The following is a 57671-nucleotide window of genomic DNA, read 5'->3' as shown; positions in this document are numbered from 1 at the left end:
GGCACGGCCGCCGTCACGGTGGCCTGAAACCCATCCGTGTCCGGGATCACATGATCGGATGGTACCACCAGCATCAGTGCCTCGGGGTCGGTCTCGGCCAGATGCAGGGCGCCGGCCAGAATGGCGGGGGCCGTGTTGCGCGCCTCGGGCTCGATCAGAACCGCGCCGGGCATGCGTTCAAGGGCGGCCATCTGCTCCAGCACGACAAAGCGGAAATCCGACCCCGTCACCACAATCGGATCGCCAAAGCCCGGGCCTGTCAGGCGCTGGGTCGAGGCCTGAAACAGGCTTTCGGCCCCGGTCAGTTCGACGAACTGCTTGGGATAGGATTTACGGGACAGAGGCCAGAGCCGGGTGCCGGATCCTCCACATAACAGCAGAGGGTGGACAACAGATGACATGGCAAACAACCTTGTTGTGAAATAGTTGCCGGGGTCATATCTCTTTTCGAAACGGAAACGAACCGATTTTCCGGGGTCTTAGCCCGCCGCGGCATTGCAGCGCGGCGCAAGACTTGCAAAAACACTTGCCGGAACCGAGCAAACACGAACGCGCCGCGTGAAAGGCAATGATATATGACAGGCCCGCCGATACATGTGGTCATCATCAGCTGGCAGGGTCAGGCTCAAAACGCCCAAAAAATAGCCCATGCGCTCGAAGGACAGGATTGCGCGATCAGCGTGGTCTATTCCAATGCGGCAGGCGCGCCCGAATCCGGGCCGGGCTATTGGCTGCAGGTGCCGCAAAGCTGGTATTATGGGCGTAAATTCGCCCATGCCCTGACTTGCCTGCAACCCGAAGAGGTCATGCTCCAGATCCAGGCCGATGCGGCCTATGACAACTGGCCCGGGCTGCTGAACGATTGCCGGGCCAGCTTTGCCCGGCACGGGCTGATGGGGATCTGGGCGGCCGAACTGGACTGGACCCCCTGGCCCACGCCCCGGGTCAAAAACGCGCCCCCCCTGGACAGTGGCCTGCAACCCGTTGCGCAAAGCGACGGGATCGTCTGGGCGCTACATCCGCAGATCTGGCAACGCATGAGCCAGTTCAACTATGACGTGGCCAATCTGGGCTGGGGGATCGACTGGATCGCCGGGCTTTTTGCGCGGCGGCAAGGCAGGCACTGCGTGCGCGATCCCCGCCACGTGGTGCATCACCCGCCGGGCCGGGGCTATTCGGGGGCCGTGGCCACCCAACACATGAAGAACCTGCTGGCCCAGTTGCCGGCCATGGACCGGGCCGATATTCTTGCATTGCATCACACGTTGCATGCAGAGTCAGGGCATGAAAAAACGCCCGCAACCGAGACGCTTTCGCCCCCCCCTATTATTTCAGGAATGATTCCCACAATGCTGCGTTCTGCTTCTGCCTCAACCCCCAAAGCCACACCTTTCGTGCGGGCCAGCGTGTATGATGGCCATGTATATGTAGCCACCCACGATCCGGTCGCAGACATGGTGCTGGGATGCGGCGACTGGCAGGTGGGCTTTGAAAAGATGGATGCGGCCCCCCCCATTCACATCAGCCCCGTGACGGTGCCCCTGCGCACCGCCGCCGTGGCAAATGTCCAGTTGCAGGAAAACGGGCTTGAGGAATGGCAAGTGACGGGCTGGCCCACCCTTCGGGTGATCTCGACCCCGGATCAGGGGGCCACCCCGATCCCTGTGGGTCAACCGGTCCAGCTGGAGGCATGCCCCGACCGGATGGTGGTGCAGGTGGCCCTGGCCCGGCACCGGGCCGAGGGGCTGATCCAGGCGCGGCTGACCGATGCGCAGACAGGCACCGAACGGGTGGTTCCCGTCCCTTTCCAGAGCGGCTTTGAAGGGGGCGCCTATCCGGTTGGGTACCAGATGGCACATCTCAACCTTGGCGTCCTCAAGACGGCCACCTCTCTTCAGCTTGAGCTGGTACACCAAAGCACCGACAGTGGCGCAACCGAGCCGCCGATCTTCTTCGTGGCCCGGCCCGTGATCACCGTGGCCCAGACCGGCACGCCCTTGTCGTCCCACGTCATCCCGCTGGGCACGGCCACCGAGAACACCTGGTACAAGGCCGTTCTCGATCCGGCCATCCGCCACAGCACGGCCCCGCTGACCCTGGAAGGGGGCGGCATGGACTATGTGCTTCTGGATGGGCACTCGGCCGAGTTGAACTGCACCCAGGACTGGGGCGACGCATTCGAATTCAAAAGCAGCGCCGCCCTTGCCGCCGTGGTCTATATCAACGGGGTGCCTGCCTTCGAGACGACGATGAATGCGGGCACCACATATCTGCACCTGCCTGCCCCGCAACTGACGGGCCGGCATGCGTGGATGGAAATCCGGGACCCATCGGGGTCGCGGGTGCACTGGGCCAACTGGATCCTGCCCCGCTGGCAGGCCACCCCTGCCGAAGTGCTGCAGGCCGAGGGCAAGGGCCCCTACCCCGCCGAGCTCTTTCACCAATCCCCCTACCGTTTTCAGGCCCTGCGCCAACAAATCGCGGACGGGGTATCGTCCAAGGTTCTGGCGCAACTGCCTGCCGCCATCACCGCCCTTGAGGCAGGCCATGACCGGCTCAAGATGACGCCGCTGGCCTTTCCCAAGGTCAAGGCACCGGACGTGTCGATCGTCATTCCCGCCCATAACAAGGTCAAGGTGACCTATGCCTGTCTCGCCTCACTGCTCCTGGCACCCAACCAGGCCAGCTTTGAGGTGATCCTGGTCGATGACGCCTCGACCGATGCCACCGCCGAGATCGAAGAGCTGGTGACCGGCATCACCGTGGTGCGCAACGCCGAAAGCCAGCGGTTCATCCGGGCCTGCAACGCGGGCGTGGCCGCCTCCAAGGGCAGCTATGTGGTGCTCTTGAACAACGACACCGAAGTGACGCCCGGCTGGCTCGATGCGCTGGTGGATGCCTTTGGGCGCTTCGACAATGTGGGGCTTGTGGGCTCCAAACTGCTCTATCCCGACGGCAAGTTGCAGGATGCGGGCGGCGTGATCTGGGGCACGGGCGATCCGTGGAACTATGGCAACGGGCAAAATGCCTGGGATCCGCGCTATGCCTATGCCCGCCAGGCCGACTACCTGTCGGGGGCGGCCATGATGACGACCCGCAAGATCTGGGACGATCTGGAGGGGCTGTCGTCCTACCTTGAGCCGATGTATTTCGAGGATACCGATTTTGCCTTCAAGGTGCGCGAGGCGGGCTACACCACGTGGTTCGTACCCAGCTCCATTGTCTATCACTATGAGGGGATGACCTCGGGCACCGACACCTCAAAGGGGTTCAAGCGGTTCCAGGAGGTCAACAGACCCAAGTTCAAACGCCGCTGGGCCCGCGATTTCGCCAAGTTCACCAAGAAGGCGAGCATGGATCAGGTGGATCTGGAGAAGGACCGCGGCATCGTGGGTCGGGTCCTGTTCATCGACTACACCACACCCACACCGGACATGGACGCAGGCAGCTATGCGGCGCTTCAGGAAATCAAGCTGGTGCAGTCGCTGGGCTACAAGGTCACCTTCCTGCCGGAAAACCTGGCCTATTTCGCAGGCTATACCCAAGAGCTGAACAAGATGGGGGTCGAGGTGATCCACGCGCCCTTCTACACCAGCCTCGATCAGTTCCTGCAGGCGCGGGGGCGCGAATTCGACGCCTTCTATATCACCCGCTATCACGTGGCCAATGCCAACGTGCCCCGGATCCGGGCGGTCAACCCGGATGCGCGCATCATCATGAACAATGCCGACCTGCATTACCTGCGGATGCTGCGCAAGGCCGTGGCCGAGAATGACGAGGCCCAAAAGGAAGACGCCCGCGCGGTGCAGACCGAAGAGTTCCGCGCCATGCAAAGCGTCGATCTGGTCCTGTCCTACAATGACAAGGAACACGCCATCATCGAGGCCCAGTCCGAAGGCGAGATCAAGGTCATGCAATGTCCCTGGGTGCTGGAATGCCCCGACAGCGTACCGCCTCTCGAAGGACGCGCGGGCATCTCCTTCCTGGGTGGCTTTCGGCACCACCCCAATGTGGAAGGGGTCCAGTGGTTTGCCCAGAATGTGATGAGCCGCCTGGAAACCGAACATCCCGAGATCGTGCTGTCGATCTATGGCTCGCGCATGGGCGACGAGGTCAAAAAACTGGCCTCGCCCGTTATCGAGCCCATTGGCTTTGTCGCGGATATTTCGGACGCCTATGACCGGCACCGGGTCTTTGTGGCGCCGCTGCTGTCGGGGGCGGGGATCAAGGGCAAGGTGCTGTCAGCGCTGGCGCATGGCATTCCATGCGTGCTCAGCCCCATGGCCGCCGAAGGGATCGGGCTGCGCCACGGTCAGGACTGCATGATCGCCGATACCCCGTCGGAATGGTCCGAGGCAATTGCCGCCCTTTATGGGAACGACGCGCTGTGGGAAGAAATGTCCCAGGCGGGCCGCAAGCTGGCCACGGTCCAGTTCTCCTTTGACCATGGCCGCAACCAGATGCGCAAAGCCTTCGAGGCCGTTGAGCTTTTTGCACACTTCAAATAATAGGCATAACGCCTCGCGCTATACTGGCATCGGATAAAACTGGACCTCTGGCATGACCACACGCACTGTCGTTCTGCACTACCACCTGTTCAAGAACGCAGGCACATCGGTGGATCATATGCTCAAGGCCCATTTCGGACCGGCCTGGGTGACGGCCGAATTTGCCATGGCGGGCAATGACAACACCAAGGGGGTGCAGGACTGGATCGCGGACAACCCCGAGGCACAGGCCTTTTCCAGCCACACGATGGTCGGGCCCCTGCCCCAGGTCGAGGGCGTCGACATCATCCCGGTGATCATGCTGCGCAACCCGCTGGCGCGGATCGCCTCGGCCTACCGCTTTGAACGCAAGCAGGAGGCCGACACCTGGGGCGCGGAACTGGCCAAGAAACATGATTTCGAAGGCTATGTGCAGACCCGGCTGGCGCGGGCGGGCGACCGGCAATGCCGCAACTTCCAGGTCTCGCGGCTGGCGACGCTGTGCCCAGGCCCAGACAGCGAATTCGAGCGGGCCAAGGCGGGGCTCAAGCTTTTGCACAAACGCGGCGTGATCGGGCGGATCGAACATTTCAACGCCTTTACCGAGGCGTTCATCGCGCGGCTGACCCCAGCCTTTCCCGACTTTGCCCCGGCCCCGGCCAAGGCCAACACGACCAGTTCCAAGGGCGGGAAAAAGACCCCCTTCCAGCTGGCCACCCAACTGACCGAAGCCAATGCCGAAGACATCGCCTTGCTGGTGCGGGCCAATGCGCTGCTGGGATTGCCACCGGGGTTGACGTAATGCGCCTGACTTGGAACAAAAGCGGCTCTGAAAGCCCGCTCGCTCATGCTTAGAACTGCATCTCAGACGGTGTGAGAAGACCATTACTGTTCTAATTAACTAGTGTCCTGACGATGATAATGAGTTTTTGGGCAACAGCAGTGATAATGACCTTGTGAAGTTAACCGGCGGTGCGCATCAAATTTGCAAAAAACTGCAATATTAGGTTATGATCACTGCGTGTAACAGGACAATACGTAACATGCGACCTTCGCCGCTGATGAGTGGATAGATCACTATACACGCATAGCCCCACCGGCTTGTACAACGGGCACGGGTCCCATAAGCGCGATGGATTGCTCTCCAGTGATCTGGCCGAGTTCAGACATCTCAACGATCAGTGTGGTACTGGCGACGGTACTACCACTGGAAACGAATAGCAGAATGTCAGCCGTCGCAGCGAGATCTATGTCCGAGGTAGTTGTCTTTATATCTCTACTTTCAACAGGGCGGTCTGAGGTGCCCGTAGATTTGTAGAAGCTTTGCTTGGTAATTTTGGAACCAAGGAGAGACGGATGTGAGCAAGGGAATTCGATTTACGGAAGCGTTCAAACAGGACGCAGTGGCCCAGGCCACTTACAGGGTAATCAAAAACTGAGATGTTGAAGAGTCTGTGTTCAGGGCTCGCACCCTGCGTCAAGAGACCGATGGAGCATTGATTATGCACAATCAGGCGTTACGCGTATTTCCAAATATCGGATATGAACGCAGCCCCGAAACGGTCCGCACAGGCCCGATAGGTGACATCGTAATGGGCCCGGACGGCCGCGACTTTTTCAGGGGCAATGTCGCCCCCTGCGGGCGAGGCATTGGCCAGGTTCCCGAAATCCGCCGGGTGATGGCGCAGGCCCAGAAAGCCCAGCAGATCAGTCAGCGTCTCGTTGGAAAAGAACGTCTCGTAAAAGCCCACCGACACCTGTTCCGGCGCAAAGGCAGCGTCCAGCCTGTCCAGGATCAGGTCATAGCGGGTGCGCTGTTCGACCCAATCGGCCACGCCCTGGCTGTCAAAGCGCTCTGCCGCAGGCAGGTTCACCGGCTTGCCCGAAGCGCGGCGGTTGCGATCCGCCATGCGCAGCGCCGAATAGACCCGGTCCAGCGGATCGCGCATCAGGAACACCACCTTGAGGTCATAGCCCGCCCCTTCGATCATGGCGCGCACCTGGCGCAGCTGATCTGTGGACAGCATGCAATATTCAGGCGTGATGTCGCCCGTCAGATGCGCCTCCGGATTGGCCTCCAGCAGCCGCTCAAAGGTCCGCATGTAATAGGACAGGTCGAACTCGCCACCCACATTGTCCATCAGGGCCAACAGCCGCGCCTGGGCATCTGCGTCCAGGGGGGTGTCGGGCGGGGTGTTCTTGGCCCCCTGCAGGGCCGCGATCAATGCGTTGGCCTTGTCGCCAAAGCGACCCGAAGGCCCGCCCTGGGCCAGGGCCACTTGCAGAACCGCATGTTCCTTGATCATTCCCATCGCACAATCGGGATGGCCGCGCAGATATTGGTAAAGCCAGGTGGTTCCGGCCTTTTGCGCCCCAACCCCCAAGAGGAATGTCTTTTTCATTCGTGCACCACCCGTGCGTCATTGATCACCACCGCCGGGGATAGCCCAGACACGCGCCCAGTGCCAGCCACACAATACGTGGTTGGCGCCACGGCTGATGTCATCAGATTGCGGGTCTCGGGGTCGGCCCGGCGGTCAGGAATACCGCCGGGCCGGGCCCTTCAGAAGTTGATGTCGAGCGCGCCTTCCAGGCCCGTCACGGTGCTGACACCATTGAGGGTGATCGACATGGTGCCAAAGTCAAAGATGACGGTGCCCGAACTGTCATCGGCATAGGTGTCGATGACATCCTGCGTCGTCGACACTCCGCTCATCAGATAGGATCCATCGATCAGCAGCAAATCACCGTCCGCGATGTTGAAGTCGTTCACCGTCTTGGACCCGTTGGCATCAAAGACAAAGGTATCGGCCCCCAGACCACCGGTCAGGACGTCATTGCCAAAGTTGCCGTTCAGCATGTCGTCATCAGCCCCACCCGACAGGGTATCGTTGCCAAAGCCGCCATTGAGGGTGTCTTCGCCCTGCTGACCAAAGAGCAGGTCACCCTGGCCGCCGCCCGCAATGTCGTCATTGCCGTTGCCGCCATACAAGGTGTCATCGCCGGCCTGACCCCACAGGGTGTCATTGCCGCCGTCGCCATTGACCAGGTCGCGCCCGGCGCCGCCACCCAAGAGGTCATCGTTGTTGCCGCCATTCACGACGTCGCGGTTGCCACCGCCATAAAGCGTGTCATTGCCGTTGCCGCCATTGACCAGGTCATTGTTGGACCCGGCACCGGCAAAGTCGTCACCCTCGCCGCCTTCGATCGTGTCATTGCCGGAGGAGCCGAACATGGTGTCGTTGCCATTGCCCCCATTCAGGATGTCAAAGCCGCCGCCGCCGCCCATCAGGTCGCCGTCCACACCACCTTCGATCGTGTCGTTGCCCGACCCGCCGAACATCTCGTTGGCCCCGCTGGTCGCCGACAGATGGTCATCGTTGCCGCCGCCATACATGGTGTCGTTGCCCGACCCACCTTCGGCCACGTCATTGCCCGAGCCAGACAGGAAGATGTCGTGGCCTTCGCCACCAATCAGGGTGTCGTCGCCGCCACCGCCCACAAGGCTGTCATCGCCGCCGCGCCCATCCAGCATCTCGTTGGCATCCGACCCGATCAGGGTGTCATTGCCCTCGCGCGATCCGCGGACCCATTCGATAGAGGTCAGATCATGGGTAAAGCCGTTGCCGTTCCATGTGCCGGTGGCCACGCCGGTGGACAGATCCACCATCACCGCATCAACCCCCGACCGGTCATAGCGGAGCCGGTCAAAGCCGTCGCCGCCATCCAGCGTGTCATTGCCCTCGCGCAGGATAAAGCTGTCGTTGAAATCGCTGCCGGTGATGTCGTCGGCAAAGTCGGTGCCCCGTATCTCGAGACGTCCGCCGGTGTTGGTATAGGTGATGGTATCAGAGCTGCCAAAGCCATCATTGGTGATCGTGCCGGCCGCAATGTCCATGACCACGCCGGTGAACGGATCGTTGAACGCACCAAAGCGGAAGTCGAGGCGCAGGGTGCTGAAGTCACCCAGGGAGACGTTGAACGTGTCCGCCCCTTCGCCGCCTGTAACGGTCATGAACTGGAAATTGTTGTCATTCGGCCCGCCCAGGGTGATGTTGAACGTGTCGTTCAGGTTGCTGCCCCCGACGCCAAAGCCATCTGCCGCCAGGATCACGCCCAGGCCCAGGATGGTGTCGGTAAAGCTGGCTGTGCCGATGGTGCCGGTGCCCGCCACGCCGTTGATATTGGCGGTGATCGCCTGGGGCGTGGAATAGTCCTGATCATAATCCAGGAATGCGAACGCGTTCGAACTGGCCCCGGTGAAATCAAAGGTGTCGTTGCCCAGCGTGGCCTCGATATTGATGCTGTTGAAATCGTTCTGCGTGCCGACCTGATAGGTGTCGTTGAAATCGGTGCCACCGACATCCTCGTCAAAGGGGCTGTCGATATAGGTATAACCGGCGTTCAGCAGCTCAAGGATGCCTTCCAGGTCCCCTTCGGAATTCAGCGGTCCGGTCGCGCCCGAGGCATCGACCGTCAGGGGGCCCGCGCTGTTGATCAGGGCCGCGATCGCCGCCTCGTTGCCATTGTCCAGCGCATCCAGAGCAAGGTTAAAGGCCACAAGGCCCCAGTTGATGCCGGAAATGGTGCCAATCGTCGTGCTGCCATCGCTGACCGAAACGCCGGTGACCACGCCGCCGGTCGGGTCGGTGCCTGCAAAGGTAAAGCCGGAGCCGCTCAGCGTGGTGATGGCGCCGGTGGCGGAGTTGCTGATCACAACCGATGTGGACGTGGCGGACACCAGTTCGATGTTCAGGTTCTCGAACTGATCAAAAAGGGCAAATCCCAGAAAGTCCGGGTCCGTTCCTGTAATCGCATAAATCATTCTTTTTCCCTCCAATACTTTGAGTGTTTGGAGGCGAGAATAATCAAAAAAACGTCAATAGCAATGCAGGGTTTAAATGGAAAAGGCAGGGATTTTGCCCCTGCCTTTTCCGTGTTTCTCGCATAGGTTGGGATGGACCGCTGCGCGGCGGTCAGCCCCCTCAGATGATCTCGATATGATCGGACAGACCCACGGTGGTGGACACGCCCGTCAGGGTGATCGTGTTGCCGCTGCCAAAGTCAAAGACGACCGAACCGCCCACCACGCTGGCAAAGGCGGTCACTGTGTTGGAGGGCGACAGGGTCGCGCCGAACCAGAGCCCATCGTCGATTTGCAGCATGTCACCCTCGGCCCCATTGAAATCGCTGACCGTCTTGGCCCCGCCCTCGTCAAAGACAAAGGTATCCGCCCCCAGACCACCGACAAGGATATCCGTGCCAAAGTTGCCGTTCAGCACGTCATCGTTCGCGCCCCCGAACAGGGTGTCATTGCCAAAACCGCCATTGAGGGTGTCATTGCCCTGCTGCCCTTGCAGCAGGTCGCCCTGACCACCGCCCGCAATGTCGTCATCGCCGTTGCCACCTGACAGGGTGTCATTGCCGGCCTGACCCCACAGGGTGTCATTGCCGCCGTCCCCGTTCACCACGTCTGCGCCGGCACCGCCGCCCACGACGTCATTTTCCGTGCCGCCCTGCACGGTGTCCTGGCCGCCGCCGCCATAAAGCGTGTCATTGCCGCTTTCGCCAAAGATCTGGTCCTTGTTGGTGCCGCCCCCGACCAGGTCATTGTCGGTGCCACCATAGATGAGGTCATTGCCCGACGAGCCCCAGAGCGTGTCGTTGTTGGCCCCGCCATAGAGGGTGTCGTTGTTGGCCCCACCGCCCAGCAGGTCAAAGCCAGACGAGCCGCTCAGGAAGTCGTTGCCGTTGCCGCCAAAGGCTTCGTCATTGCCGTTGCCGGCCGAGATGGAATCGTTGCCGCCCCCGCCATAGAGGGTGTCATTGCCGATCCCGCCATTGGTGGTGTCATTGCCCGTGCCCGACAGGACCAGGTCATTGCCGTCGCCCGCGTTCAGGATGTTGTTCAGCTCGTTGCCGGTCAGGGTGTCATTGCCCGCCCCGGTGGTGAGGTTCTCGATCATGGTGCCCACGGCAATGCCCAGCACATCAATGCCCGTCCCGATATCCGAGAACGTGCCATCGTTGAGGTTGATATTGGCCGGATCAGACGCGGTCAGAAAGCTCAGGTCGATGGTGTCGGTGCCGCCCTGATCATAAAGCGTATAGGCCATGTCATTGCCCGACACATTGGCCGAGGTCGAATTGGTGGCCAGGGCCGTGAACAGCTCGTCCAGATAGTTGCCGATGTTGGAATTCAGGCCAAAGGTGGTGTTGCCTGCGGTCACACCGCTGGACCCCGGCGCGCCATAGAAATCCTGGATCGCAATGATATCGGCGATCATGGGCCCGGCCAGATAGCCAAAAGAGGCGTTGGTCGATGTGTTCTCGACTTGGTCGAAATAGGACATGACCGACATCTGCCAGCTGTCATTGGTGAAATAGGCATCATTGGCATAGGTGATCGACTGGCCGGGGGTAAAGTTGTAGTCGCCCAAGTGGTTCAGCCCCAGCGCATGCCCAAACTCGTGCACGTAAGTCTGGAAGGAATAGCTGTCGAGCGTGGTGCCGCTGTTGACCAGCCATTGCTTGGACACGTTCAGCTCGACCCCATTGGTGTTGTCGCCGCCCGCAATGCTGGTGGAGCCGGTATTGGGGTAATAGGCAAAGGCGCCGCTGTCTTCGTCGTCGACAGTGATCATTTCACCCGAGGTGACAATCTGAAAGTCGATGTTGGCGACCATTTCCCAGGCGTCCATGGCCCAGAGCGCCAGCTGCTGGCCCGCAGCCGTCAGGCCCGAAATATTGACCGTGATCACGTTTGAGGACGAGGTGTCGAATGTATATTCGACGCCATTGTTGGTGCCGCTCTTGAGGAACTCGGCCAACTCTTCATAGGTGCCGGTGGTGCCGGGGGGCGGCAGGGCCACGGTTTCCTCGATCGACAGGGTATAGGTGCCGGTATCTGTGCTGTAGTAGCCATCCACCATGATATAGAAGGTGCCCGTGGTCGTGGCCGTATAGGTGATCTGGGCGTCCAGACCCGCCCCTTCGAAGTCGTCATATTCGATGAAGCCGCCCGAGCTGTTGAACAGGTGCAGATCGGTTTCGTTGATCGTGCCACCGCCGCTCGGAGAACCAAAGCCGTCGATCTTGTAGGTCTTGCCGGCCTCGAAGGTGACGGAAAAGAAATCCTGCTCGCCCGAGGTCGAAATCGTGCCGGTGACCGAGCTGTCCACCATGACGGACACGCTGCTGTTGATCTCGGAACTGGTGAGGTTGTTGGTATCGGATTGATCAAGCGGGTCGCCCACCACACCGTCAAAGATGCTTCCGCCATCGGTGTGGCGGGTGGGGTCAAAGGTCTGGGTCATCATGCAAATGGTACACATGGGATAATCCTTTCGGTGGAAATGGCAGCTACAAAGCGTGTTTCAGGGCGCGGGGCAGCCCGGGGCTGGCCGCGACGATATGACGGGCAAATTCGGCCTCGGTCCGGCCCTGGCGGGCAACAGGGTCACCGTTGCCCGATGGCCAGGCCAGATGGGCCGCCCCCGTGGCATCGGTTTCCAGACGCAGGTCAAAGGCCTGCGGCGGTTTGGGGTCAGGGTTGATCCGGTAAAGATGGCCGCGCGGCCCCGTTTGCATCAGCACCTGCACCAGGGCGCGGCACAGACGCAGATCGGCGTCGCAGGTCAGGGCGACAACCGCATATTGGCGCTGATTGGCAGAGGCGGCCGGGGTCATGGCCACAAGCCCGACATATCCAATAGCGGCACACAGGCACAGCGCCCGCAGGGCAACCGCCCACCGTCCGTGGCACATCCCGCTTTCTGCATCGTCCTTGCCGACGATTTCGAACCGCATCGTCTCACTCTCGTACCCAATTCACCCTATGGTGCCACTTTAAGTGTCTATGCGCCCTTATGCTAGGCACCCCTGCGGCGGGTTTTGGGCGAAAAGATGGATTTTCAGGCAAACTTGCAAGGATGCCACAAGCCTGAAGGGCCAGCAGGGCAGGCAGATGGCGACGATTTTGCACAATGCTGCACAGGCCAGGCGCCGCCTCTGCGCAATAGCTCACAAAGGCAGGAATCCGCCCGAACCTTCAACCTATGCTGGCATCCCCTGCCGCGGCCCACCGCCAGGAGACCCCCCGGGGTGATTCTGCGGCCCCACCCCACCCAGTTGCGTGGGCACGGCACGCATGTCACACAGCAGGGCAGACGCGTTTCGCGTGACCCAGGCAAAACGGTGCGGCAAAAGATATGAAACTGCTCTTGGTAGGGGCCGGCCTGTCCGGTGCGGTGATCGGGCGGCACCTGGCCGAGGCCGGGCACCAGATCACCATCCTTGAGGCGCGCGATCATGTGGCGGGCAATTGCCACACCGCGCGCGATGCCGACACCGGCGTCATGGTCCATGTTTATGGCCCCCATATCTTTCACACCGATGATGCCCAGGTCTGGGACTATGTGAACGGCTTTGCCCGCTTTGTCCCGTTCAAGAACCGGGTCAAGACAACCGCCCGGGGGCAGGTGTTTTCGCTGCCCATCAACCTGCACACGATCAACCAGTTCTATGGCCAGACCCTGCGCCCCGATGCCGCCCGCGCCTTTATCGAGGCACAGGCCGACACCAGCATCACCGACCCCCAGACCTTCGAGGAACAGGCGCTGCGCTTTGTGGGCCCCGACCTCTACGAGGCGTTCTTCAAAGGCTATACGATCAAGCAATGGGGGCTGCACCCCAGCGCCCTGCCGGCCGCGATCCTCAAACGGCTGCCGGTGCGGTTCAATTACGATGACAACTATTTCGCCCACCGGTTCCAGGGCATGCCCGAGCACGGCTATACCGCCATGGTCACGGCGATCCTGGATCACCCCGGCATCACCGTGCACCTCAACACCCGCTTTACCCGCGACCAGGCGGACGCCTATGACCACGTGTTCTATGCCGGGCCGCTGGACGGCTGGTTCGATTACGAGCTGGGTCGCCTTGGCTATCGCACCCTGGATTTCGAACCGTTCCGCTATGAGGGCGATTACCAGGGCTGTGCGGTGATGAATTACGGCGAAGAGGACGTGCCCTATACCCGCATCACCGAGCACAAGCATTTCTCCCCCTGGGAAGAGCACGCAGGCTCGATCCTCTACCGCGAATATTCGCGGGCCTGCGGGGCGGATGACATCCCCTATTACCCGATCCGGCAAGTGCGCGAAAAAGCCCTGCTCAGAGACTATGTCGCCCTGGCCGAGCAGACGCAGGGCGTGACCTTCGTGGGACGGCTGGGCACCTACCGCTATCTCGACATGGACGTGACGATCCGCGAGGCACTGGACACGGCGGATGCGTTTTTGCGCGATGGGTCCGCGCCTGCATTTGTGCACGCACCGCTCTAAGGTTCGGGGCTAGGGTTTGCTGCGGGTTTTGACCCAGCCCAGAAATGCCTTGTCTGCGGATGTCAGGCGCGGGCGGCCCGTCTCGACCCAGAAGGCGCGCCAGTCCGCCTCCAGCGCATAGACATCGAGGCCCGGCGCCAGGGCGCGGGCGGCCTCCAGCGCGTCGGCACTGGGGCGGGGCGCGTCCTGTTCGATGACCCGCTGGCGGCGCACGATCAGCATGTCGCCCGGGCCTTCCTCAAGGTCATAATCGGGCAGATGGTTGGCCGCGATCATCGCGCGGATGGCGGCGCGGAACACGCGAACAGGGGCGGCACTGCCCGCCTTCTTGTGCAGGGTCGGGATGCCGATGCGCCATTCGGGCTGCCGGCCGCAATGTTTGCGCGCCAGCTCATAGACCCGCCGCTCCAGCGGTTTGCGCAGGCGGAAATAATCGCGGCTCAGCGTCAGCACCGCCCGTGCCTCGACCGCGCGAAACAGCCATTCGGACAAGAGCACCGTCACCGACACCATCCGCCCGCCCTTGGAGCGGCGCTGGATCTCCCAGCTCTCGATCAGGCCAAAGCCGCTTGTGGTCTCAAGGCCCCCGGTCTCGAGGTTGGTGGTGATGCGGGTGCCCGCCAGCCGTTCAAACGCATCGCGCAGGCGCACATAGCTGTCGCCGCCCGTGTCGCGATTGGTGGCCACCAGCAGGTCATGGGCCTTCAGGCTCACCCGCCGCGACACCGTGCGCCCGGCATTGAGGGCAGCGACCAACTGGCTGATGCAATAGATCAGGATGTCCTTGTCATGGATCGTGGCGCGCCCCCGGACACTTGGGGTAACCGTCACCTGGGTGCCGTTATGCGCATAGCTCAGCACCCGACGATCCGGCCGGGTGGAAAGCGAAAAGATCGGATGCTCCATCGACCCCAGGTCGTCCTTGGGGGCGGCCCCAAAGAGATCACAGACGAAAAAATCGCCCATGGGATGGCGGTCCGGCAAAAGCCCGGAAGGTCCTGTCATTGTTCTGCTCGTTTTATGTCCCCGATTCCTTTCGGGGTTTCAGTGACACCCAGCCTAGAGTTATCCACAGGTTCGGTCCAGCGCGCAGGTGGCGGGCAACGGCGGATCAGAGTCGCAAGAGCGGGGGTTCAGAGTCGGTCTATCGGCGGATCAGAGTCGCCTAAAATAAAGAAGAGGGCAGAAAATCGCTTTATATCATAGACTTATGCAAATACCGAAAACCCCTTAACATATAAATAACATAGATTAACTCAGAAGAATTTTTGCGCCATCCATAAGACAACGCACCGAAATCCTCGAAATTACCCCAACAAGCCGTTGATTTTCTTAGAAAAAGAAAGGGGCGTTATCTCTTTGCTTCCATGTGCGCCCTTTTTTGATACTATGGGGAAAAGGGCGTACATGAAGAGCCCATAAAGCAGAGCAGAGACATGGCCACAAAGACAGTTTCACCCGATCTTCCCCCCTATTTCAACATTGATCCCGTCACGGCCCAGGCCCAGTTGGGCCCGCCCACCACCACCAACCGCTTTGCCGAGATTGCCCAGGCCTGCACCGGGGGGCGCGATGATCTGGCCTCGCGCGGGATTGATGCAGGCGCTGCGCGACAGCTCCGCCGCTTTTCCACCTGGGAAATCACCCGCTATCTCATCCCTGTGGCCACAGGCCATTTCCGCCGCGTGCTCAAGCAGAACCCCGACCTGCCCCAGGGCACCTCAGAGACGGAAGGCGGCGCCAAATGGTTCACCTTTGACGAGGTGCTGCGCCTCAAGGCGCATTTCGGTCAGGAAGGCTCCAAGACCAAGGAATACATGCCCTACCGTCCCAAGGGACAGCCCGCCAAGATGGTGGCCGTGGCCAACTTCAAGGGCGGCGTGGGCAAGACCAGCACGGCGGCCCATCTGGCCATGTCCGCGGCGCTGGATGGCTACAAGGTGCTGGTGATTGATCTGGACAGCCAAGGGTCGATGACCTCGATCTTTGGCGGCACCGTCAGCGATGAATGGCAAACCGTCTTTCCCCTGATGGCCCGCCATTATGCCCGCCACCTGCGCCACGAGAACCAGCGGCGCATGGACCGGGGCGAGGGCCCCACTCCGCTGGATGACACGCTGACCGAGGCGCTGGATGTGACCGCGCAATCGCTGATCCAATCGACCCACTGGCCCAATATCGACCTGATCGGCGCGCAGCTGAACCTTTATTGGGCCGAATTCCAGATCCCCGTCTGGCGGATGAGCGCGCGGGGCTGGAAGCTGTGGGATGCGCTGACCGACACGCTGGAAGCCGACGGCATCCTGGACGCCTATGACATCGTCTTTCTCGACACGCCCCCGGCCCTTGGCTACCTCACGATCAACGGGCTGTCGGCGGCCGATATCCTGCTGGTGCCGTTGGGTGCGTCTTTCCTCGAATTTGACAGCACGGGGCGGTTTTTCGATATGCTGCACGCAACTTTTGGCTCGATCGAAGAGGCCGAAAACACCGCCGCCCGGGCGCTTGGTCGTGAGGGTCTGCAATTTGAATGGGACGCGGTGCGCGCGGTCATCACCCGCTATGACGGCACGCAGCAGGCAGAGCTGGCCGCGTTGATGCAGGCCTATCTGGGCCCCACCCTGTCGCCGCACCGCCAGGATTTCACGGCCCTGATCGGGCAGGCAGGCGAGCAGGTGCAAGGCATCTACGAGGCCGATTACCGCGACTTCAACCGCGAGACATATGTGCGGGGCCGCGAAACATTTGATGCCACCTATGCGGCGTTTAAACAGCTTCTGGTGGGGGCCTGGGCGCGCGATGCCGAAGCGGCGCACGCTGCAGAAAAGACTGGTTAACCAGACCACCCGAAAAGGAAGGCAAAGGAGACCCAAATGGCCAAACGCAAACGCCTGAGCCCCGCCAACCCGGACGTGTTCGGTGCCGCCCCTGAAACCAAATCCATGCTGGCCCGCGCGCCTATTGCCGATGTGGCGTCCGATGCGGCCACCACCGCCGCGCTGCATGATGTCAGTCGTGAACTCAGCGAGGCGCGCGCGACGGGCCGCATGGTCCTGTCCCTGCCCGTCTCGGCCATCACGCTGGATCATATCGTGCGCGACCGGGTCGCGGTGGATGATGCAGAGATGGAGGCGCTGATGGCGTCCATTGCGGCGCGCGGCCAGCAAAGCCCGATCGAAGTCCTGGAGACAGGTTCGGGCCAATACGGCCTGATTTCCGGCTGGCGGCGCTGTCAGGCGATTGTGCAACTCGCCGCGCGCGGCGACCATGACGGCACGGTTCTGGCGCTTTTGCGTCGGCCCTCGGACGCGTCGGAAACCTATCAGGCCATGGTCGAGGAAAACGAGATCCGCGTCGGGCTGAGCTATTACGAGCGGGCGCGGATTGCGGCGCGTGCCGTCGAACAGGGCGTGTTCGAGACGCAAAAGGCGGCGCTTCTGACCCTTTTTGCCACCGCGTCGCGGCCCAAGCGGTCAAAAATCCGATCCTTCCTGCCGCTGGTGGCGGCACTGGACGGGCATCTGCGCTTTCCCCACGCCATTGGCGAACGGTTGGGGCTGAAGATTTCCGCCGCGTTAGAGACGCATAAGGGCATGGGGGAGCAGATGCGGACGGCGCTGGCCAAGGATGCGCCCGATAGCCCGGAGGCGGAGCAGGCCCTGCTGGCGCAGCTGCTGACCCAGACTGCCCCGCCCTCTGAAATCCCGTCCAAGCCCCGCGTGGTACATCAGAACCTGGCGAAAAACCTGCAAATCAGCTGGGACGAGGATGGCGATTGGCTGCGCCTGTCGGGGCCGGATATGACCCCTGCCCTGCGCGACCAGATCATCGCGCAGATCCGCAAGCTGGGCCGCAGATAAACACCCGTTTGTTTCGCGCGCGAAACGTCCCTAGTCGAGCAGGCCTTTGAGGTAGGTGCCGTAATGGGTCTTGGCAAAGAGCTTGGCCCGCGTGGCCAGTTCCGCCGCATTGATCCAACCTTGTTCAAAGGCGATCTCTTCGGGGCAGCCGACCTGCTGGCCCTGCCGGTCCGACAGGGTGCGCACGAAATTACCCGCATCCAGCAAGGAGGCGTGCGTGCCGGTATCAAGCCAGGCATAGCCGCGACCCATCTGCTGCACGTTGAGCTGACCATCGTCCAGATACATCTCGAGAAGCGAGGTGATCTCCAACTCGCCCCGCGGCGAGGGTTGGACCTGGGCCGCGCGCTCGGGTGCTGTGCCGTCGAGGAAATAAAGCCCCGTGACCGCATAGTTCGACGGGGGCACAGGCGGCTTTTCCACGATGGTCTTCACGGTGCCGTCGGGGGCGAAATCCACCACGCCATAGCGCTCGGGATCCGCCACGCGGTAGCCGAACACGGTGCCGCCGACCTCGACCGCATCGGCGGCCGCCAGGCGATCAGGCAGGCCATGCCCGAAAAAGATGTTGTCGCCCAGCACCATGGCCGACGGCGCCCCATCCAGAAAATCAGCCGCCAGCAGATAGGCCTGCGCCAGCCCATCAGGCGAGGGCTGTTCGATATAGGTCAGGCTCAGGCCCCATTGGCTGCCATCGCCCAGAGTGCGCTGAAACTGATCCTGATCCTGGGGCGTGGTGATCACGCAAATCTCGCGAATGCCCGCCAGCATCAGCACCGACAGAGGGTAAAAGATCATCGGCTTGTCATAGATCGGCAAAAGCTGTTTCGACACGCCCATGGTGATCGGATAAAGCCGCGTGCCCGAGCCGCCGGCCAGAATGATGCCTTTACGTTGTGTCATAGCAATACCTTGAGAATACGGGCCAGATCCTCGGACCAGGGGGGGGGCATAATGCCGAAATCAGTCTCTAAAGAGGAACAATCGAGCCTGGAATTGAGCGGCCGTGTGGCCGGTGTGGGAAAGTCTGTTGTGGGGGTGCCGGTCACGGTGACATCGCGACCGGCCTGGGCAAATGTTTCGCGCGCGAAACCTGCCCAGGACGTGTCGGGGGCGCCGCCATAGTGATAGGTGCCCCCGCCCTGCCCCGCTTGCAGGGCATCGGCCATGGTCAAAAGCGCCATGGCAATCCCGCGTGCGGGCGTCGGCCCGCCGATCTGATCATCGACCACGTTCAGCGCATCGCGCGTCTCGCTCAGGCGCAGCATGGTTTTGACAAAGTTGTTGCCATATTCCGAAAACACCCAGGAGGTGCGCAGGATCGCATGAACCCCGCCCGCGGCGCGCACCGCCGCCTCGCCCGCCAGCTTGGTGCGGCCATAGGCGTTTTGCGGATCCACCGGATCGCCGGGGGCATGGCGCGCGGTGCCTGTGCCTGCAAAGACGTAATCGGTCGACACATGCAGAAACGGCACGCCCAGATCAGCGCAGGCGCGCGCCATCGCACCGGGGGCGTCGCCATTGACGGTCAGGGCCAGCGCCTCTTCGTCCTCGGCGCGGTCCACGGCCGTATAGGCGGCGGCGTTGATGACCACGGCGGGGCGGTGCGCGCGGATCCGGGCGGCGCAGGCCTCGGGGTCAGACAGGTCCGCCTGGGTGCGCGACAGCTGGGTCATGGCGCGGTCGCCTGCCACATCCGTCAGCGCGCGGGCCACCTGGCCGGTGGTGCCAAAAACAAGGATCATGTGTCGTCCTGCATATCGTTCGGGTCCACGGGATAGCCAAAGCGCTCGAAATCAGCGGCATAGAGGTCTGCAATGGTGTCGAGCACGGGCGGCGTCAGCTTGATCGGTTCCACCGGCGTTTTGACCCGGGCCTGAAGCACGTTGAAAGTGCCGATCTTGCGCGGGCTGCCTTTGGTGCCGGTCAGATCGTCAAGCCAGCTCACCACCGGCGCGAGCCCGTTTTCGACGCGAAAGGTCACCGCGTGTTTGGGCACGAAATCCGTCATCGGACGCAGATGGCCATGCAGCGCATAAGGGTCCAGCGACTGAGTGCGGGGCAGGGTGTCGATCCACTGCTCAAAGGGCAGGTTGGAGGGCAGGGCCTTTTCCACCTCGCGCTGAAACAGAAAGGCCGAGCGCAGCCGCGTCGCCGGGTGGCGCAGCGTGGCAAAGAGCGCATCAAAGAGCGTGTCGGGCAGCAATTCGCGGCGCACGGCCTCGGGCATGTGCTGGGGCGGCGACAGCGACCAGGCCTCGGCGGCGCTGCGCTTGGCAAAGCTGGTGTCGCGCATCCCAAGTGTGCCGAACCGGGTGTCGAGATAATGTTCGACCGAGGTGCCCGCGCATTTGGGCACATGGGCGAAATAGACCCATTTGTCATGTGCGCGACAGACCGGCATGTCAGCCTGTGCCCAGGCGCGTGCCGACGCCGTCCCGGTCTTGCAGGGCCCGCCACCAGGCTTCGTTGTTCAGATACCACTCCACCGTCCGCTCCAGCCCTTCTTCGACGGTGACGGACGGATGCCAGCCCAGTTCGTCCCGCATCCGCGTGGGATCAATGGCATAGCGCGCGTCATGACCGGGCCGGTCGGTCACAAAGGTGATCTGATCCGCATAAGTCCCCGCCGCCTTGGGCCGTTTTGCATCCAGAATGGTACAGAGCGTCTGCACCAGTTCCAGGTTGGTCCGCTCGTTCTCGCCCCCGATGTTATAGCTTTCGCCCAAGGCGCCCTTGTCCAGCACGCATAGCAACGCATCGGCGTGATCCTCGACATACAGCCAATCGCGCACGTTCGACCCGTCGCCATAAATCGCCAGGTCCTTGCCCGCCAGCGCGTTGAGGATGATCACCGGGATCAGCTTTTCAGGGAAATGATAGGGCCCGTAATTGTTCGAACAATTGGTCAGCACCACGGGCAACCCGTATGTGTGCTGCCAGGCGCGCACCAGGTGGTCGCTGGCCGCCTTGGAGGCCGAATAGGGGCTGCGCGGGTCGTAGGGGGTGGTTTCGGTGAACATCCCCGTCGTGCCGAGCGAGCCAAAGACCTCATCGGTCGAGATATGGTGAAAGCGGAACGCCTCGGGCCGACCCTGCCCCTCCCAATAGGCGCGCGCGGCCTCCAGCAAGGTGTAGGTGCCCATGACGTTGGTGTCGATGAACGCGCCCGGTCCGTCGATGGACCGGTCCACATGGGATTCCGCGGCCAAGTGCATGATGGCGTCGGGGGTGTGGGTGGCCAGCGCCGCATCCATGGCGGCGCGGTCGCGGATATCGGCCTGCACAAAGGCATAGTTAGGGTTGTCTGCGACAGAGGCCACATTGTCGAGACAGGCCGCATAGGTCAGCGCATCGAGGTTCACGACCTCATGGCCGCGCCCAATCGCCAGCCGCACCACCGCCGAGCCGATAAAGCCGGCCCCGCCGGTCACCAGGATCTTCATGATGCGGCCTCCGGGCCAAAGGGGGATGTGAACGCAGCGAACGGTTGCGCATCCGCGTCTTTGCCGGACAGGATCGGATCGCCCTCCAGCGGCCAGTCGATGCCGCAGCTGTCCCAGCGCACGGCCCCGTCGCTCGCAGAGGCATAGAAATCGGTGCACTTGTAGGTGATTTCTACATCATCCGTCAGCGTCACGAACCCGTGCAGGAATCCAGCGGGAATCATCAGCTGTTTGCCGTTCTCAAAGCTGAGCTCAAGCCCGAACCACTGCCCATAGGTGGGCGAGCCCGTACGCGCATCCACTACCACATCCCACAGCCGCCCACGGCTGCAGCGTACCAGCTTGGCCTGGGCATTGGGGGGCGATTGATAGTGCAATCCACGCAAGGTGCCCCGCTTGTCCGACAACGAATGGTTGTCCTGCACAAACTCATAGTCCAGCCCGGCCTCTTTCATCCGCTTGGCATTCCAGCTTTCGGAGAAGAACCCCCGATCATCGCCGAAACGAGCAGGAGTCAAAATCTTGAGCCCGCCGAGAGGTGTATCTTCGATCTGCATGTGTTCGTCTTCTAAGGTCTGCTGACATATTTGTGTAATGCCATCCTGGGTCCAGAATAACCACGCTAAAACGGGATGCAAATTTGACAAAGGCCGAATTTGCGTGCAGGGCGTCGCAAATGTCCGCCCCAGATACTCTTTCTATGGCTTCTGATGGCCTTGTGGCGGTGGTGGTGACCTATAACCGGCTTGATCCGCTGAAGGTGACCCTGGCCCGTCTGCTTGCGGCGGATGCGGCGGATTTGCCCCGGATCGTGGTGATCGACAATGCCAGCACCGATGGTACGGGTGCTTGGCTAGCGAGCCTCGACAACCCGCGCCTGGATGTGGTGCACAGCCCTGAAAATGTGGGCGGGGCCGGCGGGTTCGAGGCGGGGATGCGCCACGCGGCGGCGCGCTATGATCCCGACTGGATGGTGCTGATGGACGATGATGCACGCCCCTATCCCGATGCTTTGGCCGCCTTTCATGCCCAGGATCGCAGTGGGGCCGAGGCCTGGGCGGCAGCTGTCTATCATCCCGATGGGCGGATCTGTGACATGAACCGGCCGTCGCGCAATCCGTTCTGGCGACCCGAGGTGCTGCGCCGGACGTTGTTGGGCGGGGGGCGTGACGGGTTCCATATGGGGGCGGCAGACTATGCGGCGGACCACCCTACCGACATTGATGGGACCTCTTTCGTGGGTTTTTTCATCTCGCGGGCGGGACGGGTGCGGGCGGGCTTTCCTGATGGGGGGCTGTTCATCTATGGCGATGATGTTCTCTATACGCTGGGGCTGACGGCCAAGGGGGGGACGATCCTCTTTGATCCGGGTTTGCGCTTTGAACACGCGTTCACCACCAGCGCCGAGGGCGATCTGCGGATGCGCCCCTTGTGGAAATGCTATTACCACTACCGCAATCTGCTGATGGTTTACCGGCTCTGTGCGGGGGGATGGTTTGTGCTGGCGGGGCCTGCGGCGGCGCTGAAATGGCTGGCCAAGACGCGCCACTACAAGGGGGAACGGCGGGTGTTTGTGGGCCTTGTGATGCGCGCGCTGCGCGACGGGTTGCTGCGGCGCACGGATGTGTCTTTTGACCAGGTGCGGGCCTGGGCCGGTGAGGCCCAAAACAAATAGCGCCCGGTGAGGCCCAAAATAAATAGCACCTGGTGAGACGCCCAAGGGCGCGCGCCCGGCAATGACCGACCCTAGCGGTTCAGAATCTCGCGGTGAAACCGGCCCAGCAGCAAGAGCCCCAGAAAGATCAGTGGCATCGCGCAACACACCACATAAAGCGGAGAGGCAAACTCGGCGTCATAGGTCGGATAGAACCCCGCCCGCATCAGGCTGGTGATGTGCATCAGGGGGTTGTACCACAAATACCCCTGCAGGTGTGGCGGCATGGACTCGTACATGAACAGCACGCCGGAGATGAAGAACATGGGCCGGTTCAGGATCCCCCAGATGTTCATCCAGACGGGAAAGAACCCGAATAGCACGCAATTGACCAACCCAACCCCCAGGCCCAGCAGGGCCGCTAGGCTGACCGCGGTGATGATCAGACCAACCTCAAGAAACAGGGTGACGTCTGATATCGAGACAAAGAGAATGAATAGCAGCAGCATCACCAGAATGTCTGTCAGCAGGTTTAGCGCAAAGCGTGCAGTGACCGCATCGACCCAGGTGACGGCCGGGTAAAACAACAATGAGCGTGAAAAGTTCAACGCCCGCGCCACATAATTGCTGAGCGCACCATAAAGCTGGAAAGGCAAAACTCCGGTGGCAAAGAACAGGATGAAATTGTTGCCCAGCGGCGGGGTGCGCACCAGCGCGGAAAAAGCAACGGCCAGGATCAGGATCATGGCCATGGGTTCAACGATGGCCCAGATATAGCCCCCCGGTGAGCGGCCATAGCGCGTGGCCATTTCCCGCAGGATCAGCGCCATGACCGAGCGCAGCGTTGCAAACGACCTGTTGACGCCTCCCGCCTGCTTGGGTGCGATCTGGGCCTCGGGATTGTGTGGCGAAGGGATGTCGGACATGACAACAGGCTCGTGACTGGTATGAGATGCCAAGCATATGTTACATCGGCAGAAAAGGAACCCTTGCTGTGGGCAATCCTTTGGGTGATCAAGGGCGTGAACGCGATATGAGTGATGAGACTGCCGACAAGGCCAAGGCAAAGCCGCCGCTTTTCGTGCGTCCTGCCGAAGGGAATGCAGACCAGCTCTTGAAACAGCTTGAGGCCCTGGACCAGACAGCCCAGCCATCCATCGTGATCCGGCCACAGCAAGTGCCTGCCGAGACGGGCAAACCGCCCGCCGCAAGCGCGGCTGATTCAGTGCCACCCGCCCGGATGCGCCGCCGCCACTGGGGGCTGATCCTGTCCTTTGTGATCGTGGTGATCGTGCCCGCCCTGGTGACGGCCTGGTATCTGTGGGCAGTGGCCGAGGATCAGTACAGTTCGACCACGGCCTTTACCGTGCGCCAGGACGAAGGGCAGGGGGCGTCCGAGCTGTTGGGTGGTCTGGCCGCCCTGGCGGGGGGCAGTGCCGCGGGCGACAGCGATATCTTGTATGAGTTCATCCAGTCCCAGGCTCTGATCCGCCAGATCGACGAAGATCTGGACATTCGGACCCATTACAGCGCGCGCTGGGACAGCGACCCTGTCTTTGCGCTGGAACCCGGCGCCTCGATCGAAGATCTTGAGGACTATTGGACGCGCATTGTGCGGGTCTCGCATGATCAGGGGGCGGGCCTTTTGGAGGTGCAGGTGCGGGCCTTTGATCGCGAGATGGCCCAGGCCATCACCACCGAGATCGTGATGCACAGCCAGAACATGATCAACGACCTCAACGCCCAGGCCCGCGAGGATGCGATGCGCTTTGCTCGCAGTGACCTGGAGGAATCGGTGCGCCGCCTGTCTGCGGCCCGCAGCGAGCTGACCTCGTTCCGCTCGCGGACCCAGATCGTGGATCCGGCAGCCGATATTCAGGGCCGCATGGGCGTGATGAACAACCTCCAGCAGCAGCTGGCCCAGGCGCTGATCGATCTGGACCTGCTGGGCGAAACCACAGCCACGGGCGATCCGCGCCTGGCCCAGGCCCAACGCCGCATCGAGGTGATCCGTGACCGGTTGGCCCGCGAACGGGTGGCCGTGGCCCGCGGCGAGGAGGGCAGCGTTGCAGGACAGGATTACCCCTCGCTGATCGCCGAGTTCGAGGGGCTGATCGTGGAGCGTGAGTTTGCCGAGGAAAACTATCGCGCCTCCCTGGCGGCGATGGATCTGGCCCGGGACAATGTGGTGCGCCAGAGCCGCTATCTGGCAACCTATATTCGGCCCACCCTGGCCGAGACCTCGCAATATCCCCAGCGCGATGTGATCCTGGGACTTGTGGCGCTTTTTGCCCTGCTCAGCTGGGCGGTGGCCTGCCTGATCTTCTATTCGATCCGTGATCGTGGTTGATCGGGACAGCACAGGACGGGCGTCATGATCCGGTTTGAAAACCTCACCAAGAGCTTTTGGGTGCAAGGCAAGCGCAAGATCGTGATCGACAACCTCAACACGACCTTGCCCTCGGGCCGGTCGCTGGGCCTGCTGGGGCTGAACGGGGCGGGCAAATCCACGCTGATGCAGATCATCGCGGGCACCATGCATTCCGACAGCGGGCGGGTGATCTCGGATGGGTCGATCTCGTGGCCGGTGGGCTTTGCCGGGTCGTTTCACGGCGATCTGACAGGGGCCCAGAACGTGCGCTTTATCGCCCGGATCTATGGGGTGGACACCGAGGCTCTGGTGGATTTTGTCGAGGATTTCGCCGAGTTAGGGACGCATTTCAACGCCCCTGTGCGCACCTATTCGTCGGGGATGAAGTCGCGGCTGACCTTTGGCACCTCGATGGGGGTGCAGTTTGACACCTATCTGATCGACGAGGTCACGGCCGTGGGCGACGCGGCCTTTCGCAAGAAAAGCCAAGAGGTGTTTCTGGCCCGGATGGAACATGCCAGCGCCATTCTGGTCAGCCACGAGATGGGCCAGATGCGCAATTTTTGCGATGCGGGCATCGTGCTGCATCAGGGGCGCCTGAGTTTCTTTGAGGACGTTAATGATGCTATTGAGGCCCATCTTGAGAACATTAAACGCATGTCCAAAAAATGAGCGGCACACCTCGGGTTGTCTTGGGGGCCGTGCCCGGCAATAACGCGCCCGTGGCCCGCGGGTGGGCCACCAGTGCAGTCAGGCCGAGGGCAGGGGGATATGAATGGCACGTGTAGGTGATCTGTTGGCAAAGCTGCCCTTGCCCGGCGCATCGGGTCTGGCCGCTGACCGCCCCCCCATGGGCCGCTTTGTGCTGATGGGGTTGCCCCGGTCCGGCACCACCTATCTGATGTCGCTCTTGCACTCGCATCCGGAAATCTTTTGCACCGGCGAACAGTTCAACCCCCACGCCGTTGTGGGCCTGAACGGAGAGGACCGCAGCCCCGAGGCCGTGCTGACCCGCGATGGCGATCCGGTGGCCCATATGCACCGCGTCTTTGCCGAGGCCGCCGCCAGCGGTGCGGCCCAGGGCGGGTTCAAGTTCATGCTGGGTCACAACATCGAGGTCTTCAAGGCGCTGGCCGAGGACCCGGAACTGCGCATCATCCATGTGTGGCGCGAAAATCGCCTGGCGCAGGTGGCCTCCATGCTCAAGGCTGTCCAATCCAAGCGCTGGACCCAGACCCGCAAGGATGCCGCCTATGTGGCTCAGACCATCGAGGGCCGCCCCCGCCAGATTTCCCAGCGCTGGCACGAATGGGCCACCATTGATCATCTGACCGCCCAATTGCTGCAAAACCTGCCCCAACAGGTGCTGACGCTGGAATACACCACCCTCTTTGCGCCGGACGTGCCGACCAGGCTGTGCGAGTTTCTGGGCGTCGCCCCCTCGCCCCGCATGAAAAGCCGTCTGCTCAAGCAAGGGGTGAACCGGGTGGTTGACCGCTTTACCACGCCCGGCCCCATCGTCCATTATTTCACGCAGATCGGTCGAGAAGACTGGCTGGGCGAAGAGATCTGAGCCCCGGGTGCGTGTCCTTTACGTCAATTGGGTCGACTACCTCGACACGCAGGGCCGTGGCGGCGGTGTGAGCCTGTATCAGCGCAACCTGATGGCGGCCCGGCCCGGCGATGACACCCTGTTTCTGGCCAGTGGCACTTCCTATGACATGCGCCCCGGCCCACCCCGCTGGGAGCCGATGCGCCACGGCCCCGCCGCGGATCGTGCCCGCCGGTTCGAGATCGTCAATTCCGGGGTGATGGCCCCGGGCCATGTCAGCTTTGGCGATCCGGCCCAGGTCGATCATCCTGCAACCGAAGCGGTGTTTTTCGATTTTCTGGAGAGCCATGGCCCCTTTGATGTGGTCCATTTCAACAACCTTGAAGGGCTGCCAGCGGGTGTGCTGCGCCTGGCCGATCGGTGCCCCGGCACCCGCGTCGTGATGTCCTTGCACAACTACTATCTGCTCTGTCCGCAGGTGAACCTGTGGCAGCGCGAGCGCGCCCATTGCACCGACTTTGAGGGCGGCCGGGCCTGCGAGACCTGTCTGCCGGTGCCCCCCGCCCCCCGGGCAGGCCGGATGGCGGCGGGGTTGGATTACAGGCTCAAATCCGCGGGGTTAGAGCCTGGTTCGCGGCGTTACGATGCGATCTTTGCCCTGGTGCTGGCCTTGGGCCGACGGGCGCTGGGGCTGGTGCGGGCGATCCGCCGGGCGCGCCGGTCTGCGCCGGTGCCCACCGCTGCGGCGCCTGCCTTGGCCTCTCCCTTTGGGCTGCGCCGCACGGCGATGGTGGAGGCGATCAATCAGGGCTGTGACGTGGTGCTGTGTGTGTCGGATGCGGTGCGCGATATTGCCGTTTCCCACGGGATAGAGCCTGATATTGCGCGCACTTGCTATATCGGAACCACGCAGGCCGCCGCCTGGGACGTGACTGCCCCGCGTCCTTTGCCTGCGCCCGGGGATGTGCCGCTGACGCTGGCCTATCTGGGCTATATGCGCCGCGACAAGGGGTTCTATTTCCTGCTTGATGCGCTTGAGAGCGCCCCTGATGACCTGCTGGCGCGCCTGCGCCTTGTGGTGGCGGCGCGCGCGGGTGATGCGCTGACCATGGCCCGCCTGCGCGCCCTTGGCCCGCGTCTGGCCGCCCTCGACTGGCATGACGGCTATACCCATGCGGGCCTTGAGGCTCTGCTGGAGGGGGTCGATGTGGGCCTGGTGCCGCCGCTTTGGGCCGACAACCTGCCCCAGGTCGCCATCGAGATGCACAGCCGGCACATCCCGCTGCTGTGCTCTGACATGGGCGGCGCGCAGGAGCTATCGGGCTCTGCCGCGATGACCTTTGCCGCAGGCGACGCGGAGGCCTTTCAGGATCGGTTGGCCGCCCTGGTCGCGGGCGAGATCGACATGGACGCCTATTGGCGAAACGCGCAGGCCCCGGTGACGATAGGCCAGCATCTCACAGAGCTTGAAAGGCACTACACCCAATGAAGCATATGCTTGATCCTGCCGCCTATATCCTGCCGCCTGACCTTGATGCCACGCTGGCTGGGCTGTGGACGGATGGGCATTATGCCGTGGATGGCAGCGATCTGTCCTTGCTGAACATGTGCATGGCCACCGCCCGCCCCGATCTGGTGATCGAGATCGGCACGGCCACGGGCCTGTCGACGGCGGCTTTGGCGGTGTTGCAGGACCATCACGGGATTGCGGGCCACGTGCGGTCCTATGATCTGCGTGATGTGCTGTGGTTCGACGAAAGCCGCGCAGTGGGCGATCTGGTGCCGCAGGTGGCGGGGCCACTGGCCGAGCGGGTGCACATCCGCACCGGCGTGACCGCCCTGGATGTGGCGGGCGACGTTGAGGCGGGCACGGCCGGCCTGGCCTTTATTGATGCCAGTCACCAACATCCCTGGCCGCTGCTCGATACGTTGCTGATCCTGCCGCTTATGGCCCCGCGCGCGCCCATCGTGCACCACGATCTGCAGCTCTATCGCAATGCCGAGAACATGGTGGGGGTGGGGCCAAAGGTCTTGTTTGACCAATTGACGCCGGGCGAGCGCTTTGTCGCCTCGGATATGGGGTTGGGCCACGCCACCGTGCAGATGCCCAACCGGGCTGTGGCGGACAATGTCTTTGGTCTGTGGCGCCGCGATGCGCTTGGCGGTCAAGCGCGACAGCTGTCGCAGGGCCTGTTGCTGCCCTGGAGCCTGAGCGCGCCGTTGGACGACGCCCTGGCGGGGCAGATCGCGGCCCGTCTGCGCGCGGTCTATCCCGGTGAGGTAGCCCATAATTTCGAGATCGGTCATGCCCGGTTCAAGACGACCCAGGGATGGGCGATCGGCCAGACGGGTGCGCCCCTGTCGGGTCCGCGACGACTGTTAAACGGCCTGCGCAGGCGGTTGGGCCTAAGGAGCTAGGCGATCCTTTACAAAGGGCACCTCGGCCCAGGGCAGCGACAGGTCGGGATCATAGATCACCGCCCGTCCCTCTGAGGCGAGGGCCAGATATTTGCGGTATTCCTCGGCATTGTTGAAATGCTGCTTGCGCCCCACTTCTGCCTGGGCCTTGCGGTAGAAATCGGCGTTGTACTTGAAGTGCCCAAAGAAGAGATCCTGATCGGCCCGCTGCCCGCCCGTCACAAAGTGCAGCCCTGCCGACAGTCGCATCCAGGGCTGGTATTTCAACAGCGCGATCTTTTGCGCGGCAAAAAGATCAGGCCGGGTGCCGGGGATCAGCCGGTGGCGCAGGGCGGAAGTCCACAGGCTTTGATCCGAAAACGGCCCCCGCGTCAGCGGGTTTTCGGCAAAAGGCACCCGGTCTGCAAAACCGGCCTGGGCAAAGGGGCTGGCGCCCTCGAAGGTTGCCTGTTCCAGCGGCCCCTGGGGGTACATGTCGAGCATGAAGATCCGCGCGGCCTCGGCCCCTTTGAACCGGGGGCTTTGCAGCAGATCAGGCAATGTTTGGGTCTGTTTTGCCTGCCAGACCAGCAATTCATCGGCATCGGCCACCAGCGACCAGCGCCCGACCCGAAAGGCGGACATCATCGCCTGCTGCCAGGCCACGCCATATTGCGACAGGTTGTAATCGGTATCGACCGAGAACAGCGCCACGTCGGCCTGTTCCAGCAGATATTCGCGGGTGCCGTCATCCGACACGTTGTCGGCAATCAGAAAGCTGGTGACGCCTAAGCGGCGGTAATGGGCCAGGAACTGGGGCAGCATGAACATCTCGTTGCGCATGACGGCGACGACGGTCACCTCGGCGCTGCGCGCCCGGTCCACGGTGTCGGTGCTGCTGATCAGTTCCAGCGCGTTGGATTGATAGCCCAGGCGCGGGGGCTGAAAACTGGGCCAGATTTTTGCCGGGGCCAGTTCGGTGGTGTTTCGCAGCGCGCGCACCTCTGCGTGCCCCAGATGGGTGTCCAGATGTACCTGTTGCGTGGGGGCCGCCCGCGACGGATGAAAACCTGCATTCCAGAACGCCACCGGCGTGGCCGCTCCAAAGGTGCGCCGCCGGATCGAGGTCATATAGCCCGGCGTGGACAGGTAAATATCGCTGAGCTGCAAGAGATCACCCAGCAGCTTGTCCTCCATGAAGGACGCGTGCAGCAGGGCGCGCCCCTCGGGGCTGGCGGCGGCGCGACAGGCGGCCTCCATCGCGTCGCGGGACAACAGATACCCCGATCCGCCATCGGCATAGGTCGAGGGTTCGGGGGACTTGTCCAGCTCCAGCTTGCCGCGGGGCGAGGACGCCTTGGCCTGATGCCAGATCCGGTCCATCTGTCCCGGTGCGCGGTGCAGACGGCGGCCCATATAGTCACAGGTCCGGTAGGCCAGCGCGCCAAAGAGGTTTTGCGCATCCACCAGGCAATCATCGTCGATCTTGAACATATGGGCGTGGGCGGTGTTGCGCCGGACCCAGTCGATGGTGGCCAGCGTCTTGGCGGGCAGCCCTTCGTAATCGTCGGGCGCATCCACATGCAGGATATCACCGCGCAGCGTGCCATCGCCATTGCCCACCACAAAGACATACGGGATGCCCATCGCCTCAAGGTCGGCCAGCCAGCTTTGGCGCAGGGCGGGCACCCGACTGTCAAGGTAAGGTTCGCAGGACAGGACGGTGACGATCACATCATTGAGCGGATGAGGGGCGGGCAGGGCCGTGGTGGTGCCCATGATTTCGGGCAGGGGGGGCAGGTGCCGCTTGGCGGCATCGGCGTCGGTGGTGCCGGGGGGCATCCGGGTATAGCGGGCGAGGATGGCGGCAACCTCGGGCCGAACGTCGGCTTCGGACCGAACATCGGCTTCGAGCCCCGCGCTGGCCCCCAACCGCATCAGCCCCATGCGCACCGCCGGCGCGCGGCGGCGCCAATAGGCGACCTCCTGGGTTGGATCGTTGGGGTCATCTGGGTCCTGGGCCAGCAGCCAGTCGGCCAGCCCTTGTCGCAGGGCAGCCCCGGGCAAGGCGGCCAGCAGACTCATGGCCAGGCCGATCCCAAGATACCGCGCGCTTTCGGCGTTGAGCAGGCTCAGATCGGCCAAAAGCGGCTCTAACAAAGCGCTTTTCGTGTCTTCGGGTTGTGCCAGCAGGTCCGTGATCTGGTCGTGCACAGCCCGTTGCAGGGCGGCAAAGGCGCCTTCATCCTGTTCGGCTGTCATGCGGCGCAGAGTGGCGGCAACCATATCTGCCGTTGCATCCGTGGCGGGCGTGGCCCCGGGGGCCGCCATATGGCGCAGCGCGGCCGCGCCCATGGCATCATCGTCCAGCCCCGCAACGGGCAAGAGGTCAGCGGGATCAAGGGCGGCACCGGGCGCCACATCCACCCCGGCGGGGCCCAGATATTCGACCCGCGCCCGGGCGATGCCATGCACGCCCATCCGTTGCAGTTGCGTCAGGGCCGTGGCCCTGCCTTGGGGCGTGGTGGCCCGCTGCAGGTCCACAAAGGCGCCTTGGGCCAGGGCCAGGCGCGGCGGCAGGGCCTCGTCCGTGACCTTGGCCCAGAATGCGGGGCTCAACCCATAGGTGGCGATCAGCGTGGTGATGGCGCGGTTGTCCAGGGGGGCAGGCAGGCGGTCCAGGTCGGGCACCAGACCGGCGGCCCAGTCAGTCAGGGCGGCACAGGCGCTGCGGCCCCAGTAATTCTGTCCCTCACGGTTCAGCCAGCCCAGCAGCATGTCGAGCGTGGCAGCGCGCCCCTCGGGGCTGAGCGCGGGATCGCCCGCCTGGGCGCGTGCGCCGATCCAGGCCAGGGCCGGGGTCACCCGCCAGCCCGTGCGATCCTCGGTGATCCAGCGCAGGCTGCGCAGCACATCCGCCTCGCGCCCCTGTAACCACAAAAAGGGCAGGCTGGCCGAGAGCGTCCAGACGTCGTCTTGTGCGTCTATGGGCAGGGGGAGCAGGTCTGCGGCCTCGGCCGCTTTGCACAGTGCCTCCATCTGGCCCGCGGCCAAGGCCGATTCCACCAACGCCCGGGCGGCCTGTTGCCCTGCGGCGGCGTCGCGGGGCAGATCGGCAAAGGGCAACCCCTCGGCCCCGGCGCGCCGGGCGCGGCCCACAAGATCGCTCATGATCGCGCCAAACGGATCGGCCTGGTGGCGCGGCGCACGCACCAGACCGGGCAGCAGATCCTCAAGGCCAAAGCGTTGGGTCAGCCGGGCCAGTTCCGCCTGGGCACCCGCATCCAGATGCGGGGTCAGCCCGGCCAGTGTCACCTGTTCGATGATCGTCAGGATCAGGTCGGCGTCGCCCACCGACAGCCCCTGATGCACGAGCGTGGCGATGCGCGCGGCCAGATCGGCCCGGGTCAGGGGCAAGGTCTGATCGGGTTGCCCATGGGCTGAATAGCGCAGGGTTAGAGCCTGATCCGGCCCGACTTCGGCCCAGGCGCGGGCGGGCAGATGCGCCCGCTGGCCCGGGGTGCCGGGGGCCAGTTCCATGGCCAGACAGTCCAGCGGTGCGTCACTGCCATCAATGCGCAACGTGGCCTCGGCCGTGAGCGCACCGGGCAGGCGCAGGTTCAGCCGCCCGTCCAGCATCAGACCCGTGGGGGCGGGATCAGGGCGCAGGTCCAGCGGTGTGACGGCGCCCCTCAGGGCCAGATGGGTGATCTGGTCCAGCCGGGCCACCCCGCCCCGCTGGCCCAGGCGACGGGGGGCCAGCGTCCAGGCCAGCGTCCCGTTCAGCCACAGCCGCACGGCGGTCTGGCTGGCATGGGCGGCGATCTCGATCGTCAGTTCGACCTCGGTCCGGGGCAAGGGGTGCGGATGGTGCCGCGCCTGCCGCCACAGCCCATCGGTGCGCGTGTCGTTGCAGATGATCAGGCCCGCCTCGGGGTTCAGGCTGATCTGCAGGGGCACGGTTTTGCCGTCCCCGGCGTAAAAGTCGATATCGACCGATAGCGCGCCATCAAAGCGGACCTGAAACCGGGCCAGTCCCGCGCCGCGCCCTGTCAGCGCAAAGGCATGGATGGGCCGGGGGGGATAAAGGTCGCGCAGATCAAGGGGGGCGGCCTGCACCTCACCGGGCAGCTTGCCCCCGGCGGCCAGCCGTGCCCGTTCGCGGGGGCGCACCAGCCGCGCGAGGCCTGCGGTATCAAAAAGCCGGGCAAATTTCGGGCCCACCTGCGGGTCGAACCCGGCGGGCCAGAATTGCCCGGCGCGCCCCATGCCCCGGCGGGCGATGAGGGCCGCGGCGGAGAGCTGTGCCAGCGCCTGCCCTGCGCGGCCCCGGTCGGGCCCGTCCAGCAGCCAGAGCCGCAAGGCGCGGGCCAGCAAGCGCCGTTCCCACCCCTGGGGCAGCGCCTGGGCTGCAGCAGCGGGCAGAGCGGCACAGATGTTCGTGTGATCGCGCGCCAATTTGGACAGCGGATAGGGCTGCATCAGCGCGGCAGGTCCGTCACCTTGCGGGTGCAGCACCACATCGGGTTGCGGCAGATAGACGGCGCGGGGCGCCAGCACCAGCGCGCCCAGCACCAGCGGCCAGCCCCCGTGACGTCCGCAGGCGGCAGGGCGCAGCTCGTGGTCATGCAGGAAGGCCCGGTCAAAGACGACCCCCGACAGCGACAGGTCCGCGGCCAGCGCCTGGCGCGGTGTGGCGGCAAAGGGGGTGGGGGCGCTGGTATTGGCCGGCACGTAATCCGGCTCGAACCCCGCATGGGCGGCCCGATCGGGGCCCACGTGCCGGGCCGAGAGGCTGAGTACGGCGTCCTGAGCCAAGAGCGCCTCGATCCGGTCATAAAGCGCCCAGGGGGCGGGCACATCTCCCGCTTCGATCCAGGCGACAAAGCGGCCCTTTGCCGTGGCAAGCCCGGAGCCGGGGGGCAGCACCGTGATGGCCTGTCCTGCGGTGCGCGGCTTGGCCTTGGATGGTCCCTCGACCATCAGCTCGAAGCCGGGGCCGCGCTGGCGGGCCAGAGCGTCCAGAGTGGTGTCCAGCGCGTCCGCGTCCCGCCCGTCCCAGGGGATGATCACGCTTAGCGGCAGGTGGCCCGCAAGCTCGAGCCCCCAACTGGCCGCGATGCCCTGATCCGGGTCAGGCGCATAGGGGATCTGGTGCTTTTCGAGGGTGGCGCGCGCAGCGGCGGCAAAACGTGCGCGGCGGGTGGGATCGTGGATCGTGGTGCTGCGCTCGCTCAGCAACCGGCAGGTGAGGGTGGCTGCGGCGGCAGGCCCGTCGGGCAGGTCGCTGCCCGTCAGCAGGGGCAGGATGTCCTCCAGCACCGAGAGCTGTTCAAAGACCCGGTCGCTGTCGGTTTCGGTGATCTGGCCCACCCGCCCCCGGGTCTGTTCATAGAGCGGATCGGCCACATGCAGCATGGCGCCTGCCCGCAGGGCCAGCGTCAGGAAAAAGGCGTGATCCTCGAACCAGGTCCCTTCGGGAAAGCGCAGATCCGCGATGAAATCGCGCCGGTAGAGCTTGTTCCAGGCGGAGGGGTAATGGCGGATGATGTCGGGGGCGCTGCGAAAGCCAAAGACCTGGCAGCCGGGGGCCAGCACCGGGTCAGGCGCGTCATAGATCGCGGAATGCAGATTGCTGGTCTGATCGGCAAAGCGGTTGCGGATGGCACAGGCCGCCCAGGGCACGTCGGGGTGGTCGTTCAGCGCGGCCAGCAGCGTGGCCAGAAAATCGGGGCAGACCCGGTCATCACTGTCTACAAAGGCGATATAGGTGCCTGTGGCGGTCTCAAGCCCGCGATTGCGCGCCGCCGACAGCCCCGCATTGGGCTGCGAGATCAGGGTAAAGCGGGGGTCGTCGCCCGCCGCGGCGCGTGCGCGCGCGGCACTGTCATCGCGGCTGCCATCGTCGATCATCAGCACTTGAAGCGCGCTGTGGGTTTGCGCCCGCAGGCTGGCGATGCAGGCCCCCACATGATCGGCCACGTCATAGATCGGGACGATGACCGAAATCACGGGGGCCGATATGGTTTGGCCCGTCATGGGGCTATCGTCCGAGACGGCAGTGGATGTCGTGCCAGCCTGGGTTCTTGCCCATGGCGCGGGCCTCTTCGCGGTTCGCCTGAACGATGTTGACGTGCTTGATGAAGTCGTCGAGGTCCATCCAGTCTTCGGGGGGCAGTTCACGGCCGAAACAGCCGCTCATGGCGGCGGTGAACCGCATCGGCACATAAAGCCCCTCGCGGGCGGGATTGGGCGGCGGGTCAAGGTGCTTGGCCCCCTGGCGCACGATCTGGAACTGGCCATAGCCCAGCTCGGCCAGATGCTGGACGATGCGTTCCCAGGTGGCATTGACCTGAAAGGACAGATTGGGCGGCAGGCCATGTGCGCCGGTGATCCCGGTGGCGATGTCATGTTCGCCGCCCGGGGCTTCGATCTTGACGTAATGGGGGACGCCGTATTTTTCGGTGATCTGGTCGACCAGGGGGTTGGGCGCGCCGGTGGGCGACAGGTCGGTCTGCTGCACCAGGAGCGCGCCTGTGGCGATGGCGTCGGACAGGCGGACCTCGATGGTGTCCGCCTCTTCGGCCTCGTGGGGGACGGACAGTACCGAAAACCCCTTGGCCAGATAGAATGCCGTGTCATCGCCCATCCCGGCCCCCACATCCACGATCAGCCCGCTTGTCGCCGCAGGGGCGGGAACCGGCATGCCGGAGGCATCAGTGGCCGTGTTGGCGGTGGGCATGTGGCTGCGCGTGGCCATCTCATAGCGGAACCCCTCGCTGGCATAGCAGTCTTCGAGTGCTGTGCGCAGGGCGTCCATATTGGGGACGGCATCGGCGATGCTGCGCGAGTTCTGCGACTTTTCGGTCAGCGCCTCGATCAGCAGCTTTTCATAATCGGGATGGGCCCCGGGGGTGATGTCGAGGCATTTCAGCAGCTCTTCGATGGTGTGGCGGCCCGCTTCGAAGTCGCCATAGATTTCTTCGAAATAGACCAGAAGGGGCGTGCGTTGCGCAGTATCGAACTGGCTGGTGAGCCACCGCCGCTGGCTGGCGCAGGCCATCATGTGATCGCAAGCCTGGCTCACGTCAATGGGATCAAGGGTCTTGGCCCCATTGGCGATATCGGCATAGATTTCTGCGGCCGCATCGGCCCCCCAGGCCCCGGTCACCTTGGCCAGCTCAAGCGAGATGATCCGGTCAACCTCGGCCTCGCGGTCCAGCACGATATGGCGGTAGCCGCGTTCCGAGGTAGCCTTGATCAGGGCCAGATTGATCATTTCCGGCATCAGCTCGTAGCAATGTTTGATCAGGGGGCGGTCTGCCAGGACCTTGTCCAGCCCATCCATCAGCTGGGCGGGATCCTTGGTGTCGATCCAGCCTTGGGTCACATGGCCGAACTTGCGGTCGGGGTTGAAGGGCTCGTGCTGGGTGCCGGGGTGATCGGAAAGCGTGGTCAGCAGGCTGGTGAACGTTGTTCCGCCGGTGCGGCGCATGGTCCAGATAACAAAAGGATCACTCACCCCAAGTCTCCGATATTTTGCAATAAAAGCTCTTTGACGGACGCTCTAGCATCCCGGGGTATAGGCAACAAGGGCGGGGGGGCTGCACTATTTCTGCCATCGGATCGCGTTGAAAATCCGCTGCGCGTCGGCGGGCGCATAGTGCCGGTTCAGCACCCCGGTCAGATAGTCGGCATCCTGGCGGATCCAGCTGCGCGACCTGGGGCCGAGAATGCGCGCCTCGAAGGTGGCCTTGTCCATCACCGGGTGCAGGATGCCGGGGGGCAGGTGGGGCATGTCCACATCCATCACCGAGCGGCGCCAGGAAAAGAGCGGCGGATTGTTGGTGAAAAACCCGGGCGCCAGGGCGCGAAAGGCCTCAAAGCGCAGCCCCGCGGTGGCGGCGATGGCGGTGGCCACAAAGGCCTCGTCATTGGCGTAAAGTGTCTTGTGCAGCCCCTGGGCCTGCCAATGCTGTGCCAGGGCGATGCGCTGCGGCAAGAGGGCGGCAATGGCCCGGGCGCTGAGCCGGGTGATCGGGAAAAAGCATTGATGTGCCTTTGGGAACATCGTCAGGACCGACGCGGCATGGGGCCAGTTCTTGTTGGCGGGCCCGGAGGCCGAGGCCAGGAAATCGGCGTCACTGGCATCGGTGGCGGCCAGAAAATCACTGGTCGTGACCTGGTTGAAGGCCACATCCGGTTCAAAGAGCCAGTAGTGGTCGTAATCGGGATAGGCCCGCGCCGCCGCGTAATGGCAAAAATCACCACAGCGCCAGGCCCAGTCCTCGGGAAAGATCAGCCCCATTTCCTTGAGCAGGGCCGGGGTCATCGCCACCGTCTTGGGGAACCCGGGCGGCGGCGGGCCGTTTTGCGCGTCAAAGCACAGTACGATGTCATCGCCAAAGCCCGCGCGCAGCGTCTTGATCAGCCGGTCTTCGGCGGGACCCATCTGGTGGGTCCGTACGAGGGCAACCTGCCGGGCCATGCCGGGGCCTAGCCCTGCAACCCGCAGAGGCGCCGATCCTCAGCCGACAGGTGGTCGCCCAACCGGTCGGCCATATCCTGCAAGAGCGGCCCGTAGCGCTGCCATTTGGCCACCGACGTGGCATAGATCGGTGCGCGCACCTGGCTGACCGAGGCGGTGTTGACCGGGCGCAGCGATGCGGCGTGATCCAGCATCGCCTCCTCAAAGGGCAGGCCGACAAAATCCATCACGTCGCGCATCTGCCCTTCGGGGTCGGCCACAACCGCCTCGTACTCGACAAAGCGGACCTGTTCGGGCAGCACCGCCAGGCTGTGCCGCGCGCTCTGGTCGAACTGTTTATAGACGTCCACCAGCGTGTCGATCCGGGTTGAAAAGGGCTGATTAGAGCCGAAATTCTGCATGAAGTTGGACAGCAGGCAATCCATCGGGTGTCGCCGCATGATCAGCACCTTGGCCCGGGGAAAGGCCAGCGCCAGCATCCCGGCATAGAGGTAGTTGCCGGGCATCTTGTCCGACACATATTCGGATTTCAGGCCCTCATTGTGCAGGTAGGTCTGATAATGCTCGGCAAGTGTGGTCAGCATGTCGTCGGTGACCGTGTCGTCGGGGGCCTCGCGCTCCAGCACCTTGCGCAGATCGGGGCTTTGGCCAAAGGCATAGCTCGTGGCGCGCAATTCGCCGCCCGCCTGCACCGCGGAATGGCGCGAGAACATCTGGTCCATCAGCGTCGTGCCCGAGCGGGGCATGCCGCAGATAAAGATGGGGGCCAGATCGTGCAGGCCCGCATCCCGGTGGCGCGCCACAAAGGCGGGCGTGACCAGATCGCGTATCCGGTCGTGGCGGGTGTCGTGATTGTCCTGCTGAAAGGGATGCAACTGGGCAGAGATCGCGTTGCCCTTGCGGAAATGATCGATGGCCGTGGCCGGGTCATTCATGCTGTCCGCTGCGGCGCCCATGGCAAAATGCAGGGTCTGGCGCGCGGGATCGGGCATGTTGTCCAGCTGTTCCATATATTTCTGCAGCAGCTTGTATTCGGGGCTGTCGGCGGTGGTCTTGCGCAGGGTGATCAACCGGTTGAGCGCGCCCAGCCCGATCCGCGGATTGGCCGCAATCGGCAGCAGCACTTCGGCGGCGGCCTCGATCCGGCCCATGGCCGCCAGGATATTGCCCAGATGGAACTTGGCCCCGACCGCGTTCGGATCCAGTTCAAGCGCGCGGCGGGCGTGATGTTCCCCCGCCTCGTGCCGTTCGGCCCGGAACAGCGCCAGGGCCAGGTTTTCATGCGCCGCCACCGATTGCGGGTCCAGTGCCAGGGCCCGAAACAGCGGATTGACCGCCTGGGCATGGCGGTTGCTGCGGATATAGGCCTGGGCCAGGTTCAGATGCGCATCCAGCAGGTCGCTGTTCAGGTCGATGGCCTTGTTCAGCGCCTCGATGGCGGGCCCATATCGTTCCTTGACCAGAAGGGCCGCGCCCAGATTGGCCTGGGCCAGGGCATGGTTGGGCGCAATTTCCACGGCAAGCTGGAATTTGGGGATCGCATCGTCCAGCTTGCCCGCCCGGGCCAGAAAGCTGCCCAGATCCACAAGGGCCAGCACATTATCGGGGTCGTCACTGACCACCAGTTCCAGCAGGGCCAGGCCCTGGTCCGTCTGACCGGTATAGATCAGGTTCAGCCCCTTGAGGTGCACCAGTTGCGGATGATCTGGATAGGTGGCCAGCAGCGTCCCGATCGCCTGGCCCGCCGCGTCATAGCGGCCCGCCTTCTGGTGGCGCTGAATGCGCTCCAACTCTTGGTTGACTTGGCTCAGGGTGTCTGGATCAGAGCTGAGGGTGGAGGAGGTCATAAAGGCGTGTCCACGGGCGTTGAAATGCAAGGATATATGGGTTGATCGCATATTGCGGCAAGGCAGGCAGGCCAGCAACCCGGATAAAGAAAAAGGCCAGCGGATGCCGGCCTTTTGAAGGTGCTGTCATGCGTTGGCGCGGGTCAGGCGACGCGGGCGTGACCCGTCAGGCCCAGGGCGTCGGCGCGGGCGGCCAGCGCCTCGGTCACGTCGCTGGGTACCATGCGCTTGGCCACGATGCGCGGCAGCGCCATTTCGGTGATGATCGGCGCATCGGCAGCCTCGTGACCGTTGATGAACGCCTCGCGTCCCACCGCATCCAGATAGGTCTCTGAGGCGGCCCCTTCGGCCAGGATCAATTCATGGCTGCCGGTGTCGATGTGGTAATAGGTGAACCCGTCCTTGGGCATCTGGCCCACCTGATAGATCGAGGTGCCGTTCACCAGCGCGGTGGCGTTGTACAGGATGCCGCCCAGGTCCATCGCATGGTCAGGCGACACAAAGAGGTCGCGCGCAGGCACATTCGGCGCCAGCGATCCGGCCACAAAGCAGATCGGGTAAGCCTTGGCCGGGGTGGCGGTGGTGGTGTCGACAGGTTGGACACCCAGCCAGTTGACGGTGGTGGTGCCGCCCGTTGCGGTCAGGATCTCGTCGCCCGGTTGCAGGTCTTGGACGGCGATGGACCCTGTGGGGGTCGCGATGGCCGTGCCGGTCAGATAGCAGGTGATGGCCGCTGTCAGGCTGAGGATTTCAACGACATAGCCGTTGGATGACCCAGAGGTAAATATGATCTGGCTGTATTCGTTGCCCCCGGCCGCAAATTGGATTTGGGTGCCGCTACTGATGTTGAACGTCTGGTTGGGGCCGGTTCCTGCATTTACAAATGTGACATTAAACGAGCTGATGACGTTTTCGTAATTCAGTGTGATGTTGCCAGCCGTGCCTGTACCGGCAAAGTTGCCTGCGGCCGCGCCGCTGCTGACGTCAAAGGTGATTGTACCAACATCCGTGTCGGTAATGATCAGTTCGCCCGTACCACCATTCCCGTTCGGGCTATATCTGATCTGATTGGGAAACCCGAAACCGCCCGTATTGTCGTTTCCCGTGGTGCTGATCGTGAAGTTCACGCCATTGTCGGTAAAATCCAGGTCAATGGTCGACCCTGTACCCCCGATCTGCGCGGTACCTGTATCAAACTCAAAAACGGGCATGGTGTGTCCCCCTGATCCAAATTAATTTTGTACACGTTTAAGGTTTAGTTAACCTATGTGCCAATGAAAAACGTGTGTTTTGCTTTCTAGGGTGCATTTTGCCAAGAAATCGCTAATCAAGTGGTTCAATCTGTGCGACTTTTCGCGACATCAGCCAAGATGGGGGGCCTTTCGTGACACTGACTGCTGACCTTGTTGAACCCCATGTGGGGTCGGAGGTGACCGTGCATCTGAATGATGACACGACATTTGCCCTGACGCTGACCAAGGTGATCGCCTCGGCGGTGCCGGAGGATGCGGAGGAGGGCGCGCTGGTTCAGGCGGGCGGTTTTTCGATGACCTTGCGCGGCCCGCACAGCCCGGTGCTGCCCAATGTGACCTATCCCGTCACCTTTCCGGGGATGGAGCCGGTGCACCTGTTCATCAATCCGCATTTTCAGGACGCGGATAAAACGCTTTACAATATCGTGGTGAATTAGGCGGCGGGGCCGGACCACAGCATGGTTGCATGCGGGGGCGTTCGCCCCGTCACCTCGAACCCCATCCGGCTATAGAGCCGTTGGGCCGGTTGGCCCTCGATCACCGAAATCGACACATCCGTGCCATAGGCCCGGGCAGTGTTGCACATGGCCTGCAATACGGCTGTGCCGATGCCCTTTGACTGCCAGTCCGGCAGGATGGCGATGTCGACCCCGTGGATGGGCCTGCGGGTCAAATCGATCATCAGCCGCCCGATGGCGGTGCCGTTTCGGCGAATGATCAGATCGGTCGCTTGGGGAAAGCTCTGGCGGTAGGTGGCCATCCGGCTGTCATGCTGCTGGTCCAGCATCTGGATCAGCGGGGGCAGGGCCACGGGCATGGCGGCGGTCTCGATCTCGACAAAGAGGCGGCGCAGGAAATCGGCCTCTGCTGGCGTGGCCAGGGTCAGGGTGCAGCCCTTGGGGTGTAAGTCCTGTGGTATCGTCATGATCGTGGGTCCCGAAATACAATGGGCACCTCGCATGGAGGTGCCCAAAGGATCGGTTTTGCGCAAATGCGCGCTGTCATCAGCTGCGCGAGGGGAAGAGGCCCTGAAGCGCGATGATGTAGTTGATGGCCAGGAACGGCTGGCGGTTTTCGTGATCCAGGTTGTTGCCCGCATTGCCGACCGTCACGGACACATCCGTGTTCACCGACACCGCGGCGGGGTCCATGGCCACATCATTGGCGCGGGCGTTGTCGAGATAGATGTTGGTGCCAGACCCCAGTATTTTACCGGCGGGATCCGGGCTGGAGCCGGCCCCACTTTCGGCCATCATCGTGGCGGTGCTGGTGGCTGTGGCTGTGGCGGGGTGCGTGTGCCCCGGAATCTGGGTGATGTTGAGGATGACATCCTCGACACCGCCGCGCTGGCCCAGACGGTAATCCGACAGGCCTGGCCCGTGCCGTGGCCCCATTGGCACCCGGCCGCGCAGGTCGGGCAGGGCAAAGGTGGTGCGACCGTCGCCGCCATAGATTGTACCCAGGATCGAGAACAGGGCGCTGTTGGACGCAATCGCCAAAAGCTGTCCGTCACAAAAGGCCCATCCGCGGGGCGCAAAGTTACCCCCGAAAATCACAACTTGTCCGAGAAATGGCTCTGACATAAGAAATACTCCCTTCGAAAATTATTAGTCCACGCGCAACGTTACTGAGCATAATGTTCCCCTGTAAAGTGTTATTCTCGTTTTCCGACAACGCCTTGCGCTTTTGATGGATGTCCCGCAGGAGCATGTGTGCGCCAGGTGCTGTGCCGTTGACCTTGGCGCAGGACATGACATCTTGATCTGGACACTCTGCATAGGCCCGGTATGACCTCAACGCCCCCCCCTGCAGTGCTTATGGCGGAACTGCGTCGTCTGCATGCGGCAGGCGACATGCAGGCCGCCATGGCGCAGCTGGACGATATTCTGTCGGCCCATCCCGACTTTATGCCTGCCCACCGCTGGCGGTTGGATCAGCTGTTGGCCCAGGGCGCGCTGGACGAGGCCCTGACCCTGGCGCGCGGCCTGCGCTTTGAGTTTCCCGACATGCGGGCCATGGCCACGGTCAAACAGGCCACCGCCCTGGATCGGTTGGGCCAGGTGGGGGCCGCGCGGCGGGTGCTGTTTGAGCTGTTTGAGGACGGGGCGGCGGATGTGCCGGCATATGCGCTGCTGGGGATGCTGCTGTTGCGCGACGGGTCCCTGAACCGGGCGGCGCAGATGTTTCAGGCGGCCCTTGATGCGGCCCCCGCCCATCCCGGCGCGTTGCGCGGGCTGATCGATGTGGCCCTGAAACGGGGCCGCCCCCAGGAGGCGCTGGATCTGTGTGATCGCGCCGCGGATCTTGAGGCGCTGCCCCATGACGTGGTCCAGAGCCGCAGGGCCCAGGGCCTGGAGCAGATGGGCCGCGTGGCTGAGGCCATTGACGTGCTGGCCGCGCTGGTCAGCGCCGGGCAGGCGACAGAGCAGAACCGGATGGCCCTGGCCTGGCTGCACCGCAAGGTGGGGGATCTTGAGGCTGCGGGCATGGGCTTTGCCGCTGTGCTGGCCCAGAGCCCCGATCGCATTCCGGCGGTGCAGGGCCATGTGGCCGTGCTGCGCCAGCAAGGCGCGATGGAGGCGGCCCTGGCCGTGTGCGATACTGCCATTGCCCATGCTTCTCCGGCCCCGGATGTCTTTCATCTGTTGCGCACCCAGGTGCAGATGGCGGCGGGCCGCCCGGGCCAGGCGGCGGCCGATCTGGAACAGGTGCTGATCTACCGCGCGGGGTCGGGTCCGCTCTATCTTGAGCTGGGCCGCGCCTATGTGCAGGCGGGTGCCCTGGACAAGGCCTTTACCGCGCTGGACACCTGTATGGGCTATGACGATGTGCGCATCCCCGCCCTGCTGGAACAGGCCGAAATCACCCGCCGCCAAGGTGCCCATGCCAAAGGTGTGGCCCTGTTGCAGGGGGCTGTCGACGCCTCTCAAGATCCCGATCCCCGCCTTGTGCTGGCCCTGTGCGAGGCCCTGATCCGGGCGGAGGATACCAGGCCCGTTGCCGCCCTGTTGCAAGGGCTGATTGACCGGGAGGCGGCCCTGAGTGACGCCCAGGTCGAGCAGATGATGGTGCTGGCCGAACGCCAGACCCTGCCCGACATCACCAGCCATCTGATTGCCGGTCTCGCGGCGCGCCCCAGCCTGTCTCAGGCCCTGGCCCACCGGGTGCTGCGTCTGGCCCATATCACGGCGGATCCCGTGGCCCTGCGTCCGATCATCGACGCGCTTTGTGCCAAGCTGACCCTGTCAGAGCGCGATGTGTTCCGGGCGGCGGCCACGGCCCTGATCGAGGGGCCGGATGCTGCTGTGGCCCAGGTCCGCGGCCTGCCCAATATCGACCAGACCCCGACCAAGGCCCGCACCATTGGTCGCTATCTGGTGGATGGGGGCCGCGCCGGTCTGGCCCTGCGCTATGTGCGCCGGGCCTTGCGCCGCTGGTCCGAAGACCGCGCGTTGATCATGATCTATGTCCATGCCTGCAGCGTGTCGCAGAACCACGCGGCGGGTCACGCCCATCTGGACCGTCTGGTGGCCGCGGCCCCCGATATGGATCTGGAGCGTGAGCGCCTGATGCTGATGTATGGTCAGGGCGCGGACACGGCCGTGTTCGAGCGGGCCACCGCCCGCCACGATGCGGGCCTGCCGGGTCTGCATCCGCAGCAATATCTGCTGCTGTGTCTGGCCTGCGGTGATCTGGACCGCGCCCTGAGCGCCCAGCACAGCATGCGCAGCGATCCGGGCAGCACCAGCCGCATGGCCGCCCATTTTACCACCGGTCTGCATGGCCGGATGATGACCGATCTGCAGGTGTACCGCAGTCTTGAGGCCCGTGCGTTGGCCACCGGTGCCTCTGCCGAGGCCACCCAGGCCAAGCTGGCCGAACAGTATTATTACCCCGCCAAGGCCTGTGTTGATCGCTGGGCAGCCCAAGCCTGCGACGCGCCCCCGCAGACCGAGCGCGCCGTGCCCCGCCGCATCTTTCAGTATTGGGACAATGACACGGTGCCCGCCGACGTGGCCGCCCTGATTGCGGGCTGGCAGGGTGTGCCGGGGTTCGAACATGTGCTGATGACCCGCGCCCGCGCCCTGCAAATGCTGCGCCGCCAGTTCAGCCCCCGCCTCGTCACCGCCTTTCAGCGTGCCCGCCACGTGACCGAGGAAAGCGATCTGCTGCGCCTGTGCCTGATCTACAAGTTCGGCGGGATCTATAGCGATGCCGATGACAAGGTGGTGGGCGACATCGCCACCCTGGCGGGGCTGGGGTCGGGCCTTGTTGTCACCCGCGAGCCCATCGGGGCCATCGCCAACAACACCCTGATCGCACCACCCGGCAACCCGGTGCTGCGCATTGCGTTGAACATGACGGTGCGCGCCTTGCTCGCGCGCGATGCCGATGGGGCCTGGTTCAAATCCGGGCCCGGCATGCTGACCCGGGCCGCTGCCGTTTATCTGCGGGACGCGGACCCCGACGAGGCCCGGGCCCATCTGACCCTGCTTGAGGGCGACACCCTGCGCCAGTTCATCGAGCCGCATATCCGCCTGCCCTACAAGACCACGGCCAAATACTGGAATGCCAAGGACAAGGACATCAGCCAGCGGGTGCTGGACAGTCTGGCCGGCCTGACCGCAAAGGTGGGTGGGGCCGCTGCGGCCCGCGCGTCATGACGGTTGGTCCGCCCCTCCCTTGACGGCCATGCCCGCTGCGGGGTCTATGTGAGCGCCACAGGCAGATGCAAGATCAGGACACATGACCCAAAATTCCCCCCCGGCCTCTGATCCGATTGCCCGCACCCGCAGGCTGTGTGACGCTCTGCGCCCCGCCCGGCTGACCCGGCTGGTGGATATCGGGGCCAATCCGATCAATCCGGCCCCCTATGATGCGCTGCTGGAGCATGGTCTGTTGGATGTGGTGGCCTTTGAACCGCATCCGCAGGCCTTTGAAGAGATCCAGGCCCATCCCAAGAAAAACCAGACCGTGTATCCTTATGCCATTGGCGATGGCACGCGGCAGACGTTGAACGTGCACCGCTATAGCGGCTTTACCTCGCTTTTGCCGTTCAACCCCGAGGTTGTCACCCTGTTGGGCTGTTGGGACGCGCTGTTGGAGCCCATCGACACCCCAAAGATCGACACCCATCGCCTTGATGACCTGCCCGATATCGGCCCGATCGACATGCTCAAGATCGATATTCAGGGCGCCGAACAGCAGGTGTTTCAGCACGGTGCGCAGATCCTGGGTCAGGCGCAGGTGGTGATGAGCGAGGTGGCGGCCATTCCGCTTTATGTCGGTCAGCCTCTGCTGGACGACCAGATGCGCAGCTTGCGCCAGATCGGCTTTGACCTGCACAAGTTCGTGCATTTTCAGACCATGCCCATTGGCTCGGAGGCGCTTGGCGCGCTGGCCAAATGGCGCAGCAGGAACCAGCTGACGGATGGGGATGCCGTCTTTGTCAACGGGCTGCTGGCCCTGGCAGCCAAGGACAGCGAGGCGTTGAAACATCTGGCCCTGCTGGCCGATGCGGTGTTTGACAGCCCCGACCTGACGCTGCGCATTCTGCAGATTCTGGCCGCGCGCGCCGACGTGGCGCCGGATGTGGCCGCCGACTATGCGCAGATACTGGGTTAGAGCCTGATAGCGGCTCTAATCCCGCGCAATCACGTGATGCAGACCCGGGGCGAATGTGCTCTCGATCACCGTGCGGGCCCCATCGGCCCAGGCGATATCGAGCCGGGTGCCCGGCTGGCCGAAATGCACCCGCGGCGCGTCATAGGACATGAAGCCGCCGCCCAATTGCACCTCGCGCATCTGGGTGTTGCCTGCCCCGTCCGTCAGGGTCAGCACCGCGCCGATCCCGTCGTGATTGCCGCGCCTGTCGGCCAGTGACACCACCACGCCGGGGGTTTGCGTTGCGTTGCGAAACACCGTGACCGGCCCGTTCACGGGATGGGTGATCATGTCCAGATCGCCGTCATTGTCCATGTCGAACCGGGTGGCGGCGGCCGTCATCAGGTAATCCTCCAGCCCGAAGGGGCCGGAGGCCTCTGTGAACGTGCCGTCGCCCTGATTGTGGAAAAACAGGTTCGAGGGCGTGACCTCGTTCGGGACCCAGGTGCCGTTGACGATATAGACGTCCTGCCAGCCGTCATGGTCGAAATCCGCGATCTTGGTGTCCCAGCTCCAGCCGCCCACATCAAGGCCCACCGCCTCGGCCCGGTCGGCATAGCGCGTCCCCTCCCAGTCCAAGAGCACGTTGGAGCGCAGAACCTGCGGGTGCGTCAGTGCGATCTCGGCTTCGGTTGCGCTGCGGATGGGGGCGAAATGCAGGTCGCAATAGGCCCGCGGGATGGGGTGACCCGCCGGGATCAGGGCACAGACCGCAGGGTCGCGCCGCTGGATCGCCAGATCCTTGACCAGCATGGCCCGGCATTCGCCCGCCAGCGCCCCGTCCATCTCCTGGCAGCGGCTGGCATAAGAGGCGTCAAAGCTGTTGCCCGAGCGATACCAGGTCTTGATCTGCATATTGCGGGCACAGGTGGCCTTGGCCGTCGGGTTCTGGATGGCGTCGCAATAGGCCTCGATGGGCTGCATCTTGAGCCGGTCTGACACGCCCGAGGACCGCCCCGCGATCTGGGCCAGATAGATATCAGGGCTGCCGTCATTGAAGAGGTCCGCCGTCTTGATCGCCATGGTCGTGGTGGTGGTGTGCGGGATCAACCCGCTGTCGTGGTCGATCATCTGGAACCCGCCCGCCCCGTCGCCGCGATAGACGTAATCGGGGATGTCGAAATCATTGCCCACAAGCAGGTCGGTCGCCCCGTCCCGGTCAATATCGGAAAACAGGATCGACAGGGTTTCGCCCGGGATGCCGGGCAGGTCGGTAAAGGCGGCCCCCGTCATGGCCCCATCGTCGTTCCAGATGACCCGGTTGCGCGCTTCTGGCCCCGGAATGCGCCGGTACCAGCCCGCCGCCCAGTGCCCCATGGCCAGGTCAAGATCCCCGTCCCGGTCGGCATCTGCAAAGCTTAGCGCCATGGCCATGACCGCATCGTCGCGGGTGGCCACGGGGCGGGCCGGCCCGAACGTGCCTTGCTGGTTGGGCAGGATGAAATTGCCCGCCCGGTAAGTCGCCAGAAACAGGTCCTGCCAGCCATCATTGTCGATGTCCACGAGGACGGCATGAAAGACGGGCAGGTCCGCAACAGGCCCTAATTCGACCCTGACAGGGGAAAATTGGCCCGTCCCGTCATTTGCATAAAGGTACATCCCCGCATGGGTGGAGGCGATGGCCAGGTCGATATCGCCGTCCCGGTCATAGTCGCCCGAGGACAGGCTGCGCCCTTCCCAGAAAGGGGGCCACATGTCTTGCATGGAAAATTCGACGGGTGCGTCGATGCCGATCTGATCCGCCTCGAACCGGGTGAATACGGTGTCGGCGGCGGGCGAGGGGGGATTGAGAGGCGTCGTTGTCAGCGTGATGCTGGCCCCGTCACTGCTGGTGATTTGGGGCTCCAGCGTGGCGGCCTGGGCCGCCCAAAGCATCTGGCGCGGGGCGGCGTTGCCCTGCAACAGCATCTCGAGCGCGCGGTTGGAGGACCAGGTGTAATAGCTTTGCGCGCCCAGCCCCCCCAGGATGCCCAAGGCTGCCACAGCGCCGGCCATCAGCCAGGCTGCCCGCTGGCCCACCGACTGCCAGACGATGAAGAAGGAATAGATCGAAAAGGTGCCCAGGGTGACCAGCAGCATCAGCACATAGCCATGCGCCAGCCCCGCCGTCAGCAGGGCTGCCGTTACCACCACGTCAAAGGCGATGGGCACCGGCAGAAACAGCGCCACAACGGCAATCACCACCAGTGCCATGATCCCAAAGCTGAGCCCGGCAATCAGGTCATTGGGCAAGAGCGTCGCCACCACCGCCCCCAGGGCGCCTGCCAGCAACATCAGCGGCACGGTCATGCGGATGATGTACCACAGGTTCGACAGATAGCTGAGGATGACAGCCCGAAATGCGCCGAAAATCCCCTCGGGCGGGGCATTGGGGGCCACCGGATCGGGCAGGGGGCAGATCACCTCGTCTGGCGGCAATTCCACTGCTGGCAGCATCCGGCAGATGAGCGGCACCACCAGGAGGATCATCACCAGGCTGATCCCGATCTTGGCCGCGGCCAGATAGAAGGGGAACAGCGAAAACGCCATGGTCAGCACCACCACATTCAGCGTGGGCGAGGCGATCATCGCGGCCAGCGTCGTCTCGGCCCGCATGCCTGCCGAATACATCCCCCGCGCAATCGGCGCGGCACAGTTCACGCAGACCCCCAGGGGCGTGCCGATCACCATGCCGAGGGCCGCATTGGCAAAGCCCCCGCGAAAGCTGCGGCGGCGCAGATAGGGGGCGATGGTCAGGAAAGCGGCGGCAAAAAGGACGCCGAATGTCATCCCCTTCTTGTTGGTGTTCACCCAGTTGACGGTGCTGCGGAACATCCGTTCCAGAAGGCCCTGATCGGGCGAAAGCGGCAAAAGGGCCTCAAAGCCCAGCGGATCCTCAAGCTGGATCGACCCGGACATGATCGCCTTTTCATCCAGCGCCGGATAGCGCGAGCCGGTCCAGAACAGGACGGCCAGCGTCAGGATCAACAACGCGCCTAGTATAAACCGTGTTCTATTTTCCGGAATAATGAAGCGGGACATCAGTTGATCCGTACCGTCCAGTTGCATATTGCATGCGCAATAATGGCATAACCCTGATCAAAGGAAAATGGAGTTTTTGGTGAGAACTCGGGTATACCTTGGGTGGTTTGTGCCAGAATACGTGGGAGTATTTGAGTGGCGGACTTGATCAATTTTGTCGTTGCCGGTGCCCAGAAATCCGGAACCACGGCGTTGCGCTTTTTTCTGTCACAGCATCCTGAAATTGGTTTGGTGCGCGGCGGCGGGGAAACACATTTCTTCAACCGTCATGTCGATGCGGCCCAACGCAGCGACTACACAGAGTATCACGCCATGTACACGGATCAGGCGTTGGCTGCCTGTACGGGTGATGTCACTCCCTATTACCTTTATGGAGAGCCCTGCATCCCAAGCATTCAGCGCTACAATCCTGATATGAAGATCATCGTTCTGCTGAGAAACCCCATTCTTCGTGCCTACTCTCAGTGGATCATGGAAAGAGAGATGGGTCGCGAGACTCGCTCGTTCATGGTGGCCCTCCTACACGAGGCGCGCTATTTCTCGACCCACGGTCAACACCCCGTTTTCTCCTATGTTCAAAGAGGGTTCTACGACGCCCAGATTGCCCGGCTTTACAAACATTTCCCTCGGGAGAACTGCTTTATTCTGCGGACAAGCGATCTTTGGCAAAACCATTCAACGGTTATGTCGCAGATTTTCAAATTTCTAGGCGTCAGCGATCAGTTGCATATCCAAAGGCAGCGAAAGCATACGCGGAACTATAGTCCTATGCCGGACGTCTCCCGCCGATTGCTTTACTGCGTGTTTTGCAATGATATCGCCCGGCTTGAGAACCGGTTGCAGTGGGATCTGTCTAGCTGGCGCTAGCGCCCCCTATTCCGGCATTCCTTCGGGATAGAAGAATGTGATAAGAGGTTGCAACGGGCGCAACGCAAACCTCAAAGCATCAAGGTCGATATCTGGATAGCGTTTGGATATGGGATGATGCGTGAGCGGCATGTGCACCCAATCTGCATTCTCGAACCACGTTCGGAGGAGCGTGGTCTGATCTTGTACGATATCCTCATATCTTAGGACATTTTGCCGTGGAAACTGTGCATATATGCGCAGGAACCACTCAAGAATGACAATCTGCCGGTCCAGAGTGATTTGCGTTTGCGCCAGACGTGCCTGTAACACCTGATCGTTGCGTTCGCCGACCGGCAACTGCCCCTTGTTGACCGGCAGTGCAACAGTTTGCCAAGAGGCCAGCACCGCGAGAGGTGAGCGTATGTTGGCAAACAACGAATACCGCGCTGACAGATCGCGCCAATGGGCGGTGAACAAGGCTGGATGTTTGATGAACAGCCGAAAATCGGGCGTGAGAGGTTTTCGAATTGCGAGGCTCCGCCGCTTGCTCAGGCTTTCCCGGAGCGTGCCGCCGGGTGCATGATCCCCAAAAAAGTTGGTCGTCTGCTCTCCAAGTTCCTTTTGTGTGATGGAAGGGCCCTGACCCATCCTGAGAATATCGACGCGGGTCTCGTGCAAGAATCGTGTGGTTTCGGCAACCAGCCGTGCTGGATCTGTTGCAAGATGGGCCACTTGCATGGGCTCGGCCAGGGCAACGGTATTGTGTTGGGCGTGCAGCAGGGCCGTCAGCATAGTCGTGCCTGAACGGGGCAAGCCCGTAATCAGGATATTGTTTTCAGAGCGCATGTAGATGTTGGCTGAGGGCCGCGTGATATTTGTGGCGCTCCTGTGCCAGCCCATGTTGCTGAGATTTGCGCAATGCTTGTGCGCGCATATGCGTCCCTTTTCTGGGGTCGGACAGAAGGTTGGCCGCTGCCTCAGCCAGAGCGCGGGCCTCACGCTTGGGAACCAGACAGGTTTCGCCATCACGACAGAAGCTGCGGTTGCCAATGCAGTCGGGCACAACCACGCTGACTTGCATGGCCATTGCTTCAAGTGGGGGCAGGTAAAAACCTTCTTCCTTCAGCGGTATGCAGACTACCACATCATAATGTGAGACCAGCGCTAGGTATGCAGCTCGGGGCATTTTCGCCACGAGGATGTCATGCGGAATATGCAACCGCTCAAGGTGGTCTGAAATTCCCTGTGCCAGAGCTTTGTCCTTGAGGCCGATAACCAGAACACGGCCATTTCGGCTCTGTTTGCTCAAAGAGGAAAGCTGGTCCAGATCAATGCCGTTTTCTATCGTGACAATGGGGCCGTGTACCTGACCTGAAGCCACAAGTGCCTCAGTGACCTCAGGACTGACGCAAATCCGCAGCGCAGGCCGCGACAGAAAAGAATAGAGCGGCACAGCCGGATCGGCATGACGCATCCCTTGGATGAAATTGATCACTGGCGTCGTCTTGGTACTCTGACCCGCTTTGTCTGCGATGGCCCAATCCATGCCTGCCAGAAACAGGATATCCGTTTCACAGGGCAGTGAGGTGCGGGACAGGTTCGGCGGCAGAAGGGCTTCCAGAGCCGTCTTATCGCTGTCTTCCGTCACATGCAGGACGGGGGCAAAACGCGGATCAGCCTGTGTGTGCGATATATAGTCTGCATGTTTAAGATGGCCGCCGGTTAATGCATGGAACTGGCGTACAAAAAGTACTTTTTTCATGGGTCCGTTCACCAAAAAAACCTGTTTGATATCAAGATGCCAAACAGGTTTTCAATAATATTTCAAAGGTGCTTGGACGCCGATATTATTGCTCGGAGACCATTTCTTCCAATGTTGCGATGCGCTCGTTCAACTGCGCGATGTAGATATGAGCATGCTCCAGCTCGTTGAGGATGCCACCTACCTTTTCGCTGAGATTGAAGGGTCCGTTCTCCGGGGTCGCACCGACGTTTGGCAGGTACTTGTTAGCAAACATCAACTCGGCGCGCTCTTCAATGCTCATCAGATCATAATCATCTTCGAACACAAGGTCACAGCCGCCCGCGCAAGAGCCGGACGTGGTGATCGTGCCAGTGATGACCAGATTGCCGGTTGTGCCATTGAGGTCGAAATGCTTGGTTTTGGCCGCATCAGTTGATCCCAAAGCGCCGGCTTTCATGATGAAGTTTGTGCCACCACCGACGGACCATTCCCGGCTTGTACCCGAGTTGGCCATTACGATGTCGGGACGACCATTGTTCTTCAACTGGAGGACAGTGCGGGCTCCAGTGCTGGCGGTGGTGTTTTCCACAAAGGCCGCACCATCAGCGCCGGTGATATGCAGCTTGGACGAAGGCACGTCGGTGCCCATACCGATATTGCCGGTGCCGCCATCCATGAACAGGGCGTTTGTGAGCGTGTCGCTTTCAACGCGCAGGTCATAGTTCGCACCGGTTTCGTTGATGGTCAGGCCCGTGGTGCGCATGAACATGGTCTGATCCGGCGTGTTGGGCTGAACGCGCAGGGGCAGTTTCGAACCGTTGGTCACGTCGCGCAGGAAGAAGTTGGTTTCGTTGCCGGCCAGATCCCAGGTCTGGGGCGTAAAGCCGCTTGAGCCGTCCTGTTCGAGGCGGAAGGTGGGCGAGTTGCCGTCAACCGCGTGCACTTCGACGACCGGGGTGGATGTGCCGACGCCGATGTCACCTGACGAGTCCACATAAAGCGCGTTGTTGATGGAGCCCGCCTCAATGGTGAAAGGCGTCCGGTTGTTGTCGATATCGTCGACCGAGAATTTGTTGGCCCCGCCATTGGAGCTGTCGTTGAAGGTGATCTGCCAGTCAACAGTGGGGAAGGAGGCCGAGGCGGAGGTATCCTGCGCCTTGATCCGCAGGTTGTTTTCCTTGAGCCGGATCGTGTCAAAGCCAAAGCTTTCGCCGTTGGAGCAGTCGATGCCGATACAGGCCGAGCCCTGCACGATCAGGTCATCTGCGAAAACCTGGTCGGCCATCGCTGTGCCCGTCATCAGCAGCAGCGCGCTGGTCAGCGCGCTTGTGCGTTTAAGCGCGTTTGTGAAAATCGTCATTGTCCCACCTTTCCAAGTTGGTTTGCAGCAGCCCGGTATTCCGGGTCCGCGTATATCATTCTTCTTTCAAATCCTCGGGCGTCACGATGACCCCCCGAGATACGGTAAAATGGCCATTCATATAGAAGGGCACAGCCACCTCGTCCTTGGCCGCGCTGCCGCGCCCATTGTTCAGCCCGCCCGAAACCTTTTCGGTCTTGTCCGTGGCGGCCGTCAACTCATAGCGATAGATCCCATCGACCACTTCGGTGCCCGTCAGCTGAAACACCGGCGTGCCAGTGGCGGCAAAGACCGTCGCCAGTTCCCCATCGGGTTTCGAGATGACCATCGATGTGTTGCTCAGACCGGTCCAGTTTTCAAACCAGACCGCGTTCGAGTTGTGCTGTTGGACAGGTTTGGGGCTGTCGGAGGCCCAGACGGCTGATGCCCCGAGCAGTGCTGCAAACACCAGTCCGGTTGTCATCATCTTCATAGCAGGGTCCTTTGTTTTGCATCCGGCCAGGGGGCCGATCAGCAATATAATGCGTCAAAAAGTAATCAAATGTTAACCGTCTGCATAGCACGTTTTTCCGATTCACCAAATGGCTAAATCTCTGCGGGCCATGTTCCCCTTATGGTTGTCTGCGCGCCTGCGCCCAGGATTGGGCCCGGGCCTGGGCTGCGTTGATCTGGTCCGGGGTGGCCTTGCTTTGCAGCGCCTCAAGGGCCGGGCGGGCCGGGTCGAAACCGGTGCTGGCCGCCAAAGTCAGCCACATGAAGCCCAGCATGTAATCCTGCGGCACACCGCGCCCGGCCACATAAAGCTGGCCCAGATTGTGCATCGAGGGCCCGTGCCCCATCTCGGCCAGCGCCTTGAGATGCAGCGCCCCCTGCCGGTCATCGGCGGCCGTCGTCTCGATCTTGTGTAGCAAGAGCCAGCCCAGTTGGAACCGCGCCACCGGATCGCCGGTCGCCGCCGCCTGTTGCAGCGCCTCAAGTGCCGCCCCCTGGGTGGGGGCGGGCACCAGCCGGGGGTCATAGGCCAGTCCGTAGGGATCCTGAGGGGCGTCCGGCGCGGCCTCGGCCCCCGCCGCCATGCGGTAGAGGGTGGCGGCGCGCGCCTCGTCCAGCGGCACCCCAAACCCGTTTTCGTAAAGCACCCCCAGATTGGTCATCGCCTGGGTCACTCCCAATTCGGCGGCGGCGGCAAAGAGCTGGGCGGCATAGCCGTAATCCTGTGCGACCCCGCTGCCCCGCACATAGAGCAGCCCCAGATTGTTCAGCGCCCGCCCGTTGCCGTTCTGTGCGGGCCCTTCATAAAGCTGCCGTGCCCGGTCCAGATCCTGCGCGACCCCTTTGCCCTCCTGATAGAGCACCCCGAGGCTGACCATGGCGGGGCCATAGCCTTCGGCCACGGCCTGTTGGTAAAGGCTTACGGTGCGGGGCAATGTGGCGGGGTTTGTCTCTAGCACCTGGGCCAGCGCATAGGCATGGGCCGGATCCCCCTGTGCGGCGGCGGCCTCAAGCCAGTGCAGGGCCTGGGCCAGGTTCTGCGCCACCCCCAGCCCGGTATAATAATAGCCCCCCAGATGGGCCTGTGCGCCGGGATGCCCGGCCTGGGCCGCCTGTTCCATCAGCGCGGCGGCGCGGGCATAATCCTGCACCACCCCTTGCCCCTCGTGATAGCGCAGCCCTTCGTCATAGAGCGCTTGGCCCTGTACTTGGGCTTGGGCCGTGCCGGTCCAGACCGCCAGCGCGCATATCAGCAACAGCGCCCGCATCAGTTGTCCTGCGCGCCCAGGGGACCTGCCCTTTCGGCCTCAAAGAAGGCGCGGGTGGCGTCCTGGGCCTCGGCCAGCTGATCGGGCGTCATCAGGTCGGTGATCAGGTCGCGGGTGGTGATCGCCTGTTCATGGCCGCTGGTCGCGGCGATGTTCAGCCAGGTGTGTGCCGCCACATAGTCCAGCGCGATCCCGTCCCCGGTGGTCAGGGCCCGGCCCAGGCTAAATTGCGAGGGCACGTGGCCTGCGCGCGCGGCCAGCTCTATCAGCGCATAGCCTTCGGCGGCGCGGGCTGGCTGGCTGGCATACCATTTCCCAAGGGCGGCCTGGGCCGGTCGCACGCCGGCCTCGGCCTGGGCCTGCATCCAGGGCAGGGCGGCGTCATTCTGGTCGATCTGGGCCATCACCCAGTCAACCGCGTCATGGGGGGCCACCACATCGTCCAGCGTGCCCGCCAGTGTCAGGGTCCCCAGCCGGGCCATGGCCTGCTGGGATCCTTGGGTTGCGGCCAACCGGTAGGTCGCGACCGCCTTGTCCAGATTGGCAGGCGTGCCGCGCCCGGCCTCATACATCCGCCCCAGCACAAAGCTGGCCTGCGCTAGCCCCTCATCCGATGCCGTGAGCAGCCATTCAAAGGCTTGCGCGTCGTCCTGCGGCAGCACGGTGCCCGTCCCATAGGCCACGCCCAGATTGTTCATCGCCCGCACGTCGCCCGCATCCGCCGCCGCCGTCAGCCACTGCACCGCGAGCGTGGCATCCGGGTCCACCCCCTCGGCCCCTGTCAGGTACAGGGTGCCAAGTGTGCGCTGCGCCAGCACATGGCCCTGCTGGCCTGCCTTGGCATACCAGTCGAGAGCGTCCGGTGTGGCCTGGCCCTGCACCAGCCCCTGGGCCAGCATTTCGGCCCATTGGAACTGTGCCTCGGCGATGTTGCGCGCGGCGGCCTCCTGCATCCAATATGCGGCCTGGCCCGGGTTCGGGGCCGTGCCGACGCCCGAGATGTAAAGCTTGGCCAGCTCCAGCTGGGCGGGGCCGTATTGCCCTTCGCTGGCGGCCAAAAGCCAGTTGAAGGCGGCCTGCGGGTCTTTGGCCACGCCCGTCCCGTTCAGGTGCAAGAGCCCCAGATAATACTGCGCCTCACTGGTGCCGCGTGCGGCGGCGTTCGACAAAAGCGCTGCGGCCCGTTCGGGGTTGCGGGCCGGTCCGGGGCTGAGCAGGACACGCGCCTGCAACACCTGGGCCGGCACATAGCCCTGGGCAATCGCCTGATCCAGCAAGCTCATGCCCTGCGCCGGGTCCCGTGGCCCGCCAATCCCGTCGATCAGCATCCGGGCATAGCGAAACTGCACCAGCGGGTCGGTGGTTGTGGCGGCAAGGGCGGCAAGGCCTGCGCGCGCGGCTTCGAAGTCCCTGGCCTGCCAGGCCGCCTCGATCTGGGCCATGGTCGGGGGGCTGTCGGGGGATTGCGTCTGCTGGGCCCAAAGCGGGCTGCAAGACAGCGCCGCAATCAAAGGCAGGGCAAAGCGGGCAAGGGAGCGGTGCGAGGACATATGGGGCCTGATCGGTTAATATCGGTTAAGAATAAGGTGGGCACAGTTGACAGGCTGGGGCCGTCAATGACAACCGAAATGCGCCTAAGCCAGCCCCACCAGCCAAAGCGCAAAGGCCGCAGCACACAGCGCCGTGCCAAAGGGCAAGGGTCGCGTGGCGTCATAGCGCCCCTGCCGCCAGGCCCCCGCCAGCGCCACGGCAATGGCCGTGACCGCCCCCAACAGCACCAGCAGCGGCAGATGGGTCAGCCCGACAAAGGCCCCCAGCCCCGCCATCAACTTCACGTCGCCCAAACCCAGCCCCTCGCGCTTGCGCATGATCCGGTATCCCCGGCGCAGCGCGGCAAAGGCCATCACCCCCAGCCCCGCCCCCAGAAAAGCCGCGCGCGGGTCGGGTGCCATTGCCAGCGCCACAAGCGCCAGCCCCCCCGTCAGCAGATCGGGCAGCCGAAACCACATCAGGTCTGACACCGCCAGCGCCAGCAGCAGCCACAAGATCACCGCCGTGCCGATCATGTGGCCGGGCGTGTCGCCTTCCAGCACCGCCAGCAGAGCCAGGCCCGTGGCCGCAATCTCCATATAGAACAGCCAGGGCGGGATCGGGGCCGCGCAATGTCCGCAGCGCCCCCGCCGCCAGATGAAGGAGGCCAGCGGCACCAGATCGCCCACCCCCAGGGCGGTGCCGCAACTGCGACAGGCCGAGGGCCGCCGCACCACGTCTTCCCCCCGGGGCAACCGATCAACGAGGACAGCCAGAAAGGAGCCGATGGCCGGGCTGATCAGAATGAGAAAGAGAGACAGGGGCCAGGCGCTGAGCATTGTGGTGCGACCCTAGGGGCGGGGTGGACCAAGATCAAACAGGGGCGTGGTTCGAGGAAACTGCGCATGGACAATCGCGCGAAACGCTCCCTATCATGGGCCTATATTTGAGAGGTCCATAATGCCAGACACAGCCACATCAGATACGGACATGCGCGACCGGCGCGACGCGGGCTTTTCCCTGCTCGAGTTGATGGTGGTGGTG

Annotated in this window: 43 protein-coding genes (2 of these 43 only partly in view); 16 read left to right on the top strand and 27 right to left on the bottom strand. The window is 63.0% G+C overall.

The genetic code is table 11. The features are described from left to right. Positions 1-401 carry the 5' portion of a mannose-1-phosphate guanylyltransferase/mannose-6-phosphate isomerase gene (locus Q1A44_RS19745; RefSeq protein ID WP_299628690.1) on the bottom strand. It extends 1048 nt beyond the left edge of the window, so the window shows 401 of its 1449 coding nt (coding positions 1-401); it begins with the start codon at positions 399-401; the stop codon falls past the left edge of the window. Positions 402-575: 174 nt separating this feature from the next. Between Q1A44_RS19745 and Q1A44_RS19740 the strand changes: the two genes are divergently transcribed. Next, positions 576-4508 (top strand): glycosyltransferase, encoded by a 3933-nt coding sequence (locus Q1A44_RS19740; protein WP_299628688.1) that lies wholly within the window; start codon positions 576-578, stop codon positions 4506-4508. Between the two features lie 52 nt (positions 4509-4560). Continuing rightward, positions 4561-5289 (top strand): hypothetical protein, encoded by a 729-nt coding sequence (locus Q1A44_RS19735; protein ID WP_299628686.1) that lies wholly within the window; start codon positions 4561-4563, stop codon positions 5287-5289. Between the two features lie 715 nt (positions 5290-6004). On the opposite strand, the gene Q1A44_RS19730 is transcribed toward Q1A44_RS19735, so the two are convergent. The 4 genes from Q1A44_RS19730 to Q1A44_RS19715 all read right to left on the bottom strand — a co-directional run bounded on the left by Q1A44_RS19730 (position 6005) and on the right by Q1A44_RS19715 (position 12296). After that, positions 6005-6889 carry a sulfotransferase gene (locus tag Q1A44_RS19730; protein WP_299628684.1) on the bottom strand — a complete coding sequence of 295 codons (885 nt, stop codon included), beginning with the start codon at positions 6887-6889 and terminating at the stop codon, positions 6005-6007. Between the two features lie 161 nt (positions 6890-7050). Continuing rightward, positions 7051-9312: a calcium-binding protein gene (locus tag Q1A44_RS19725; RefSeq protein ID WP_299628681.1), complete on the bottom strand. Its 2262-nt coding sequence runs from the start codon at positions 9310-9312 to the stop codon at positions 7051-7053. A gap of 160 nt (positions 9313-9472) precedes the next feature. Continuing rightward, positions 9473-11806, bottom strand: coding sequence for a M10 family metallopeptidase (locus Q1A44_RS19720; RefSeq protein WP_299628679.1), 2334 nt, complete (start codon positions 11804-11806; stop codon positions 9473-9475). Positions 11807-11849: 43 nt separating this feature from the next. Beyond that, the gene (locus tag Q1A44_RS19715) at positions 11850-12296 is read right to left on the bottom strand and encodes a hypothetical protein (protein WP_299628677.1); all 447 of its coding nucleotides are present in this window, start codon (positions 12294-12296) and stop codon (positions 11850-11852) included. Positions 12297-12697: 401 nt separating this feature from the next. Between Q1A44_RS19715 and glf the strand changes: the two genes are divergently transcribed. Then, positions 12698-13831 carry a UDP-galactopyranose mutase gene (gene glf, locus Q1A44_RS19710; protein ID WP_299628675.1) on the top strand — a complete coding sequence of 378 codons (1134 nt, stop codon included), beginning with the start codon at positions 12698-12700 and terminating at the stop codon, positions 13829-13831. A 9-nt stretch (positions 13832-13840) separates the two neighbouring features. Here glf and Q1A44_RS19705 read toward each other — a convergent pair whose 3' ends face one another. Then, on the bottom strand, positions 13841-14836 hold the full coding sequence (locus tag Q1A44_RS19705) for a replication initiator protein A (RefSeq protein WP_299628673.1): 996 nt from the start codon (positions 14834-14836) through the stop codon (positions 13841-13843). Between the two features lie 431 nt (positions 14837-15267). Here Q1A44_RS19705 and Q1A44_RS19700 point away from each other — a divergent pair, with 431 nt between their 5' ends. Continuing rightward, positions 15268-16668, top strand: a complete 1401-nt coding sequence (locus tag Q1A44_RS19700; protein ID WP_299628671.1) for an AAA family ATPase — start codon at positions 15268-15270, stop codon at positions 16666-16668. 36 nt (positions 16669-16704) lie between these two features. Next, on the top strand, positions 16705-17691 hold the full coding sequence (locus Q1A44_RS19695) for a ParB N-terminal domain-containing protein (protein ID WP_299628669.1): 987 nt from the start codon (positions 16705-16707) through the stop codon (positions 17689-17691). A 30-nt stretch (positions 17692-17721) separates the two neighbouring features. Here the strand turns inward: Q1A44_RS19695 and rfbA are convergent, their stop codons facing one another. From rfbA to rfbC, 5 genes are read right to left on the bottom strand one after another with little or no spacing between them, the layout of a single operon-like run. After that, entirely contained in the window at positions 17722-18594 is an 873-nt protein-coding gene (rfbA, locus tag Q1A44_RS19690) for a glucose-1-phosphate thymidylyltransferase RfbA (RefSeq protein WP_299628667.1), read from the bottom strand. Then, positions 18591-19436, bottom strand: a complete 846-nt coding sequence (gene rfbD / locus Q1A44_RS19685) for a dTDP-4-dehydrorhamnose reductase (RefSeq protein ID WP_299628665.1) — start codon at positions 19434-19436, stop codon at positions 18591-18593. The genes rfbA and rfbD overlap by 4 nt, the downstream gene beginning before the upstream one ends. Next, positions 19433-20095, bottom strand: a complete 663-nt coding sequence (locus Q1A44_RS19680) for a sulfotransferase family 2 domain-containing protein (protein ID WP_299628663.1) — start codon at positions 20093-20095, stop codon at positions 19433-19435. The genes rfbD and Q1A44_RS19680 overlap by 4 nt, the downstream gene beginning before the upstream one ends. A gap of 1 nt (position 20096) precedes the next feature. After that, positions 20097-21137: a dTDP-glucose 4,6-dehydratase gene (gene rfbB / locus Q1A44_RS19675; protein ID WP_299628661.1), complete on the bottom strand. Its 1041-nt coding sequence runs from the start codon at positions 21135-21137 to the stop codon at positions 20097-20099. Beyond that, entirely contained in the window at positions 21134-21694 is a 561-nt protein-coding gene (rfbC, locus tag Q1A44_RS19670) for a dTDP-4-dehydrorhamnose 3,5-epimerase (RefSeq protein WP_299628659.1), read from the bottom strand. Before rfbC ends, rfbB begins: the two co-directional genes overlap by 4 nt. Positions 21695-21813: 119 nt before the next feature. On the opposite strand from rfbC, the gene Q1A44_RS19665 reads away from it, so the two are divergent. Next, a complete protein-coding gene (locus Q1A44_RS19665) occupies positions 21814-22812 on the top strand; it encodes a glycosyltransferase (protein ID WP_299628657.1) in 999 nt (332 codons plus the stop codon). 71 nt (positions 22813-22883) lie between these two features. Here Q1A44_RS19665 and Q1A44_RS19660 read toward each other — a convergent pair whose 3' ends face one another. Beyond that, entirely contained in the window at positions 22884-23717 is an 834-nt protein-coding gene (locus tag Q1A44_RS19660; protein WP_299628655.1) for an ABC transporter permease, read from the bottom strand. 107 nt (positions 23718-23824) lie between these two features. On the opposite strand from Q1A44_RS19660, the gene Q1A44_RS19655 reads away from it, so the two are divergent. The 5 genes from Q1A44_RS19655 (at position 23825) to Q1A44_RS19635 (ending at position 29132) form a co-directional block, all read left to right on the top strand. Then, entirely contained in the window at positions 23825-25141 is a 1317-nt protein-coding gene (locus tag Q1A44_RS19655; RefSeq protein ID WP_299628653.1) for a sugar transporter, read from the top strand. Between the two features lie 24 nt (positions 25142-25165). Further along, a complete protein-coding gene (locus Q1A44_RS19650; RefSeq protein ID WP_299628651.1) occupies positions 25166-25834 on the top strand; it encodes an ABC transporter ATP-binding protein in 669 nt (222 codons plus the stop codon). A gap of 103 nt (positions 25835-25937) precedes the next feature. After that, entirely contained in the window at positions 25938-26735 is a 798-nt protein-coding gene (locus tag Q1A44_RS19645) for a sulfotransferase (RefSeq protein ID WP_299628649.1), read from the top strand. A gap of 7 nt (positions 26736-26742) precedes the next feature. Next, complete coding sequence (locus tag Q1A44_RS19640) at positions 26743-28203, top strand: glycosyltransferase (protein WP_299628647.1); 1461 nt, start codon at positions 26743-26745, stop codon at positions 28201-28203. Beyond that, positions 28200-29132, top strand: coding sequence for a class I SAM-dependent methyltransferase (locus Q1A44_RS19635; RefSeq protein WP_299628645.1), 933 nt, complete (start codon positions 28200-28202; stop codon positions 29130-29132). Before Q1A44_RS19640 ends, Q1A44_RS19635 begins: the two co-directional genes overlap by 4 nt. Here Q1A44_RS19635 and Q1A44_RS19630 read toward each other — a convergent pair. From Q1A44_RS19630 to Q1A44_RS19610, 5 genes are all read right to left on the bottom strand, one after another. Then, positions 29121-35150: a glycosyltransferase gene (locus Q1A44_RS19630; protein ID WP_299628643.1), complete on the bottom strand. Its 6030-nt coding sequence runs from the start codon at positions 35148-35150 to the stop codon at positions 29121-29123. The genes Q1A44_RS19635 and Q1A44_RS19630 overlap by 12 nt on opposite strands. A 4-nt stretch (positions 35151-35154) precedes the next feature. Beyond that, positions 35155-36633, bottom strand: coding sequence for a hypothetical protein (locus tag Q1A44_RS19625; RefSeq protein WP_299628641.1), 1479 nt, complete (start codon positions 36631-36633; stop codon positions 35155-35157). Between the two features lie 87 nt (positions 36634-36720). Further along, entirely contained in the window at positions 36721-37599 is an 879-nt protein-coding gene (locus Q1A44_RS19620) for a hypothetical protein (RefSeq protein WP_299628638.1), read from the bottom strand. Between the two features lie 8 nt (positions 37600-37607). Further along, positions 37608-39446 carry a tetratricopeptide repeat-containing sulfotransferase family protein gene (locus Q1A44_RS19615; RefSeq protein ID WP_299628636.1) on the bottom strand — a complete coding sequence of 613 codons (1839 nt, stop codon included), beginning with the start codon at positions 39444-39446 and terminating at the stop codon, positions 37608-37610. Positions 39447-39589: 143 nt separating this feature from the next. Further along, positions 39590-40657, bottom strand: coding sequence for a Hint domain-containing protein (locus Q1A44_RS19610; RefSeq protein ID WP_299628634.1), 1068 nt, complete (start codon positions 40655-40657; stop codon positions 39590-39592). 173 nt (positions 40658-40830) lie between these two features. Here Q1A44_RS19610 and Q1A44_RS19605 point away from each other — a divergent pair, with 173 nt between their 5' ends. Further along, complete coding sequence (locus Q1A44_RS19605; protein WP_299628632.1) at positions 40831-41136, top strand: hypothetical protein; 306 nt, start codon at positions 40831-40833, stop codon at positions 41134-41136. On the opposite strand, the gene Q1A44_RS19600 is transcribed toward Q1A44_RS19605, so the two are convergent. Together Q1A44_RS19600 and Q1A44_RS19595 are read right to left on the bottom strand one after the other, a co-directional pair. Continuing rightward, positions 41133-41624, bottom strand: a complete 492-nt coding sequence (locus tag Q1A44_RS19600) for a GNAT family N-acetyltransferase (RefSeq protein WP_299628630.1) — start codon at positions 41622-41624, stop codon at positions 41133-41135. The genes Q1A44_RS19605 and Q1A44_RS19600 overlap by 4 nt on opposite strands. A gap of 79 nt (positions 41625-41703) precedes the next feature. Further along, positions 41704-42282 carry a tail fiber protein gene (locus Q1A44_RS19595; RefSeq protein WP_299628628.1) on the bottom strand — a complete coding sequence of 193 codons (579 nt, stop codon included), beginning with the start codon at positions 42280-42282 and terminating at the stop codon, positions 41704-41706. A 234-nt stretch (positions 42283-42516) separates the two neighbouring features. On the opposite strand from Q1A44_RS19595, the gene Q1A44_RS19590 reads away from it, so the two are divergent. Then, complete coding sequence (locus Q1A44_RS19590) at positions 42517-45363, top strand: tetratricopeptide repeat protein (protein ID WP_299628626.1); 2847 nt, start codon at positions 42517-42519, stop codon at positions 45361-45363. A gap of 82 nt (positions 45364-45445) precedes the next feature. After that, positions 45446-46324: an FkbM family methyltransferase gene (locus Q1A44_RS19585; protein WP_299628624.1), complete on the top strand. Its 879-nt coding sequence runs from the start codon at positions 45446-45448 to the stop codon at positions 46322-46324. 15 nt (positions 46325-46339) lie between these two features. Here the strand turns inward: Q1A44_RS19585 and Q1A44_RS19580 are convergent, their stop codons facing one another. Further along, positions 46340-49384: an FG-GAP-like repeat-containing protein gene (locus Q1A44_RS19580; RefSeq protein WP_299628621.1), complete on the bottom strand. Its 3045-nt coding sequence runs from the start codon at positions 49382-49384 to the stop codon at positions 46340-46342. A 135-nt stretch (positions 49385-49519) separates the two neighbouring features. On the opposite strand from Q1A44_RS19580, the gene Q1A44_RS19575 reads away from it, so the two are divergent. Beyond that, positions 49520-50251: a sulfotransferase gene (locus Q1A44_RS19575; protein WP_299628619.1), complete on the top strand. Its 732-nt coding sequence runs from the start codon at positions 49520-49522 to the stop codon at positions 50249-50251. A gap of 6 nt (positions 50252-50257) precedes the next feature. Here the strand turns inward: Q1A44_RS19575 and Q1A44_RS19570 are convergent, their stop codons facing one another. From Q1A44_RS19570 to Q1A44_RS19540, 7 genes are all read right to left on the bottom strand, one after another. Continuing rightward, positions 50258-51025, bottom strand: coding sequence for a hypothetical protein (locus Q1A44_RS19570; protein ID WP_299628617.1), 768 nt, complete (start codon positions 51023-51025; stop codon positions 50258-50260). A gap of 43 nt (positions 51026-51068) precedes the next feature. Then, positions 51069-51995 carry a glycosyltransferase gene (locus Q1A44_RS19565; RefSeq protein ID WP_299628615.1) on the bottom strand — a complete coding sequence of 309 codons (927 nt, stop codon included), beginning with the start codon at positions 51993-51995 and terminating at the stop codon, positions 51069-51071. An 85-nt stretch (positions 51996-52080) separates the two neighbouring features. Beyond that, positions 52081-53337, bottom strand: coding sequence for a hypothetical protein (locus tag Q1A44_RS19560; protein ID WP_299628613.1), 1257 nt, complete (start codon positions 53335-53337; stop codon positions 52081-52083). A 55-nt stretch (positions 53338-53392) separates the two neighbouring features. Then, positions 53393-53809 (bottom strand): hypothetical protein, encoded by a 417-nt coding sequence (locus Q1A44_RS19555; RefSeq protein ID WP_299628611.1) that lies wholly within the window; start codon positions 53807-53809, stop codon positions 53393-53395. 139 nt (positions 53810-53948) lie between these two features. Beyond that, positions 53949-55097, bottom strand: coding sequence for a tetratricopeptide repeat protein (locus Q1A44_RS19550; protein ID WP_299628609.1), 1149 nt, complete (start codon positions 55095-55097; stop codon positions 53949-53951). Next, the gene (locus Q1A44_RS19545; protein ID WP_299628607.1) at positions 55097-56647 is read right to left on the bottom strand and encodes a tetratricopeptide repeat protein; all 1551 of its coding nucleotides are present in this window, start codon (positions 56645-56647) and stop codon (positions 55097-55099) included. The genes Q1A44_RS19550 and Q1A44_RS19545 overlap by 1 nt, the downstream gene beginning before the upstream one ends. A gap of 84 nt (positions 56648-56731) precedes the next feature. Continuing rightward, positions 56732-57466, bottom strand: coding sequence for an A24 family peptidase (locus tag Q1A44_RS19540; RefSeq protein ID WP_299628605.1), 735 nt, complete (start codon positions 57464-57466; stop codon positions 56732-56734). A gap of 121 nt (positions 57467-57587) precedes the next feature. Between Q1A44_RS19540 and gspG the strand changes: the two genes are divergently transcribed. Next, positions 57588-57671 carry the 5' end (the start) of a type II secretion system major pseudopilin GspG gene (gspG, locus tag Q1A44_RS19535; protein ID WP_299628603.1) on the top strand. It continues 378 nt past the right edge of the window, so the window shows 84 of its 462 coding nt (coding positions 1-84); its start codon is at positions 57588-57590; its stop codon lies off the right edge, out of view.

The organism is uncultured Tateyamaria sp., assembly GCF_947503705.1.
Taxonomy (GTDB): Bacteria; Pseudomonadota; Alphaproteobacteria; order Rhodobacterales; family Rhodobacteraceae; genus Tateyamaria.
The sequence above is the reverse complement of the archived record's forward strand: the minus strand, read 5'-3'. Positions and strand labels throughout refer to the sequence as shown.

What these genes read in the sequence shown, in the direction of transcription:
- Q1A44_RS19695 (WP_299628669.1), top strand. Translation starts at nt 16,705, where the DNA reads ATGGCCAAACGCAAACGCCTGAGCCCCGCCAACCCGGACGTGTTCGGT.
- Q1A44_RS19590 (WP_299628626.1), top strand. Translation starts at nt 42,517, where the DNA reads ATGGCGGAACTGCGTCGTCTGCATGCGGCAGGCGACATGCAGGCCGCC.
- Q1A44_RS19620 (WP_299628638.1), bottom strand. Translation starts at nt 37,599, where the DNA reads ATGGCCCGGCAGGTTGCCCTCGTACGGACCCACCAGATGGGTCCCGCC.
- Q1A44_RS19700 (WP_299628671.1), top strand. Translation starts at nt 15,268, where the DNA reads ATGGCCACAAAGACAGTTTCACCCGATCTTCCCCCCTATTTCAACATT.
- Q1A44_RS19645 (WP_299628649.1), top strand. Translation starts at nt 25,938, where the DNA reads ATGGCACGTGTAGGTGATCTGTTGGCAAAGCTGCCCTTGCCCGGCGCA.
- Q1A44_RS19680 (WP_299628663.1), bottom strand. Translation starts at nt 20,095, where the DNA reads ATGCCGGTCTGTCGCGCACATGACAAATGGGTCTATTTCGCCCATGTG.
- Q1A44_RS19630 (WP_299628643.1), bottom strand. Translation starts at nt 35,150, where the DNA reads ATGACGGGCCAAACCATATCGGCCCCCGTGATTTCGGTCATCGTCCCG.
- Q1A44_RS19715 (WP_299628677.1), bottom strand. Translation starts at nt 12,296, where the DNA reads ATGCGGTTCGAAATCGTCGGCAAGGACGATGCAGAAAGCGGGATGTGC.
- rfbA (WP_299628667.1), bottom strand. Translation starts at nt 18,594, where the DNA reads ATGACACAACGTAAAGGCATCATTCTGGCCGGCGGCTCGGGCACGCGG.
- Q1A44_RS19600 (WP_299628630.1), bottom strand. Translation starts at nt 41,624, where the DNA reads ATGACGATACCACAGGACTTACACCCCAAGGGCTGCACCCTGACCCTG.
- Q1A44_RS19635 (WP_299628645.1), top strand. Translation starts at nt 28,200, where the DNA reads ATGAAGCATATGCTTGATCCTGCCGCCTATATCCTGCCGCCTGACCTT.
- Q1A44_RS19705 (WP_299628673.1), bottom strand. Translation starts at nt 14,836, where the DNA reads ATGACAGGACCTTCCGGGCTTTTGCCGGACCGCCATCCCATGGGCGAT.
- Q1A44_RS19660 (WP_299628655.1), bottom strand. Translation starts at nt 23,717, where the DNA reads ATGTCCGACATCCCTTCGCCACACAATCCCGAGGCCCAGATCGCACCC.
- Q1A44_RS19585 (WP_299628624.1), top strand. Translation starts at nt 45,446, where the DNA reads ATGACCCAAAATTCCCCCCCGGCCTCTGATCCGATTGCCCGCACCCGC.
- Q1A44_RS19565 (WP_299628615.1), bottom strand. Translation starts at nt 51,995, where the DNA reads ATGAAAAAAGTACTTTTTGTACGCCAGTTCCATGCATTAACCGGCGGC.
- Q1A44_RS19615 (WP_299628636.1), bottom strand. Translation starts at nt 39,446, where the DNA reads ATGACCTCCTCCACCCTCAGCTCTGATCCAGACACCCTGAGCCAAGTC.
- Q1A44_RS19650 (WP_299628651.1), top strand. Translation starts at nt 25,166, where the DNA reads ATGATCCGGTTTGAAAACCTCACCAAGAGCTTTTGGGTGCAAGGCAAG.
- Q1A44_RS19540 (WP_299628605.1), bottom strand. Translation starts at nt 57,466, where the DNA reads ATGCTCAGCGCCTGGCCCCTGTCTCTCTTTCTCATTCTGATCAGCCCG.
- Q1A44_RS19545 (WP_299628607.1), bottom strand. Translation starts at nt 56,647, where the DNA reads ATGTCCTCGCACCGCTCCCTTGCCCGCTTTGCCCTGCCTTTGATTGCG.
- Q1A44_RS19725 (WP_299628681.1), bottom strand. Translation starts at nt 9,312, where the DNA reads ATGATTTATGCGATTACAGGAACGGACCCGGACTTTCTGGGATTTGCC.
- rfbC (WP_299628659.1), bottom strand. Translation starts at nt 21,694, where the DNA reads ATGCAGATCGAAGATACACCTCTCGGCGGGCTCAAGATTTTGACTCCT.
- Q1A44_RS19570 (WP_299628617.1), bottom strand. Translation starts at nt 51,025, where the DNA reads ATGCTGACGGCCCTGCTGCACGCCCAACACAATACCGTTGCCCTGGCC.
- Q1A44_RS19580 (WP_299628621.1), bottom strand. Translation starts at nt 49,384, where the DNA reads ATGTCCCGCTTCATTATTCCGGAAAATAGAACACGGTTTATACTAGGC.
- Q1A44_RS19655 (WP_299628653.1), top strand. Translation starts at nt 23,825, where the DNA reads ATGAGTGATGAGACTGCCGACAAGGCCAAGGCAAAGCCGCCGCTTTTC.
- Q1A44_RS19735 (WP_299628686.1), top strand. Translation starts at nt 4,561, where the DNA reads ATGACCACACGCACTGTCGTTCTGCACTACCACCTGTTCAAGAACGCA.
- Q1A44_RS19560 (WP_299628613.1), bottom strand. Translation starts at nt 53,337, where the DNA reads ATGACGATTTTCACAAACGCGCTTAAACGCACAAGCGCGCTGACCAGC.
- Q1A44_RS19730 (WP_299628684.1), bottom strand. Translation starts at nt 6,889, where the DNA reads ATGAAAAAGACATTCCTCTTGGGGGTTGGGGCGCAAAAGGCCGGAACC.
- rfbD (WP_299628665.1), bottom strand. Translation starts at nt 19,436, where the DNA reads ATGATCCTTGTTTTTGGCACCACCGGCCAGGTGGCCCGCGCGCTGACG.
- rfbB (WP_299628661.1), bottom strand. Translation starts at nt 21,137, where the DNA reads ATGAAGATCCTGGTGACCGGCGGGGCCGGCTTTATCGGCTCGGCGGTG.
- Q1A44_RS19550 (WP_299628609.1), bottom strand. Translation starts at nt 55,097, where the DNA reads ATGCGGGCGCTGTTGCTGATATGCGCGCTGGCGGTCTGGACCGGCACG.
- Q1A44_RS19595 (WP_299628628.1), bottom strand. Translation starts at nt 42,282, where the DNA reads ATGTCAGAGCCATTTCTCGGACAAGTTGTGATTTTCGGGGGTAACTTT.
- Q1A44_RS19720 (WP_299628679.1), bottom strand. Translation starts at nt 11,806, where the DNA reads ATGATGACCCAGACCTTTGACCCCACCCGCCACACCGATGGCGGAAGC.
- glf (WP_299628675.1), top strand. Translation starts at nt 12,698, where the DNA reads ATGAAACTGCTCTTGGTAGGGGCCGGCCTGTCCGGTGCGGTGATCGGG.
- Q1A44_RS19610 (WP_299628634.1), bottom strand. Translation starts at nt 40,657, where the DNA reads ATGCCCGTTTTTGAGTTTGATACAGGTACCGCGCAGATCGGGGGTACA.
- Q1A44_RS19555 (WP_299628611.1), bottom strand. Translation starts at nt 53,809, where the DNA reads ATGAAGATGATGACAACCGGACTGGTGTTTGCAGCACTGCTCGGGGCA.
- Q1A44_RS19740 (WP_299628688.1), top strand. Translation starts at nt 576, where the DNA reads ATGACAGGCCCGCCGATACATGTGGTCATCATCAGCTGGCAGGGTCAG.
- Q1A44_RS19665 (WP_299628657.1), top strand. Translation starts at nt 21,814, where the DNA reads ATGTCCGCCCCAGATACTCTTTCTATGGCTTCTGATGGCCTTGTGGCG.